This is a genomic window from Sphingomonas cellulosilytica (genome assembly GCF_052321755.1).
Classification (GTDB): Bacteria; Pseudomonadota; Alphaproteobacteria; order Sphingomonadales; family Sphingomonadaceae; genus Sphingomonas.
This window is the reverse complement of sequence record NZ_JBQRTT010000002.1, coordinates 162,339-216,675: the sequence shown is the minus strand read 5'-3', so window position 1 is coordinate 216,675 and position 54,337 is coordinate 162,339. Positions and strand designations below refer to the sequence as shown.

60 protein-coding genes and 1 tRNA gene (2 of these 61 only partly in view) are annotated in these 54,337 nt (G+C 67.1%); 42 read left to right on the top strand and 19 right to left on the bottom strand.

Annotated elements, in window-relative coordinates; translation table 11 throughout:
• The 13 genes from rpsN to ACTZQ5_RS04225 all read left to right on the top strand — a co-directional run.
• Positions 1 to 263, top strand: partial view of a 30S ribosomal protein S14 gene (rpsN, locus tag ACTZQ5_RS04285; protein WP_443583926.1) — the 3' portion only. 43 nt of this gene lie to the left of the window's left edge; the window shows 263 of its 306 coding nt (coding positions 44-306); its start codon lies beyond the left edge, outside the window; it ends in the stop codon at positions 261 to 263.
• A gap of 11 nt (positions 264 to 274) precedes the next feature.
• The gene (rpsH, locus tag ACTZQ5_RS04280; RefSeq protein WP_037534152.1) at positions 275 to 670 is read left to right on the top strand and encodes a 30S ribosomal protein S8; all 396 of its coding nucleotides are present in this window, start codon (positions 275 to 277) and stop codon (positions 668 to 670) included.
• On the top strand, positions 670 to 1,203 hold the full coding sequence (gene rplF / locus ACTZQ5_RS04275; protein WP_443583925.1) for a 50S ribosomal protein L6: 534 nt from the start codon (positions 670 to 672) through the stop codon (positions 1,201 to 1,203). Before rpsH ends, rplF begins: the two co-directional genes overlap by 1 nt.
• On the top strand, positions 1,203 to 1,559 hold the full coding sequence (rplR, locus tag ACTZQ5_RS04270; RefSeq protein ID WP_443583924.1) for a 50S ribosomal protein L18: 357 nt from the start codon (positions 1,203 to 1,205) through the stop codon (positions 1,557 to 1,559). The genes rplF and rplR overlap by 1 nt, the downstream gene beginning before the upstream one ends.
• 2 nt (positions 1,560 to 1,561) lie before the next feature.
• Positions 1,562 to 2,323 carry a 30S ribosomal protein S5 gene (gene rpsE / locus ACTZQ5_RS04265; protein WP_443583923.1) on the top strand — a complete coding sequence of 254 codons (762 nt, stop codon included), beginning with the start codon at positions 1,562 to 1,564 and terminating at the stop codon, positions 2,321 to 2,323.
• 6 nt (positions 2,324 to 2,329) lie between these two features.
• Positions 2,330 to 2,506 (top strand): 50S ribosomal protein L30, encoded by a 177-nt coding sequence (gene rpmD, locus ACTZQ5_RS04260; RefSeq protein WP_443583922.1) that lies wholly within the window; start codon positions 2,330 to 2,332, stop codon positions 2,504 to 2,506.
• 405 nt (positions 2,507 to 2,911) lie between these two features.
• Positions 2,912 to 3,988 (top strand): acyltransferase family protein, encoded by a 1,077-nt coding sequence (locus tag ACTZQ5_RS04255; protein WP_443583921.1) that lies wholly within the window; start codon positions 2,912 to 2,914, stop codon positions 3,986 to 3,988.
• A 95-nt stretch (positions 3,989 to 4,083) separates the two neighbouring features.
• Complete coding sequence (rplO, locus tag ACTZQ5_RS04250; protein WP_443583920.1) at positions 4,084 to 4,626, top strand: 50S ribosomal protein L15; 543 nt, start codon at positions 4,084 to 4,086, stop codon at positions 4,624 to 4,626.
• Positions 4,627 to 4,886: 260 nt separating this feature from the next.
• Entirely contained in the window at positions 4,887 to 6,251 is a 1,365-nt protein-coding gene (gene secY / locus ACTZQ5_RS04245) for a preprotein translocase subunit SecY (protein ID WP_443583919.1), read from the top strand.
• Between the two features lie 32 nt (positions 6,252 to 6,283).
• A complete protein-coding gene (locus tag ACTZQ5_RS04240; protein WP_443583918.1) occupies positions 6,284 to 6,928 on the top strand; it encodes an adenylate kinase in 645 nt (214 codons plus the stop codon).
• Positions 6,929 to 7,511: 583 nt separating this feature from the next.
• Positions 7,512 to 8,207, top strand: a complete 696-nt coding sequence (locus ACTZQ5_RS04235; RefSeq protein ID WP_443583917.1) for a winged helix-turn-helix domain-containing protein — start codon at positions 7,512 to 7,514, stop codon at positions 8,205 to 8,207.
• Positions 8,208 to 8,256: 49 nt separating this feature from the next.
• A complete protein-coding gene (locus ACTZQ5_RS04230) occupies positions 8,257 to 9,594 on the top strand; it encodes a sensor histidine kinase (protein ID WP_443583916.1) in 1,338 nt (445 codons plus the stop codon).
• A gap of 175 nt (positions 9,595 to 9,769) precedes the next feature.
• On the top strand, positions 9,770 to 9,934 hold the full coding sequence (locus tag ACTZQ5_RS04225) for a hypothetical protein (RefSeq protein WP_443583915.1): 165 nt from the start codon (positions 9,770 to 9,772) through the stop codon (positions 9,932 to 9,934).
• A 42-nt stretch (positions 9,935 to 9,976) separates the two neighbouring features.
• On the opposite strand, the gene ACTZQ5_RS04220 is transcribed toward ACTZQ5_RS04225, so the two are convergent.
• Entirely contained in the window at positions 9,977 to 10,123 is a 147-nt protein-coding gene (locus ACTZQ5_RS04220) for a hypothetical protein (RefSeq protein WP_443583914.1), read from the bottom strand.
• 147 nt (positions 10,124 to 10,270) lie between these two features.
• Here ACTZQ5_RS04220 and ACTZQ5_RS04215 point away from each other — a divergent pair, with 147 nt between their 5' ends.
• From ACTZQ5_RS04215 to guaA, 7 genes are all read left to right on the top strand, one after another.
• Positions 10,271 to 10,546: a hypothetical protein gene (locus ACTZQ5_RS04215; RefSeq protein ID WP_443583913.1), complete on the top strand. Its 276-nt coding sequence runs from the start codon at positions 10,271 to 10,273 to the stop codon at positions 10,544 to 10,546.
• 48 nt (positions 10,547 to 10,594) lie between these two features.
• Positions 10,595 to 11,401 (top strand): hypothetical protein, encoded by an 807-nt coding sequence (locus ACTZQ5_RS04210; protein ID WP_443583912.1) that lies wholly within the window; start codon positions 10,595 to 10,597, stop codon positions 11,399 to 11,401.
• 254 nt (positions 11,402 to 11,655) lie between these two features.
• Complete coding sequence (rpsM, locus tag ACTZQ5_RS04205; RefSeq protein ID WP_443583911.1) at positions 11,656 to 12,024, top strand: 30S ribosomal protein S13; 369 nt, start codon at positions 11,656 to 11,658, stop codon at positions 12,022 to 12,024.
• A 107-nt stretch (positions 12,025 to 12,131) separates the two neighbouring features.
• Positions 12,132 to 12,521 (top strand): 30S ribosomal protein S11, encoded by a 390-nt coding sequence (gene rpsK, locus ACTZQ5_RS04200; protein WP_017979464.1) that lies wholly within the window; start codon positions 12,132 to 12,134, stop codon positions 12,519 to 12,521.
• Positions 12,522 to 12,604: 83 nt separating this feature from the next.
• Positions 12,605 to 13,672: a DNA-directed RNA polymerase subunit alpha gene (locus ACTZQ5_RS04195; RefSeq protein ID WP_443583910.1), complete on the top strand. Its 1,068-nt coding sequence runs from the start codon at positions 12,605 to 12,607 to the stop codon at positions 13,670 to 13,672.
• 258 nt (positions 13,673 to 13,930) lie between these two features.
• Positions 13,931 to 14,353, top strand: coding sequence for a 50S ribosomal protein L17 (gene rplQ / locus ACTZQ5_RS04190; protein WP_443583909.1), 423 nt, complete (start codon positions 13,931 to 13,933; stop codon positions 14,351 to 14,353).
• Between the two features lie 390 nt (positions 14,354 to 14,743).
• The gene (guaA, locus tag ACTZQ5_RS04185; RefSeq protein WP_443583908.1) at positions 14,744 to 16,300 is read left to right on the top strand and encodes a glutamine-hydrolyzing GMP synthase; all 1,557 of its coding nucleotides are present in this window, start codon (positions 14,744 to 14,746) and stop codon (positions 16,298 to 16,300) included.
• Between the two features lie 7 nt (positions 16,301 to 16,307).
• Here guaA and ACTZQ5_RS04180 read toward each other — a convergent pair whose 3' ends face one another.
• Positions 16,308 to 16,616: a hypothetical protein gene (locus ACTZQ5_RS04180; protein WP_443583907.1), complete on the bottom strand. Its 309-nt coding sequence runs from the start codon at positions 16,614 to 16,616 to the stop codon at positions 16,308 to 16,310.
• A 33-nt stretch (positions 16,617 to 16,649) separates the two neighbouring features.
• Here ACTZQ5_RS04180 and ACTZQ5_RS04175 point away from each other — a divergent pair, with 33 nt between their 5' ends.
• Positions 16,650 to 17,618, top strand: coding sequence for an SMP-30/gluconolactonase/LRE family protein (locus ACTZQ5_RS04175; RefSeq protein ID WP_443583906.1), 969 nt, complete (start codon positions 16,650 to 16,652; stop codon positions 17,616 to 17,618).
• On the opposite strand, the gene ACTZQ5_RS04170 is transcribed toward ACTZQ5_RS04175, so the two are convergent.
• The 5 genes from ACTZQ5_RS04170 to ACTZQ5_RS04150 all read right to left on the bottom strand — a co-directional run bounded on the left by ACTZQ5_RS04170 (position 17,608) and on the right by ACTZQ5_RS04150 (position 22,023).
• Positions 17,608 to 18,408: a VOC family protein gene (locus ACTZQ5_RS04170; RefSeq protein ID WP_443583905.1), complete on the bottom strand. Its 801-nt coding sequence runs from the start codon at positions 18,406 to 18,408 to the stop codon at positions 17,608 to 17,610. The two genes, ACTZQ5_RS04175 and ACTZQ5_RS04170, sit on opposite strands and share 11 nt — an antisense overlap.
• On the bottom strand, positions 18,405 to 18,848 hold the full coding sequence (locus ACTZQ5_RS04165; protein WP_443583904.1) for a cupin domain-containing protein: 444 nt from the start codon (positions 18,846 to 18,848) through the stop codon (positions 18,405 to 18,407). Before ACTZQ5_RS04165 ends, ACTZQ5_RS04170 begins: the two co-directional genes overlap by 4 nt.
• A complete protein-coding gene (locus tag ACTZQ5_RS04160) occupies positions 18,845 to 19,306 on the bottom strand; it encodes a DoxX family protein (protein WP_443583903.1) in 462 nt (153 codons plus the stop codon). Before ACTZQ5_RS04160 ends, ACTZQ5_RS04165 begins: the two co-directional genes overlap by 4 nt.
• Complete coding sequence (locus tag ACTZQ5_RS04155) at positions 19,303 to 20,880, bottom strand: GMC oxidoreductase (RefSeq protein WP_443583902.1); 1,578 nt, start codon at positions 20,878 to 20,880, stop codon at positions 19,303 to 19,305. The genes ACTZQ5_RS04160 and ACTZQ5_RS04155 overlap by 4 nt, the downstream gene beginning before the upstream one ends.
• Positions 20,881 to 20,949: 69 nt before the next feature.
• The gene (locus ACTZQ5_RS04150; protein WP_443583901.1) at positions 20,950 to 22,023 is read right to left on the bottom strand and encodes an NAD-dependent epimerase/dehydratase family protein; all 1,074 of its coding nucleotides are present in this window, start codon (positions 22,021 to 22,023) and stop codon (positions 20,950 to 20,952) included.
• A gap of 91 nt (positions 22,024 to 22,114) precedes the next feature.
• On the opposite strand from ACTZQ5_RS04150, the gene ACTZQ5_RS04145 reads away from it, so the two are divergent.
• From ACTZQ5_RS04145 to ACTZQ5_RS04110, 8 genes are all read left to right on the top strand, one after another.
• A complete protein-coding gene (locus ACTZQ5_RS04145) occupies positions 22,115 to 22,897 on the top strand; it encodes an SDR family NAD(P)-dependent oxidoreductase (protein WP_443583900.1) in 783 nt (260 codons plus the stop codon).
• Positions 22,898 to 22,996: 99 nt separating this feature from the next.
• Complete coding sequence (locus ACTZQ5_RS04140; protein ID WP_443583899.1) at positions 22,997 to 23,848, top strand: sugar phosphate isomerase/epimerase family protein; 852 nt, start codon at positions 22,997 to 22,999, stop codon at positions 23,846 to 23,848.
• Positions 23,845 to 24,762 (top strand): glycoside hydrolase family 130 protein, encoded by a 918-nt coding sequence (locus tag ACTZQ5_RS04135; protein WP_443583898.1) that lies wholly within the window; start codon positions 23,845 to 23,847, stop codon positions 24,760 to 24,762. The genes ACTZQ5_RS04140 and ACTZQ5_RS04135 overlap by 4 nt, the downstream gene beginning before the upstream one ends.
• Entirely contained in the window at positions 24,759 to 25,613 is an 855-nt protein-coding gene (locus ACTZQ5_RS04130) for a ubiquinol oxidase subunit II (protein ID WP_443583897.1), read from the top strand. Before ACTZQ5_RS04135 ends, ACTZQ5_RS04130 begins: the two co-directional genes overlap by 4 nt.
• Positions 25,610 to 27,709 carry a cbb3-type cytochrome c oxidase subunit I gene (locus tag ACTZQ5_RS04125; RefSeq protein ID WP_443583896.1) on the top strand — a complete coding sequence of 700 codons (2,100 nt, stop codon included), beginning with the start codon at positions 25,610 to 25,612 and terminating at the stop codon, positions 27,707 to 27,709. The genes ACTZQ5_RS04130 and ACTZQ5_RS04125 overlap by 4 nt, the downstream gene beginning before the upstream one ends.
• Positions 27,706 to 28,332: a cytochrome c oxidase subunit 3 gene (locus tag ACTZQ5_RS04120; RefSeq protein ID WP_443583895.1), complete on the top strand. Its 627-nt coding sequence runs from the start codon at positions 27,706 to 27,708 to the stop codon at positions 28,330 to 28,332. Before ACTZQ5_RS04125 ends, ACTZQ5_RS04120 begins: the two co-directional genes overlap by 4 nt.
• Positions 28,329 to 28,631 (top strand): cytochrome o ubiquinol oxidase subunit IV, encoded by a 303-nt coding sequence (locus tag ACTZQ5_RS04115; RefSeq protein WP_443583894.1) that lies wholly within the window; start codon positions 28,329 to 28,331, stop codon positions 28,629 to 28,631. Before ACTZQ5_RS04120 ends, ACTZQ5_RS04115 begins: the two co-directional genes overlap by 4 nt.
• A gap of 72 nt (positions 28,632 to 28,703) precedes the next feature.
• A complete protein-coding gene (locus tag ACTZQ5_RS04110; RefSeq protein WP_443583893.1) occupies positions 28,704 to 29,105 on the top strand; it encodes a MarR family winged helix-turn-helix transcriptional regulator in 402 nt (133 codons plus the stop codon).
• 132 nt (positions 29,106 to 29,237) lie between these two features.
• Here the strand turns inward: ACTZQ5_RS04110 and ACTZQ5_RS04105 are convergent, their stop codons facing one another.
• The 7 genes from ACTZQ5_RS04105 to ACTZQ5_RS04075 all read right to left on the bottom strand — a co-directional run bounded on the left by ACTZQ5_RS04105 (position 29,238) and on the right by ACTZQ5_RS04075 (position 39,159).
• On the bottom strand, positions 29,238 to 30,410 hold the full coding sequence (locus ACTZQ5_RS04105) for a VWA domain-containing protein (protein ID WP_443583892.1): 1,173 nt from the start codon (positions 30,408 to 30,410) through the stop codon (positions 29,238 to 29,240).
• Positions 30,407 to 32,632, bottom strand: a complete 2,226-nt coding sequence (locus ACTZQ5_RS04100) for a DUF5682 family protein (protein WP_443583891.1) — start codon at positions 32,630 to 32,632, stop codon at positions 30,407 to 30,409. The genes ACTZQ5_RS04105 and ACTZQ5_RS04100 overlap by 4 nt, the downstream gene beginning before the upstream one ends.
• Before the next feature lie 4 nt (positions 32,633 to 32,636).
• Entirely contained in the window at positions 32,637 to 33,716 is a 1,080-nt protein-coding gene (locus tag ACTZQ5_RS04095) for an ATP-binding protein (RefSeq protein WP_443583890.1), read from the bottom strand.
• Positions 33,713 to 35,107, bottom strand: a complete 1,395-nt coding sequence (locus ACTZQ5_RS04090; protein WP_443583889.1) for a DUF5691 domain-containing protein — start codon at positions 35,105 to 35,107, stop codon at positions 33,713 to 33,715. The genes ACTZQ5_RS04095 and ACTZQ5_RS04090 overlap by 4 nt, the downstream gene beginning before the upstream one ends.
• Positions 35,100 to 36,479, bottom strand: coding sequence for an SWIM zinc finger family protein (locus ACTZQ5_RS04085; protein WP_443583888.1), 1,380 nt, complete (start codon positions 36,477 to 36,479; stop codon positions 35,100 to 35,102). Before ACTZQ5_RS04085 ends, ACTZQ5_RS04090 begins: the two co-directional genes overlap by 8 nt.
• Positions 36,480 to 36,586: 107 nt before the next feature.
• Positions 36,587 to 38,443: a bifunctional sugar phosphate isomerase/epimerase/4-hydroxyphenylpyruvate dioxygenase family protein gene (locus tag ACTZQ5_RS04080; protein WP_443583887.1), complete on the bottom strand. Its 1,857-nt coding sequence runs from the start codon at positions 38,441 to 38,443 to the stop codon at positions 36,587 to 36,589.
• A 32-nt stretch (positions 38,444 to 38,475) separates the two neighbouring features.
• Positions 38,476 to 39,159 (bottom strand): TetR/AcrR family transcriptional regulator, encoded by a 684-nt coding sequence (locus ACTZQ5_RS04075; protein ID WP_443583886.1) that lies wholly within the window; start codon positions 39,157 to 39,159, stop codon positions 38,476 to 38,478.
• Positions 39,160 to 39,244: 85 nt separating this feature from the next.
• On the opposite strand from ACTZQ5_RS04075, the gene ACTZQ5_RS04070 reads away from it, so the two are divergent.
• The 12 genes from ACTZQ5_RS04070 to ACTZQ5_RS04015 are packed head-to-tail and all read left to right on the top strand — an operon-like array spanning position 39,245 to position 51,463.
• Positions 39,245 to 40,144 carry a shikimate dehydrogenase gene (locus ACTZQ5_RS04070; protein ID WP_443583885.1) on the top strand — a complete coding sequence of 300 codons (900 nt, stop codon included), beginning with the start codon at positions 39,245 to 39,247 and terminating at the stop codon, positions 40,142 to 40,144.
• Positions 40,141 to 41,424, top strand: a complete 1,284-nt coding sequence (locus ACTZQ5_RS04065; RefSeq protein ID WP_443583884.1) for an MFS transporter — start codon at positions 40,141 to 40,143, stop codon at positions 41,422 to 41,424. The genes ACTZQ5_RS04070 and ACTZQ5_RS04065 overlap by 4 nt, the downstream gene beginning before the upstream one ends.
• A gap of 47 nt (positions 41,425 to 41,471) precedes the next feature.
• Positions 41,472 to 44,504 (top strand): TonB-dependent receptor domain-containing protein, encoded by a 3,033-nt coding sequence (locus ACTZQ5_RS04060; RefSeq protein ID WP_443583883.1) that lies wholly within the window; start codon positions 41,472 to 41,474, stop codon positions 44,502 to 44,504.
• 50 nt (positions 44,505 to 44,554) lie between these two features.
• Positions 44,555 to 45,265, top strand: coding sequence for a CoA transferase subunit A (locus ACTZQ5_RS04055; protein WP_443583882.1), 711 nt, complete (start codon positions 44,555 to 44,557; stop codon positions 45,263 to 45,265).
• Complete coding sequence (locus ACTZQ5_RS04050) at positions 45,265 to 45,894, top strand: 3-oxoacid CoA-transferase subunit B (protein WP_443584135.1); 630 nt, start codon at positions 45,265 to 45,267, stop codon at positions 45,892 to 45,894. The genes ACTZQ5_RS04055 and ACTZQ5_RS04050 overlap by 1 nt, the downstream gene beginning before the upstream one ends.
• Positions 45,891 to 46,592: a protocatechuate 3,4-dioxygenase subunit beta gene (gene pcaH / locus ACTZQ5_RS04045; protein WP_443583881.1), complete on the top strand. Its 702-nt coding sequence runs from the start codon at positions 45,891 to 45,893 to the stop codon at positions 46,590 to 46,592. The genes ACTZQ5_RS04050 and pcaH overlap by 4 nt, the downstream gene beginning before the upstream one ends.
• A complete protein-coding gene (gene pcaG, locus ACTZQ5_RS04040; protein WP_443583880.1) occupies positions 46,582 to 47,247 on the top strand; it encodes a protocatechuate 3,4-dioxygenase subunit alpha in 666 nt (221 codons plus the stop codon). The genes pcaH and pcaG overlap by 11 nt, the downstream gene beginning before the upstream one ends.
• Positions 47,244 to 48,386, top strand: coding sequence for a lyase family protein (locus ACTZQ5_RS04035; protein WP_443583879.1), 1,143 nt, complete (start codon positions 47,244 to 47,246; stop codon positions 48,384 to 48,386). The genes pcaG and ACTZQ5_RS04035 overlap by 4 nt, the downstream gene beginning before the upstream one ends.
• Before the next feature lie 10 nt (positions 48,387 to 48,396).
• Positions 48,397 to 49,569, top strand: a complete 1,173-nt coding sequence (gene pcaDC, locus ACTZQ5_RS04030; RefSeq protein ID WP_443583878.1) for a bifunctional 3-oxoadipate enol-lactonase/4-carboxymuconolactone decarboxylase PcaDC — start codon at positions 48,397 to 48,399, stop codon at positions 49,567 to 49,569.
• The gene (pcaF, locus tag ACTZQ5_RS04025; protein WP_443583877.1) at positions 49,569 to 50,771 is read left to right on the top strand and encodes a 3-oxoadipyl-CoA thiolase; all 1,203 of its coding nucleotides are present in this window, start codon (positions 49,569 to 49,571) and stop codon (positions 50,769 to 50,771) included. The genes pcaDC and pcaF overlap by 1 nt, the downstream gene beginning before the upstream one ends.
• Before the next feature lie 27 nt (positions 50,772 to 50,798).
• Positions 50,799 to 51,242, top strand: a complete 444-nt coding sequence (gene aroQ, locus ACTZQ5_RS04020; protein WP_443583876.1) for a type II 3-dehydroquinate dehydratase — start codon at positions 50,799 to 50,801, stop codon at positions 51,240 to 51,242.
• Positions 51,239 to 51,463: a hypothetical protein gene (locus ACTZQ5_RS04015; protein WP_443583875.1), complete on the top strand. Its 225-nt coding sequence runs from the start codon at positions 51,239 to 51,241 to the stop codon at positions 51,461 to 51,463. Before aroQ ends, ACTZQ5_RS04015 begins: the two co-directional genes overlap by 4 nt.
• 72 nt (positions 51,464 to 51,535) lie before the next feature.
• Here ACTZQ5_RS04015 and ACTZQ5_RS04010 read toward each other — a convergent pair whose 3' ends face one another.
• Both ACTZQ5_RS04010 and ACTZQ5_RS04005 read right to left on the bottom strand, forming a co-directional pair.
• Positions 51,536 to 52,279 carry a hypothetical protein gene (locus ACTZQ5_RS04010; RefSeq protein ID WP_443583874.1) on the bottom strand — a complete coding sequence of 248 codons (744 nt, stop codon included), beginning with the start codon at positions 52,277 to 52,279 and terminating at the stop codon, positions 51,536 to 51,538.
• Positions 52,244 to 52,320, bottom strand: a tRNA-Arg gene (locus ACTZQ5_RS04005). Before ACTZQ5_RS04005 ends, ACTZQ5_RS04010 begins: the two co-directional genes overlap by 36 nt.
• Before the next feature lie 60 nt (positions 52,321 to 52,380).
• On the opposite strand from ACTZQ5_RS04005, the gene ACTZQ5_RS04000 reads away from it, so the two are divergent.
• Positions 52,381 to 53,121, top strand: a complete 741-nt coding sequence (locus tag ACTZQ5_RS04000) for a queuosine precursor transporter (RefSeq protein WP_443583873.1) — start codon at positions 52,381 to 52,383, stop codon at positions 53,119 to 53,121.
• Positions 53,122 to 53,143: 22 nt separating this feature from the next.
• On the opposite strand, the gene purQ is transcribed toward ACTZQ5_RS04000, so the two are convergent.
• The 3 genes in view from purQ to purC are tightly spaced (at most 3 nt apart) and all read right to left on the bottom strand, a layout consistent with a single transcriptional unit that may run on beyond the window.
• The gene (gene purQ / locus ACTZQ5_RS03995; RefSeq protein ID WP_443583872.1) at positions 53,144 to 53,812 is read right to left on the bottom strand and encodes a phosphoribosylformylglycinamidine synthase subunit PurQ; all 669 of its coding nucleotides are present in this window, start codon (positions 53,810 to 53,812) and stop codon (positions 53,144 to 53,146) included.
• Position 53,813: 1 nt separating this feature from the next.
• Positions 53,814 to 54,044 carry a phosphoribosylformylglycinamidine synthase subunit PurS gene (gene purS / locus ACTZQ5_RS03990; protein WP_443583871.1) on the bottom strand — a complete coding sequence of 77 codons (231 nt, stop codon included), beginning with the start codon at positions 54,042 to 54,044 and terminating at the stop codon, positions 53,814 to 53,816.
• 3 nt (positions 54,045 to 54,047) lie between these two features.
• Positions 54,048 to 54,337, bottom strand: partial view of a phosphoribosylaminoimidazolesuccinocarboxamide synthase gene (gene purC / locus ACTZQ5_RS03985; protein ID WP_443583870.1) — the end only. The gene runs 490 nt beyond the window's last position; the window shows 290 of its 780 coding nt (coding positions 491-780); its start codon lies beyond the right edge, outside the window — the gene reads right to left on this strand; its stop codon occupies positions 54,048 to 54,050.

Here is a 54,337-nt window from a genome sequence, read left to right as displayed (position 1 = left end):
AGCTCGTGAAGCAATATGCTCCCAAGCTTGCGAAGCTGAAGGCACAGGCGAACGACCAGAGCCTCGACGAGAACGAGCGCCTGATCGCCCGTCTCAAGATGGCCGAGCTGCCGCGCAACGCGAACCCGACCCGGATCCGCAACCGCTGCGAGATCACCGGCCGTCCGCGCGCTTACTATCGCAAGTTCCGTCTCGCACGCGTGATGCTCCGCGATCTGGCCAACAAGGGCCTGATCCCCGGTCTCACCAAGTCGAGCTGGTAAGGATCACGAAAATGGCAGTGACCGATCCCCTGGGTGACCTGCTCACCCGCATCCGCAACGGCCAGCGCGCGAAGAAGGACAGCGTCCTCTCGCCCGCGTCGAAGCTGCGCATCCGCGTCCTCGACGTGCTGCAGCGCGAAGGCTATATCCGTGGCTACAGCGACGAACAGATGGGCCCGGCCGCCGGCGTCCGCATCGAGCTGAAGTATTTCGAGGGCCAGCCGGCGATCAAGCACGTCGCGCGCGTCTCGAAGCCCGGCCGCCGCGTCTATTCCGGTTCGCAGGAATTGCCGCGCGTCCGCAACGGCCTCGGCATCACCATCGTCTCGACGCCGCGTGGCGTTCTCTCCGACGCGGAAGCGCGTGAGCAGAACGTCGGTGGCGAAGTGCTCGCGGAGGTCTTCTGATGAGCCGCATCGGTAAGAAGCCGGTCACCGTACCGGCGGGCGTGACCCCGACGATCAGCAACGGCGTCATCAGCGTGAAGGGCCCGAAGGGCACCCTGACCATGCCGATGCGCGACGAGATCAGCTACACCGTCGAGGACGGCGGCATTTCGGTGCAGCCGGCCAACGACACCAAGCGCGCGCGCGCCTTCTGGGGCATGCAGCGCACGATGGTGCAGAACCTGGTCACCGGCGTGACCGAGGGCTTCACCAAGAAGCTGCTCATCACCGGCGTCGGCTATCGTGCCGCCGCGCAGGGCAAGACCCTGAAGCTGCAGCTCGGCTACAGCCACGACGTCAACATCGACGTGCCGGAAGGCATCGAGGTGAAGACGCCTGACGCGACCACGGTCGAGATCAGCGGCTCCGACAAGCAGAAGGTCGGTCAGCTGGCCGCCGAGATCCGTCAGTGGCGCAAGCCCGAGCCGTACAAGGGCAAGGGCATCAAGTACGACGGCGAGTTCATCTTCCGCAAGGAAGGGAAGAAGAAGTAATGACCAAGGGTCTTTCTCTGTTCCAGAAGCGCCGTCGGCGCAATCGCACCGCGCTGAAGGCGCGTTCGGGCACCCGCCCGCGCCTGTCGGTGCATCGTTCGGGCAAGCACATCTATGCCCAGGTCATCGACGACGTCGCCGGCAGGACCGTCGCGTCGGCATCGACCCTGGAAAAGGACGTGCGCGGCACGTCGGGGGCCAACATCGCGGCAGCGACCGCGGTCGGCACCCGCGTGGCGGAAGCGGCCAAGGCGGCGGGCGTGACGCAGGTCGTGTTCGATCGCGGCGGCTTCCTGTTCCACGGCCGTGTCAAGGCGCTGGCGGAAGCCGCGCGTGAAGCCGGATTGGAGTTCTAAGAATGGCTGACGAGAACAACGTGCAGCCGGCAGCGGCTGAGGGCGCACCGCAGGACGCTTCGGCGCCGCAGGGCGGCCAGCAGGGCGGCTTCGGCGGTGGACGTGGTGGTCCGCGCGGCGGCCGTGGTGGCGGCGGTGGCCGTGGTCCCGGCGGTCCGGGTGGCAATCGCGGTGGCCGTGACGGCGGCCGTGGCGGCCGTCGCGACGATCGCCGTGGCGGTCAGGACGATGGCGGCGAAGAGCTGATCGAGAAGCTGGTCCACATCAACCGCGTCTCGAAGACGGTGAAGGGCGGCAAGCGCTTCGGCTTCGCGGCGCTGGTCGTCGTGGGCGACGGCAAGGGCCGCGTCGGCTTCGGTCATGGCAAGGCGCGCGAAGTGCCGGAAGCCATTTCGAAGGCGACCGCTTCGGCCAAGAAGGCGATGGTTCGCGTTCCGCTGAAGGACGGCCGCACGCTGCATCACGACGGCAACGGCCACTTCGGTGCCGGTCGCGTGACCGTGCGTTCGGCGCCGCAGGGCACCGGCATCATCGCCGGCGGTCCGATGCGCGCGATCTTCGAATCGCTCGGCGTCGCCGACGTGGTGACCAAGTCGATCGGCACGTCCAACCCCTACAACATGATCCGCGCCACGTTCGAAGCGCTGGGCGACCAGACCTCTCCGAAGGCGGTGGCGCAGCGTCGTGGCAAGAAGATCGCCGACCTGCTCGGCCGCGGTGGTTCGCAGACCGCCGAGGCGGATGCTGCGGCCGTCACGGAGTAACGCGACATGGCGACGATCAAGATCAAGCAGACCGGTTCGCCGATCCGCCGCACGAAGGACCAGCGCGCGACGCTGGTCGGCCTTGGCCTCAACAAGATGCACAAGGTGTCGGAGCTGGAAGACAGCCCCGAAGTGCGCGGCATGATCCGCAAGGTCCAGCACATGGTCGAAGTGCAGGGCTGATCGCCCGGCATTTCGCTGAAACAGGAAAGGGGGTCGGTTCGCCGGCCCCCTTTTTCGTGCGGGCTATCGGGCTTGGGCGCGCAGGTCGGGCCACCGACGGGAGCCGCGCTTCACCACGCTAAACAGGCCGGTGCGTTGGTGATGGACGATGAAAGGCGGACGTTCGCCTTGCGTCTCCACGCGTAGCATGATCGGTTTACCGGTGCGCTGCTAGGACCAAATCAAGCTTCAATCCTCCCCCGCCAGGGGGAGGTGGCAGGCGCAGCCTGACGGAGGGGGAGGTAAGCGACGACCACCGTCGGGAGTCCTCCCCCCTCCGTCGCCTTCGGCGCCACCTCCCCTTGGCGGGGGAGGATGAAGAGAATCCTTCATCCTGAGTGTCGATCGGCCTTAGAAGCCCGCGCGATGAGTACCGGTGCCCAAACCGCAGCCGCAGACACAACCTCGCCGCACGCAGGCCTGAGCCCGGCGGTGCGCACGCTGCTCGATGCCGCCCGCGCCTGCGCCGCGCTGTATGTCGTCGCGCATCATGTCGCCAAGGCGCATGCGCTCGCCGGCCTGCCGGGTTACGCCCTGCGCTTCGGGCAGGAGGCCGTGCTGGTCTTTTTCCTGCTCAGCGGCTTCGTGATCTTCGCCAACGAGCGGCGGAGGGCGCTCCATCCGCGTGGCTATGGCTGGCGGCGGGCGCGGCGCATCTATCCGCCGCTGATCGCCGCGCTCGGCGTCTCGACCCTCATCGCCTGGAGCAACGGCGACCTGTCGCAGCGCTTCGATGCCGGCCAGCTGGCGGGGACGCTGCTCGCGGTACAGGATATCGCGGCGCTGAAGCCCGGCGTCTGGGCCGATCCCTATCTCGGCAACGATCCGCTCTGGTCCTTGTCGTATGAGATCGCCTTCTACCTGATCTTTCCGTTCGCGCTGCGCTGGTGGACCGCGGCGCCGCGCAGCGCGAACCATGCGATCGGCCTCGCCTGCTGTCTCGCCTATGGCGTTTACGCCGTGCTGCCGAACCATATCGCGCTCGTCGTCGCCTATTTTCTCGTCTGGTGGAGCGGGGCGATGGCCGCTGCGGCCTATCTGGACGGCGCCCGCCGGCTGCGCGGCATCGCCGTGCCGCTGCTCTGGCTGCTGCTGTTGGGCCTGGCGGCGGCTGCGGTGGTGGCGTGGCGCGGCTATGACGGCTTCGGGCGCTATCCGATGCTGCCGCTGCGCCATTTCGCCAGCGCCGCGATCATGGTGGTGTGCCTGTTCGGGCCGTTGGGGCGCATGCTGTCGCGACTGGCCGCCGCAACCCCGCGGCTGTGGGCGGGCATCGCCGGCGTGTCCTATGGCCTCTACGTCCTGCACATGCCGTTGCTGGTCGATTGGCGGCTGGCGCAAAGCCCTGCCGGCCTGTGCGGTGCGGCGGTGCTGCTGGTGGCGCTCGCCTGGGCGGTCGAACGGTGGCTGCCGCGGCTGCTGCCACGCGCGCCGGCGTCCTGACGGCGCGGAAAAGCGCGTGACATCGGCGGGTGATGCCGCTATGCGCCCGCGCTTCCTATCCATCAGCGCGACAAAAGCGAAAGCGAGTGCAATCCATGAAACTGAACGAACTCCGCGACAACCAGGGCGCCCGCAAGTCCAAGATCCGCGTCGGACGCGGCATCGGCTCGGGCAAGGGCAAGACCGGCGGCCGCGGCGTCAAGGGCCAGAAGAGCCGCGAGGGCGTCAGCATCGCCGGCTTCGAAGGCGGCCAGATGCCGCTCCACATGCGTCTGCCGAAGCGCGGCTTCAATAACATCTTCGCCAAGGATTATGCCGAGGTGAACACCGGCGCGATCCAGAAGGCGATCGATTCGGGCAAGCTGTCGGCAGAGGGCACGATCGACCAGGCGGCGCTGAAGGCGGCCGGCCTGGTGCGCGGCGGCAAGGACGGCGTGCGCGTGCTCGGCAAGGGCGAGCTGACCGCGAAGCTGAGCTTCCACGTCGCCGGCGTCTCGGCCGGTGCGCGCGAGATGATCGAAAAGGCCGGTGGCTCGCTCGACATCCCGACGATCGTTCCCGCCGCCGAAAAGGCCGCCGCCAAGAAAGGCGTCGCCTACAAGGCGCGTCAGGAAAAGAAGGCGTCGTTCAAGGCGTAAGCCGCTCTCCCATCATCTTCCGTCATGCCGGATTCGTTCCGGCATCCACCCATCCCCGGGCGCTGGCGCCAGAGGACGCGTGGGCCCCGGAACACGTCCGGGGCGACGTCGGGATGAGACACGAGGTGCGTCGCGATTAGACAAGGCGTGCTGAGCGCCTATATGAGCGGCGGGGCGGTAAAAACGCATCCCGCCGTTTTTGTTTCGCACCCATGGAAGTATGACTTTCGTGGGAACCCGTTTCCAGGACACCGACACGCATGGCATCCGCAGCCGACCAGATGGCGCAAAGCATCAGCCTCGCGAAATTCGCGCAGGCGACCGACCTCAAGAAGCGGCTGTGGTTCACGATCGGCGCGCTGATCGTCTTCCGCCTGCTCAGCTACGTGCCGCTGCCGGGCATCGACCCGACCGCGCTCAACCTGCTGTCGCAGCGCACCACGGGCGGCGTGCTGGATTTCTTCAACACCTTCTCGGGCGGTTCCTTGAGCCGCATGTCGCTGATCGCGCTCGGCGTGATGCCGTACATCACGGCATCGATCGTCGTGCAGCTCGCGACCTCGCTCAGCCCGCAACTCGCCGCCATCAAGAAGGAAGGCGAATCGGGCCGCAAGAAGCTCAACCAGTACACCCGCTACGGCACCGTCGCGCTGACCGCGATCCAGGGCTATTTCATCGCCGTCGGGCTGGAGGCGCTGGCCGCCACCAACGGCGTGGCTGCGGTGATCGAACCGGGCATGACCTTCCGCATCGCCGCGGTCATCAGCCTGATCGGCGGCACCATGTTCCTGATGTGGCTGGGTGAGCAGATCACCAGCCGCGGCATCGGCAACGGCGTGTCGCTCATCATCATGGCGGGCATCGTCGCGCACCTGCCGACCACGCTGGTCAACCTGCTGGAGGGCGGGCGCTCGGGATCGATCGACGCGGTGCGCCTGATCGGCATCGTCATCGCCGTCGTCGCGCTGATCCTGTTCATCTGCTTCATGGAGCGTGCGCAGCGCCGCATCCTGATCCAATACCCCAAGCGCCAGACGCAGCGCGGCATGCAGGCGGATCGCAGCCACCTGCCGCTCAAGATCAACACCGCGGGCGTGATCCCGCCGATCTTCGCCTCGTCGCTGCTGCTGATGCCGCTCACCATCTCGCAGTTCGCCGGACAGCGCGTCGCGGGCGAATCGAAGTGGGGCGACTTCATCATCACCCTCAACCAGTATCTGGCGCACGGGCAGCCGGTGTACATGGCGCTCTACGCCGCCGGCATCATCTTCTTCTCGTTCTTCTACACCGCCGTCGTCTTCAATCCGGAAGAAACCGCGGACAACCTGAAGCGCTATGGCGGGTTCATCCCCGGCATCCGTCCGGGCAAGAATACCGAGACCTATTTCGATTACGTGCTGACCCGCATCACCGTGATCGGCGCGGCCTATCTGACCGTGATCTGCCTGTTGCCCGAATATCTGGTGTCGGCGCTGTCGATCCCCTTCTACCTGGGCGGCACCAGCCTGCTGATCGTCGTCAACGTGACCATGGACACGGTGACGCAGATCCAGAGCCACCTGCTGGCGCATCAATATGGCGACCTCATCAAGAAGGCGAAGCTGAAGGGCGGGCGCCTGCGTTAAGCTGATCCACGCGCGGTAAAGGGAGTGCGCCGGTGAACATCATCCTTCTCGGGCCGCCGGGGGCGGGCAAGGGTACCCAGGCGCAGCGGCTGATGGCCACGCGCGGCATGGTGCAGCTGTCGACCGGCGACATGCTGCGCGCGGCGGTGAAGGCGGGCTCGCCCGTCGGCCTGCAGGCGAAGGCGGTGATGGACGCCGGCGAGCTGGTGTCGGACGCCATCGTCTCGGCGCTGATCGGTGAGCGGCTCGACCAGGGCATCGGTGGCGGCGCGATCTTCGACGGCTATCCGCGCACCGCGGCGCAGGCCGCCTCGCTCGACGAGCTGCTGGAGGCACGTGGCCTCACCCTCGACCATGTCATCGAGCTGGAGGTGGACGAGGCGGCGCTGATCGAGCGCGTCGAGGGCCGCTACACCTGCGCCAAGTGCGGCGAGGGCTATCACGACCGCTTCAAGGAGCCCGCCGTTCCCGGCGTATGCGACGTGTGCGGTTCGACCGAGTTCAAGCGCCGGCCCGACGACAATGCCGAAACCGTGCGCACCCGCATGAACGAATATCGCGCCAAGACCGCGCCGATCCTGCCGATCTACCAGGTCCGCGGGCTGGTGCAGAAGGTCAACGGCATGGCCGACATCGACCACGTCAGCCAGGCGATCGGCCAGATCCTCGACGGCTGATGAAATCCTCCCCGGAACGGGGAGGGGGACCGCCGGCGAAGCCGGTGGTGGAGGGGGCTCTCCACGAGCGGCATCGCTTGCCGAACGCCCCCTTCGTCAGCGCCGCGCACTGTCACCTCCCCGTGCCAGGGAGAGCTATCGCATATGGCTGGGACAGCTGCCGGGCTCGGGTGAAGGGGCATCCCATCCCGATATTTCCCGTCACCCCGGACTCGTTCCGGGGTCCACCTTGCCGCAAAACCAATAGCGTATGGGTGTGCGGCACGGTGGATGCCGGACCAAGTCCGGCATTACGGAGGGTTGAAGAACATCACCCAGGTTCGGTCAGCCCAGATGCGATAGCCCTGCCGTACCGGGGGGGAATTATCCTTTTGGCATAACCTGTTACAACCATGACGCGTTTGTCATGTCCGGGTCATCGCGCCGCTATCCCCCCTCACGTAGAACCGCTGCACGACCTCGATGGGGTCGGCAGGTTCGACGAGATCGGTACCCGACACTCCCGGGGGTGCCGTAGGGGCCGGCGGAAGGGATGCTTTCCGCCGGCCTTTCCTGTAATGACGGGATCCGTGAGGAAGGAATCGTGAGCCGCAAGATCCTGATCGTCGAGGACGACAGTTCCACCGCCGCCTATCTCGCCAAGGGTCTGTCGGAAGCGGGCTATGCCGTGGAATCGGCGCGCGACGGCCGCGACGGCCTGTTCCTGGCGAGCGAGGGCATCTTCGACCTCGTGATCGCCGATCGCATGCTCCCCGGCCTCGACGGCCTGTCGATGGTCAGCGCGATCCGCGCCGCGGGCATCGCCACGCCGGTGCTCGTGCTCTCGGCGCTGGCCGCCGTCGACGACCGGGTCGACGGGCTGAAGGCGGGGGCGGACGATTACCTCTGCAAGCCCTTCTCCTTCGCCGAACTCTCCGCCCGGATCGAGGCACTGGTCCGCCGCTCCGATCGCGCCGCGACGGAGCCCGCCAAGACCAAGCTGTCGGTCGGCGATCTGGAGATCGATCTGCTCGCCCGCGCCGTCACCCGTGCGGGTCGCGCCATTCCGCTCGGCGCGCGCGAATTCAACCTGCTGGAATTCCTCGCCCGCCATGCCGGCCAGGTCGTCACCCGCACGATGATGCTGGAAAAGATCTGGAACTACCATTTCGATCCCGGCAGCAACGTCGTCGACGTCCACATCGGCCGTCTCCGCCGCAAGCTGGAGGATGGCTTCCCGTCGCCGATCCTCCACACCGTCCGCGGCGCGGGATATCGGCTTGCGGCCGAGCCGGTCTGATCTGCCGCAATTCCGTTCGCATGGCCGGGGGAACGGGATAGGATGGGCCATGCGCCTGTCCGTCACCGCCCGTATCGCCCTGCTGTCGATCGCCCTGGCGCTGGTGTCGAACCTGGTGCTGGTCGGCTTCGTCTGGAAGCGGACCGACGCCGCGGTGATCGGCACCGTCCGCCGCGAGACGATCGAACAGGCCGACGCGATGGTCGAGATCTACGAGGCCGGCGGCCTGCCGGACGTGGTGGAGGCGATCGGCCATGCCCGCGCCGCGGGGGATACCTCGCTGCTGCTCGCGGTGTTCGATGCGCGCGGACGCCGCATCGCCGGCTTCGCGCCCGCAGCGCTCGGCGTGCCGCTCGCTCCCAGCCCGTTCCGCATCGCCGATATCGACGGGTCGGAGGCGACCAGCGACATCGGCTTCACGCTGCGGCCGATCGGCAGCCACTGGCTGCTCACCGGGCGGCGGCTCGATCTGGTCGAGGCGGAACGGCATGCGATCGAAGGCGCGCTGGCCGTCGCCATCCTCCTGTCGCTGGTGCTCGGCATCGGCGCCGGCCTGGTGCTGGCGCGCTATGTCGGCGTGCGGCTCAACCGGATCGCGGCGGTGATCGCCGCGGCGGGGGAGGGCGATCTGTCGCGCCGCGTGCCGGTCGCCCCGACGCGCCGCGATGCCTTCGACCGGCTCGCCGACCAGCTCAACCTGATGCTGGCCAAGCTCGAACGCGTCATGGTCGAGCTGCGCCTCGTCACCGACAGCCTCGCCCACGACCTGCGCTCGCCCCTGACGCGGCTGCGCACCAAGACCGAGCAGGCGGTGCTGATCGCCGACCCGCACGCGCGCGAGGCCGCACTGGGCGGTCTGCTCGCCGAGACAGACCTGGTGATGCGGATGCTGACCATGGTGATCGAGATCAGCCGCTCCGAATCGGTATCGCGCGACCGCTTCATCCTGGTCGAGCCTGCCGACCTGGTCGAGGAGATCGCCGAACTCTACGAGCCCGTCGCCGAGGAGGCGGGGCTCGACTTCACGCTGGCGATCGATCCCTCCGCCCCGCCGATGTCGCTGCACCGCGAACTGCTCAGCCAGGCGATCACCAACCTCATCGACAATGCGCTGAAACACGCGGCGAGCGGAGGCGTGCTGACGCTGCGCCTCGTCGTCCACACGCATGAGATCGCGATTCAGGTCGAGGATCGCGGCGCCGGCATCGCCGAGGCGGATCGCGCGCAGGCGCTGAAGCGCTTCGGCCGCCTCGATGCGGCACGGACGACACCGGGCGCGGGGCTGGGCATGGCGCTGATCGAGGCGGTGGCGCGCCTGCACAATGGCCGCTTCGAACTGGCGGACAATGTGCCGGGGCTGGTCGCGCGGATCGTATTACCGATCTGATTCGGACCGATCGTCGTATTTTCCGAACGATCGACGGTTAACCACTTGTCAGGTGGCGCGCGATAGCGTGTCGGACGAACGCGGCCGGGGGGCCGCTAATTCGTGGGGCTTTGCGCCGGTAGCGGCAAGAAGGAGCGTTATGCTTGGGGCGATCGTGTTGACCTATGGGATGCTGATGAGTTTCGTGCTGCAGGGCGCGTCGCGCAATGCACGGCTGAAGCGGCCCAATCCGCCGATGCTGCAATATGTCGGCTATGTGCTGTGCGGCCTGTCCGCCGGTCTGTCGGCGATGCTGCTGCTGATGGCCTTCACGGCCAAGGGGCCGCTACCTTTGGTCTGATGGGGAGCGGCCGGGCTGTCGCGGTCGCGGGAGCCCGGCGGGTCAGGCGGCGCGGCGCGCGATCAGCGCCGCATCGATCCGCGCGACGAGTTCGCTCATCGCCGGGGGCGACCAGGGGGCGAGCGCGACGGGTGCCGGTGCCTGTACCTTTTTCGCAATCCGGTCATAGGCATGCTGGGCAAGAGCCATCGCGGTGTCCTTTCGCCCGACGATATGGCCGATTCGCTCCTGCCAAATGGTTAACACGGGCGATAAACGTCTGCTAACCTACTGGCATCGCCGGAAAGGCAGGATATGCCGGTCCGCGATCGCCACGCCCCGATCATCAGGATTTCCATGGACCCGCTCAGCCTCTTCGGCCTGTTCGCCATCCTCTTCATGCTGCTCTGCTATCTGATGGAGGATCGTTCGCCGTGGTGGACGCTGGGCTTTGCGGCGGGGTGCGTGCTCAGTTCGATCTACGGCTTCCTCCAGGGCGCCTGGCCGTTCGGCGCGGTGGAACTGCTGTGGACCGCCGTCGCGCTGCGCCGCTGGTGGCTGGCGCTGGCGCGGACACGCACGGCGACTGGGGCCGGATCGGCATCGATTGACGCTGTGGCGGATCGGTCCTAGCCTCGGCATCACCGAGTAGCGCGTTCCCTCTTGTCCGAAGGAACTCCGATGTCCCGTATCCTCATTGGCGCCTGTATCGGCGCGCTGTGCCTGTCCGCCGCTGCCGTTCCTGCCGCCGCGCAGAACGCCGCATCCTTCTCCGGAACATGGAAGGGCGATATCGCCTCCGCCAAGCTGCCGGCCAAGCCCGATGTCTTCATGCTGAAGGATGGGCGCTACAGCTGCTCCAGCTGCGTGCCGGCGGTCGCGGTGAAGGCGGACGGCACCGCACAGGCGTCACCCGGCCATGATTATTGGGATCACATCGCGGTCAAGCCGGTGGATGCCCGCACCATCGCCTACCGCTACACGCGCGGCGGCAAGGTGGTGACGACCAGCACCGACACCGTGTCGCCGGACGGCAGGACGCTGACCAGCCGCTGGCGGTCGACGGACAATGCGAAGGGCGTCGAGCAAAGCGGCACCAAGGTCGAAACCCGCATCGGCCCGGCGCCCGCCGGGGCGCATGCCGCGTCGGGCAGCTGGCGGCGCGAAGCGATCAAGGCGATCAGCGATTCGAGCCTGTACCTGACCCTGAAGGACGACGGCCGCGCGCTCACCTTCTCGCAGCCGAGCGGCGAAACCTTCACCGCCCGCTTCGGTGGACCTGCGGTGCCGATCGTCGGCGATCCCGCGCGCACCATGGCACAGGTCCGTCGGGCCGGCCCGCGCACGATCGTGGAAACCGACACGCGCGACGGCAAGGTGGTGTACGTCTACACCATGACGCTGGCGCCCGACGGCCGCAGCATCACGATGGTCAACGAAGACCGGCGGCAGGGGACGAAGACGCAGTTCGTCGCGCACCGGCAATAGGGCTTGGCCATCACCGGGCGATCCGTCGGCCCGGTGATGGCGGTCCCGGCAAGGCGGTGCGGAACCGGTCGCTTGACAGGGCGTTTGCGCGCGCCTACCTGCACTCCTCTCCGAAATACCGGCTTGCGGCGGCGCTCGTTTGCGTGCGCCGTGCTTTGCGTAGGGCAAGGGCGGCCGGTATGGCTCGGAGGATGCGATGAGATGGGGATCGTGGCTAGCCATGCCGTTCCCCGTGGAGCTAGGAGAAACGTTTCATGGCACGTATCGCGGGTGTCAACATCCCGACCAACAAGCGCGTGGTGATCGCGCTCACGTACATCCACGGCATTGGCCCGGCCAAGTCGAAGGAAATCACGGACAAGCTGAACATCGCGCCCGAGCGCCGCGTTCAGGACCTGACCGACCAGGAAGTGTTGCAGATCCGCGAGACGATCGACGCCGATCACACCGTGGAAGGCGATCTGCGTCGCGAAACCGCGATGAACATCAAGCGCCTGATGGATCTGGCCTGCTATCGCGGCCTGCGTCATCGCAAGGGCCTGCCGGTCCGCGGCCAGCGCACGCACACCAATGCGCGCACCCGCAAGGGCAAGGCGAAGCCGATCGCAGGGAAGAAGAAGTAAGAAACAGTCCGGGGGACTGTTTTTGACTTCTTCTCCGCCGGAGGCAGGCTCGAGGCAGACCGCCCGTCGATCTCCGCATCAAGAGATTCAGGTCAGGATTTGATTCAATGGCACGTGAACCGCAGCGTCTTCGCCGTCGCGAACGCAAGAACATCACCGCCGGCGTCGCGCACGTGAACGCCAGCTTCAACAACACCATGATCACCATCACCGACGCGCAGGGCAACGCCATCTCGTGGTCGTCCGCCGGCATGATGGGCTTCAAGGGCAGCCGCAAGTCGACCCCGTATGCCGCCCAGGTGGCTGCGGAAGACGCCGGCAAGAAGGCCGCCGAGCACGGCGTCCGCACCCTGGAAGTCGAAGTGAAGGGTCCGGGTTCGGGCCGCGAATCGGCGCTGCGCGCGCTGCAGGCGGTCGGTTTCCAGATCACCTCGATCCGTGACGTCACCTCGATCCCGCACAATGGCGTGCGTCCGTCGAAGCGCCGCCGCGTCTGATCTCCCACGCGCCGGCTGACGAGTCGGCGCGTCTTTCTCCCGGCTGGAACCGCCCCCGTTCCGGCCCAAATTAGGGGACACCTGTGTCTGTCAACGCAAAGAACTGGCAGGAACTGAAGAAGCCCAACGGCCTTGAGAAGAAGGGCGGCGATGGCAAGCGCAAGGCGACCTTCGTGGCCGAGCCGCTGGAGCGTGGCTTCGGCCTGACGCTCGGCAACGCGCTGCGCCGCGTGCTGCTCTCCTCGCTGCAGGGCGCGGCGGTGACCTCGATCAAGATCGAGAACGTGCTGCACGAATTCAGCAGCCTGGCCGGCGTCCGCGAGGACGTCACCGACATCGTCCTCAACGTCAAGCAGATCGCGATCCGCATGCAGGGCGAGGGGCCCAAGCGCCTCCAGCTCTCCGCGACCGGTCCTGCCGAGGTGAAGGCCGGCGACATCGCCGTGTCGGGCGATATCGAGGTGATGAACCCCGAGCTCGTCCTGTGCCACCTCGACGAAGGCGCGACGCTCAACATGGAGCTGACCGCCGACATCGGTAAGGGCTATGTCCCCGCGACCGCCAACCGTCCGGCCGATGCGCCGATCGGCCTGATCCCGGTCGACGCGCTCTATTCGCCGGTGCGCCAGGTGTCGTACAAGGTCGACCCGACCCGCGTCGGGCAGGACCTCGATTACGACAAGCTGACGCTGACGATCGAGACCGACGGCACGGTGACCCCGGAAGACGCGGTGGCCTATGCCGGCCGCATCCTTCAGGACCAGCTGGCGCTGTTCGTCCACTTCGACGATTCGGCGATCACGCGGTCTTCGGCTCCGATCGGCCAGGCGGCCGCTCCGGCTGCCGGCGGCGAAGCGGCGAGCGACACGCAGCAGATCAACCGTTACCTCCTCAAGAAGGTCGACGAGCTGGAACTGTCGGTGCGTTCGGCCAACTGCCTGAAGAACGACAACATCATCTACATCGGCGATCTGGTCGGCAAGACCGAGGCCGAAATGCTGCGTACCCCGAACTTCGGCCGCAAGTCCTTGAACGAAATCAAGGAAGTGCTGTCGTCCATGGGTCTGCGCCTGGGCATGGAAATCCCCGGCTGGCCGCCTGAGAACATCGAAGAGATGGCCAAGAAGCTGGAACAGGAGATCATGGGCTGATCGCAGCGGATTAGCGCGAGCTAATCCGCGCCTCGGCGATCAGCTCGGCCGACGGGCAGGGAAGCGACGAAGTCGCAACACTGCCCGTTCGACGTGACCGGTGCGGCTTCGCCGCACCGCCACCCGGCCACCCGAAAGGCATGCTCCTCGGCGTGACTTTTGTGACTTTCCGCAAGGGCGATGGGCGGTGGCCCTCTTACAACACCGCCAGCTCTGGGGTTCCGTGACACGGCCCCTTAACGAACGAAGGACTTACCCATGCGTCATCGCGTCGGCGGCCGTAAGCTGCAGCGTACCTCCGCCCATCGTACGGCTCTGTTCCGCAACATGTCGGCCGCGCTCATCAAGCATGAGCAGATCACCACCACCGTCGCCAAGGCGAAGGAACTGCGCCCCTATGTCGAAAAGCTGGTGACGCTGGCGAAGAAGGGTGGCCTGTCCAACCGTCGTCTCGCCCATGCCCGCCTGCTCGACGATGCGCAGCTGGTGAAGCTGTTCGACGTCCTCGCCTCGCGCTACGCCGACCGTAACGGCGGCTACACCCGCATCATCAAGGCCGGCATCCGCGCGTCGGACGCCTCGCCGATGGCGATCATCGAGTTCGTCGACCGCGACGTCTCGGCCAAGGGCCAGGATTCGGGTCCGGTCCAGTCGGACGAGGATTTCGACGAGGCGGCGTAAGCCGCAGCGCGGCTGCGACGAGGCCCGGGCCTCGTCCGGCCGGCGTCGCGCAAAGCGACGTCCGACGACTCGGCTTTGCCGAGCCGTGCTTCGGAAACGGGATGGGCCGCGCCAGCGATGGTGCGGCCTTTTTCGTGGGCGTCGCGCATCAGAGCATCGAGCTGTAGACCCGGCTCGCTCTAATCTCCGTTTGCTCTGAGCCTGTCGAAGGGCAGATCGCCACGGGCCGGGCGTGCGCGGCACGATGCCCTTCGACAGGCTCAGGACAAACGGATCAGGTTTGAAGCTCGAAGTTGTCGGCCCGCCGCGGCGAAGCCGCGTCGTCGGACGGGGCCTCGGCCCCGCCGGCCGGGCTTGGCCTTGGCGGGCGCGCCCGCTAAGGCCGGCGCCATGCAGCATACCGACACCATCCTGATCGTCGACTTCGGCAGCCAGGTGACCCAGTTGATCGCCCGTCGCGTCCGCGAGGCCGGCGTCTACAGCGAGGTCGCGCCCTTCCAGTCCGCCGAAGAGGCGTTCGACCGGATCCGCCCGGCCGGCATCATCCTGTCGGGCGGTCCCGCCTCGGTGACGCTCGCCACATCGCCGCGCGCGCCGCAGCGCTTCTTCGAGGCGGGCGTGCCGATCCTCGGCATCTGCTACGGCCAGCAGCTGATGAGCGCGCAGCTCGGCGGCAACGTCATCGTCTCGGGCGATGGCGGCGAGTTCGGCAAGGCCTATGTCGAGGTCAAGCACCCCTGCGCGCTGTTCGACGGCCTGTGGGCGGAGGGCGAGCGCCACCAGGTCTGGATGAGCCATGGCGACAAGGTCGATGCGCTGCCCCCCGGCTTCACCCCCGTCGCCACGTCGGAGGGCGCGCCTTATGCGATCGTCGCCGACGAGGCGCGGCGCTTCTACGGCGTGCAGTTCCACCCGGAGGTGGTCCACACCCCCGACGGCGGCAAGCTGATCGCCAATTTCGCACGCCACGTCTGCGGCCTCGCCGGCGACTGGACGATGGCCGAGTTCCGCGAGGCCAAGATCGCCGACATCCGCGCCCAGGTCGGCAGTGGCAAGGTGATCTGCGGCCTGTCGGGCGGCGTCGATTCCTCGGTCGCCGCGCTCTTGATCCACGAAGCGATCGGCGACCAGCTGACCTGCGTGTTCGTCGACGGCGGCATCCTCAGGGCAGGGGAGGCCGAGCAGGTCGTCGGCCTGTTCCGCGGCCATTACAACATTCCGCTCGTCCATGTGCAGGCGCAGACGCTGTTCATGAGCGGCCTCGCCGGCGTCACCGACCCCGAGGCCAAGCGCAAGTTCATCGGCAAGACCTTCATCGACGTGTTCGAGGCGGAGGCGAAGAAGATCGGCGGCGCCGAGTTCCTGGCGCAGGGCACGCTCTACCCCGACGTGATCGAGAGCGTCAGCTTCACCGGCGGCCCGTCGGTGACGATCAAGAGCCACCACAATGTCGGCGGCCTGCCAGAGCGCATGAACATGAAGCTCGTCGAGCCCTTGCGCGAATTGTTCAAGGACGAGGTGCGCGCGCTGGGTCGCGAACTGGGCCTGCCCGAGGTATTCGTCGGCCGCCACCCGTTCCCCGGCCCGGGCCTTGCCATCCGCATCCCCGGCGAAGTCACGCAGGAGCGCTGCGACATCCTGCGCAAGGCGGATGCGATCTACCTTGAGGAGATCCGCAACGCCGGCCTGTACGATGCGATCTGGCAGGCGTTCGCGGTGCTGCTGCCGGTGCGCACGGTCGGCGTGATGGGCGACGGGCGCACTTATGATTCCGTGCTGGCGCTGCGTGCGGTCACCTCGACCGACGGCATGACCGCCGAGGTCTTCGACTTCCCGAGCGACTTCCTGCCCCGGGTCGCGACCCGCATCGTCAACGAGGTGAAGGGCGTCAACCGCGTCGTCTACGATTACACATCCAAGCCGCCCGGCACGATCGAGTGGGAATGATCCCGGTCTAACCGATCGCGGCCGCATTCTGCTGCTTGGCATCGTCGAGCACCTGCTTGTGCGTCAGGTTTTCGCCGATGAAGATCGCGAGGATGGTCAGCGCGATGAAGGCGACCGCGATTCCGGCCGCCCATTTCAGGCGGCGGGCCTTGGGATCATCGTTCTGGCGCGGCATCATGTGGTGTCCTGCTGCGGTGACCGGAGGCTTCAGAACCCCGGAAGCGGTTGAAGGTTCAGGCGAAAACGGCAAAGCGTCCAAAACGGCCGGAGCGTTGCTGCGGATCGCCCCGTCGTGCGTTCCAGGATGTGCCCGCATGACCCCGCGTGGCCGCATCGGAAAGGACCCTGGATGACCACCCTGCTGCCCGGCCGCCTGCTGCGCCGTCCCGGTCCGCCGCGCTGCCTTTCGACCGGGGCGGTGCGGATCGACGATGCGCGACTGGGGGCGGTGCTGGCGACCGATGCGCCATTGCTCGAACTGCACGCGGGCGGCGTCCATATCGAAGGGCCGGCGTGGCAGGCGGCGGCGGGGCGGCTGCTGTTCTCCGATGTGCCGAACCGCCGGCTGTCGGCCTGGTATGCGGAAGACGGCCGGGTCGAGGTGGTGATCGATGCGACCTGGTTCATGAACGGCAATGCCGTCGCGGCCGATGGCAGCATCTGGCATTGCGAACACGGCCGCCGCTGCATCAGCCGCTCGGCGCCGGATACGGCCGGACAGCCCGAACCGGTGGTGACGCATTACGAGGGGAAGCGGCTCAATTCACCCAATGACGTGACGATTGCGGCGGACGGCGCGGTGTGGTTCACCGATCCGATCTTCGGCATCGTCATGCCGAGCCAGGGCGCGCTTGCCGAACCGGAACTCGATCACCGCAGCGTCTACCGCTACGATCCGGCCGACGGCACGCTCGCGCGGATGGCCGATTTCGAACAGCCCAACGGGATCGCCTTCTCCCCGGACGGAGCGACGCTCTACGTCACCGATACATCGGTGTCGCTCGCCGAGGTGCCCGGCTTCACCGCCGGGGACCGGCAGGACCTGTTCGCCTTCCACGTCGATGCGGCGGGCGGCCTGTCGGACCGGCGGCGGCTCTACCGTGCCGATCGGGGCTATCCGGACGGGCTGGCGGTCGACGATCGCGGCTGGCTGTGGGTCAGCGGCGCGAAAGGGGTGACGGTGCTCGACGCGGACGGCGGACGGCTCGGCTGCGTCGCGATCGACGGCGTCGTTTCGAACCTGTGCTTCTCGCCCGATGGCCACCGGCTGTTCATCGCCGCCAGCGAGCGCCTGCTGGCGCTGGACCTCAACGCCTGACCGTCTCGTGCCAATGCCCGTCAGGGTCCTGCCATACCCCGTCGGTATCGGCGGCCCACAGGACGCGCGTTGCGGCGATGTCGCCGATCGCCGGCATGGGGCCGCCGACGGGCGGACGGTGATAGCCGAGCAGCTCGAGGTGCGGACGTGCCACCGGCGGCTGCATCGGCACGACCTGCGCATCGGGATCGTCGAGCCCGTCGAGCGCCCCTTGCGCCGGCCCGTGATTGTGGGTGGCGTGACCCTCCGACAGGCCACGCGCGCGATAGAAGGCGCGAGACCGCCCGGCGTCGGCGACGGCGATCGCGCTATGATCGACGCCGATCACGCCGCGGCCCGGCCAGCCCGCGGCGGCCATGTCGGGGAATTGCAGGAACTCCAGCGGGTGCCCCTCAGGATCGCGGAACTTGACCGCGGTGACGCCGCCAGAGCTCGCCGGCAGCGCGACCGGCCCATCGCGAGAGATCGGTACCGCCCCCGCCGCCTGCGCGCGCGCCCATGCGGCGGCGGCGTCGTCGGTGACGAGGGCGAGATGCTGGAAACAGGCCGATGCCGCATCGGCGTCGGCAGGATAGGGGCGGCCCGGCCGATCGAACCGGTCGAGCGTCACCGGCGTATCGCCGAGCCGCAGGCTTGTCCGCATGCCACCCGCCACCCCGATCCGCGCCGCCTCCTCAGCCGCGATCGGCTCGGTCTTGCCGACCGTGAAGCCGAGCGCGGCGTAGAAGCGCGACAGCCGGTCCGGGTCGGCGGTGACCAGCCGGAAACCGCGGATCGCGTGCAGCGTCATACCGAACAGGGTTCGCGGCGGGGGTCGCGATGCAATTGCACGGTCATCAGGCGGCAGGGCTCGTCGCCGACCGTGCCCGACCGATGGCCCTTGCGCCCGTCGCGTCCGGTGCAGCCCTGATCCTCGCCGAACGAGAATTCGCCGGGACCCTGTTCGATGCGGGTGCCGTCCATCGCCTCCACCCACCAGCGGCCGGACAGCACGACGATCCATTGCGGTGCCGGGTTCTCGTGCCAGTCGCCCACCCAGCCGACCGGCTGCACGGTGAACACCACCGTCGCCTCGCCACGCTCCAGCGCCTTGTTCCACTGCGGGTCGGCGGGGCCGACGCTTTTCTGTTGATAGCCATCGAGCGCGCAATCGGCGAAGCGGCTGACCCCGTCGGCATCGACGTAGAGGTGCTGGAAGGGGGTGGTCGGCGGTGGACCGGCATCGCTCATGGCTGGCTCCTGTAGGGATGGGTGGATGCGAAGGGGGCGTCGAGGAAGGGCGCGAGGCCGCGGCCGTCGCTGCCGACGACGATCAGCAGGAAGCCCGCGCCGAGCGACAGGTTCTTGAGGAAATCCCAGAACAGCGTGCGGCCCTTGCCGTCCGCGTCCGCCCAGAAATCGCCCTGCGCCCAGAAGCGCTTGAAGAGCACCGCCGTGCCCGCGCAATAGCCGGCGATCACCAGCGCGGCGGCGCGATCGGCGATGCCGGTGACGACGCCCAGCGAGCAGACGATCTCGATGACGAGGCCGATCAGGATCGCGATCACCGCCAACGGCTTCGGGAACACCCCCTCCGCCTGCCCGACCGCGTGGCGAAAGCCGAGCAGCTTGTCGGCCGCGCTGAACGGCAGGAACAGCAGCACCAGCCCGCACCGCACCACCAGCGCCGCGATGGCCGCGGCGGTCACAGCCGCGCCTTCAGCACGTTGGCGACGCGCAGCGCGTTGGCGATGATGGTCAGCGTCGGATTGACCGCGCCGATCGAGGGGAAGAAGCTGGCGTCGGTGACGTAGAGGTTGTCGACCTCATGCGCGCGGCAATCGAGATCGAGGACGGACTGGGCGGGATCGATGCCGAAGCGGCAGGTGCCCGCCTGGTGCGCGGTGCCGGCGAGCGGAATGTCCTTGCCGAGGTACAGCGACCGGTCGACCAGCATCGCCGGCCAGCCGATTTCCGACAGGATGTGCTTCAGCTTCGCCTTCAGCCGGTCCAGCGCTTCCGGGCTGGTCGGGGTGAGATCGAGGTGCACCTGATCCCCCTGGTAATAGACGCGATTGTCGAGACGAGGCAGGTCCTCGGCCTGCAACCAGAAGTCCATCGAATGGCGCGCCAGTTCCTCGAACGGCATGTCGGGCAGGTGCTGCATCAGCGCACCGAGCGGCGCCTCGCCCTTGATCTGTTCGGCATGGCTGGTGGCGCACATCTGGATGAGGCCGAGCGGCCACGGCCCGTCCGCGTCACCCCATTCGTCGGTGCCGAAGTAATAATCGCTCAGCGCCAGCGTCTTTTGGAAGACGGTGTCGTTCGCCTCCTTCATCACCGCCATCACGATGCTCATCTCGTGGCGCATATAGTTGCGGCCGACGAGGCCGGAGCCGTTGGCGAGCCCGTTGGGATGTGCATCGTTCGCCGATCGCAGCAGCAGCAGTGCGGACGACAGCGCGCCGCACGCGACCACCACCGTGCCGGCGGTATAATGTTCCTGGCGTCCATCGCGCGTCACCTGCACGCCGGTGATGCGGCGGCCGCTGTCGTCCGTGTCCAGCCGCTCGGCATAGGCGCCGGTCAGCAGCGTGACGTTGTCGTGCGCCGCCAGCATCGGGTCGACGCACATCACCTGCGCATCCGCCTTGCCGTTGAGCAGGCAGGGAAAGCCGTCGAAGAACGAACAGCGCATGCAGGTGCTGGTCGGCGTCGCGAACCCGTCCTCCTTCTGGTCGAGCCGGATACCGAGCGGCAGGTGAAAGGGGTGGAGGCCGATGCCGCTCAGGCGATCGGACAGTTCCTGCACCTTGGGCTCGTGGCGGACGGGGACGAAGGGGTAGGGGGTGGCGCCGGGATCGAGCGGGTCCTCGCCGCGGCGGCCATGGACATGGAACAGCGCCTCCGCCGCGTCATACCAGGGCGCGAAGTCGGCATAGGACAAAGGCCAGGCGGGGGAGACGCCGTCCTTGTGCCGCACCGCCTCGAAGTCCCGCTCGCGCAGCCGGAACAGCGCGGCGCCATAGACCTTCGAATTGCCGCCAACGTAATAATGCAGCTGCGGGTGGAATTCACGACCGTCGCGAGCGATCCAGGTTTCGTCCGCCTGGTAGCGGCCGTCGACGAACACCGCCTTGGCGCTCCAGTTCGCCTCCTCGCGCGGCAGGTAGCCGCCGCGTTCGAGGATCAGGATACGCCTGCCGGTCGGCGCCAGCGCCTGCGCCAGCGACGCGCCGCCCGGGCCGCTGCCGATCACGATCAGGTCGTAGTGCGTATCCATAGACTGCCCCTTTGCTCGTCCCCGCCCAACGCCGTCGCGCGGCGAAATATCCTCCTGCGACATAAACGATCACGGATCGCGGTGGATGCCGTTGCGCGCGTACCAGCCCTCGGGGTCGTCCTTCAGGCCAGCGATGATCGCGGGCAGCACGCCGAGCAGGCGATGCCGCGGCTCCCAGCCGAGCAGGGTGCGGGCGCGATCGATGTCGAGCGCATAGGTGTCGCCTGCCGCCGCCATCATGAACGGGCGCAGGAACGGATCGTCCGTTCCGCCCAGCCGCTTGGGCAGGTGCTTGAGCACCGTGTCCTGCACCCAGGCGCCCGCCGCCGCCACCGCGGCGGGTACGCGCAGCGTCGTCCACGCCTCGCCGTGCAGCGCTTCGCCGATCGCGTCCTGCAACCGGCGATAGCCCGGCGGGTCGGGTTCGCCGAGCAGCATCACCGTGTCCGCCGGTAGCCCCGCGCGCCGGTCCACCACCGCGCGCACCGCGCTGGCGACATCGGCATGATGGATCATCGACTGGGCGGTATCGAGGTCGCCGGCGTAGACATGGCTCTCCAGCGCGCGCTCGCGGATGCGGGCGATCTGGTGCGCGAGCGTCGGCACCACCGTGCGCTCGTCATACAGGCCGGCGAGCCGCAGGATCACCCAAGGGATGGCGCCGTGGCGGCCGCGCACCACCGCCTCCGCCTCCGCCTTGGATTGCGGATAGGCCCAGCGCGGCTGGAGCGGGCGATCCTCGTCCACCGTGCCGTCGGGGCCGGTCGCCTGTTCGACCAGCATCGTGCTCATGAACACGAACTGTTCGACGCGAAAGCGTTGCAGCCCGTCCAGCAGCCGCCGCGTGCCGTCGACGGTGAGTTCCTGGTACAGCGGATTGGGCTCGCCCGAAAAATCGTCGTAGCCGGCCAGGTGGATGACGCTCGCGATCCGCGCGCCATGGTCGTCGCGCAGCCGCTCCAGCGCGTGATCGACCGAGGCATCGGCGGTGAGATCGACCGGGATCAGCGGCATGTCGGCCGTCTTGCCCGGCTCGTCCAGCCCGACGACGGTATAGCCGCCCGCCAGCGCATGGCCGAGGACGGTGCCGATCGTTCCCGCCGCCCCGGTCACCACCACCAGGGGTGCACGCTCCTCAGCCATCCGCCGTCCCTTTCTAATTGCGCTGGCGGTGGAGCGTTCCAGCGGCTCGACGGTTCCGGCTTTATCTCGTCATGCGAAGGAAGCCCGTTTTATGTCGTCGTCCACGCTCCAGCATCGTATCGCCATCGTCACCGGGGGTGAATCCGGGATCGGGGCTGCCTGCGTTGCCGCACTTGCCGCGGCGGGGGCGGACGTCGGCATCTTCTATTTCAAGGACAAGGATGCCGCCGACAGCGGCGTGCGCGCGGTCCAGGCGCTGGGTGGCCGCGGCTTTGCGGTGCAGGTCGATGTCGCCGACGAAGCCTCGGTCGAACAGGGCTATGACGCGGTCGCCGATGCGCTCGGCGTGCCGGACATCCTGGTCAATTCGGCCGGGCTGAACATGAGCGGCGTAAAGGTCGCCGACATGCAACTGGAGCAATGGAACCGGCTGCTCGCCACCGACCTGACCGGCAGTTTCCTCACCTGCCGCCGCTTCGTGCGCGATCTGCAACCGACCGGACGGCCGGGGGCGATCGTCAACATCACCTCGATCCACGCCTTCGCGATGCGCACCGGCGGTGCCGATTACGACGCGGCGAAGGGCGGGCAGGCGAACCTGACCCGGACGCTGGCGATCGAGGTCGCCAAGCGCGGCATCACGGTCAATGCGATCGCGCCGGGGATGATCCTGACGCCGATGAACGACAAGGCGCTCCACGATGCCGACTATCGCGAATCGCTGGAGCGCAACATCCCCGCGGGCCGTGCCGGGCGCCCGGACGAAGTGGCGGGGCTGGCGGTGTTCCTCGCCTCTCCGGCGGGCGCGTACATCACCGGTGCGCAGATCGTGATGGATGGGGGGCTGTCGCTGTTGCAGGGCACGGGGGCATAGGCGCGGGCGACGGTTCGACCGGGCCTCATCGGAATCAGTAATCCTGCTTAATGGATATTTCGTGCAGCGAAATGGTTTAGTGCCGCTAGGGAGGCGCGCATGGCAGACGGGGCATTCGTTTTCGGGATCAGTGAATTCACCACGCAACCATGGTCGTTCGACGAGGATGTCGCGCATTATGCGGCAGGCGGCGTCGACGCGATCGAGGTGGTGGAGGCCAAGCTGGACGATGCTCGCCTGGCCGATCAGATGGCATCCATCGCCGCCGCCGGCCTGACGATCAGCGGCGTCCAGCCGCGCGTGCGCACCTTCTTCTCCAGCCGGATGATGCCCGACCCGCCGGCATTGCAGGACCGCGTCGCCGCCCTGCGCGGCACGATCGAGCGGCTCGCGAAATACGCGCCGGGCGTGCCCTTCATCACCAACACCGGCGCCCATCCCAAGGGCGACATGGCGGACGCGATGCGCGTCGTCGCGCAGGAACTCGGCGAGCTGGGGCGGGTCGCCGCCGACCATGGCGTGCTGTTGGCGCTGGAGCCGCTCAACCCCACCTCGGTGAACGTCGAAAGTGCCATCTGGACGATCGGCCAGGCGCTCGACGTGATCGCCGACAGCGGCAGCGACGCGGTCGGCCTGTGCCTCGACTATTGGAACATCTGGCAGAACGACGATGTCGAGGGCGCGATCGCGCGGGCGGGGGATCGCATCTTCACGGTGCAGGCGAGCGACTGGCGGCGCCCGCGCTCGTTCGCCGATCGCATCGTGCCGGGCGACGGCAGCATTCCGCTCGCCGCGTTGCTCGCGGCGACGCGCCGCACCGGATACGACCGCCCTTATGTGGTCGAGATCTTCTCGATCGACGTCGACGATTCCCTCTACGCGACGGACCTCGACGCGGTGATCGCGCGCAGCCGTGCCGGACTGGCGCAGGCGTGGGCGGCGGCGGCATGAGCGGGAAGGGGAGCGTAGCCCGACCCGACATCGGCTTCGCGGTCGAGCGGATCGACGACATCGCGATCTTCGGCCCGGACGTGCTGCTCAAGCGCGACCTGATGAGCCCGTACGTCTGGCAGGAACCGGGCGATTCCGGTTTCCACATGCTGCTGCGCGCCGTGCCCGCCGAAGGCGCGGCGGACACGGATTCAGGCCGCATCTGGTATGGCCGCAGCGGCAGCGACGGCGCGCTGTTCCGCATGGCCGATGCGCCGGCGATCGTCGGCGGCACCGGTGACGATGCCGCCGGCTGCGAAGACCCCACGGTGGTGCGCACCGACGACGGCTATACCGTGCTCTACACCGGCGTCGACGGTGGCGGCACCGGCCACATGCTGTACGCCACCGGACCGGACATGGCGTCGCTGACCAAGCGCGGCGTCGCGCTGCGCAACAGCAAGAGCGAACGCAACAGCAAGGAAGCGGCGGTGATGCGCGATGGCGATTGCTGGCGGCTGCTCTACGAATATGCGCATGACGGCCATTCGCTGATCGGCCTCGCCGATGGCACCGGGCCGGACGCGGATTGGCACCACCGCGGCGATCCCTTCACGCTCCGCCCGTCGATGTGGGACGATTATCACCTGTCGACCGGGCCGCTGCTGACCGGCGATCCCGACTGCCCGATCATGTTCTACAACGGTGCCGACGCGCAGGCGAACTGGGGCATCGGCTGGGTCGCCTTCACCCCGGACCTCGCTCGCACCGTCGCGCGTGGCGAAGCGCCGCTGATCGCGCCGCCCGACGACGTCGACGGGCCACGCGACATCGCCTTCGCCGCCTCCGCCGTGGTGCGCGAAGGACGGATTTGGCTCTATTACTCGCGCAACGACCGCGAATTGCGCCGCGCCACGATCCGGCGGCTGCCTTGAGGCGCGCGCTTCGTGCCGGCGTGGTGCTGCTGGTGCTGCCGCTCGCCCTCGGCGGCTGCGCGGCCCTGTCGCATGGCTTCCTCGCCGCCGCCGGTCCGGTGGCGGACAACCAGCGCCATCTGTTCGCGGTGGTCGCCATCGTGCTCGCCTTCGTCGCGGCGCCGGTGCTGCTGCTGGTGCCGCTCGTCGCCTGGCATTACCGGCGGGCGAACCGGCATCATGCCTATCGCCCCAAATGGGCGTTCTCCTGGGGGCTGGAGGGGTTTATCTGGCTCCCGCCGGTGGCGATCGTCGTGCTGCTGTCGGTGTTCTTGTGGCGTGCGACGCATCGCGACGATCCCTATCGCCCGCTGCCCGCCGCGTCGGGGGAGGCGGCGGCGCCCTTGGTGGTGCAGGCGGTGGCGCTCGATTGGAAATGGCTGTTCGTCTACCCGGACGCGCGCGTCGCCGCGGTGGACCAGCTGGCGATCCCCGTGGGGCGCCCGGTGCGGCTCGATCTCACCAGCGCCACCGTGATGCAATCGATGATGATCCCGCGATTGGGCGGGCAAATCTACGCGATGCCGGCGATGCGGACGCAGTTGAACCTGCGCGCTGATCGGCCCGGGATCTATCGGGGGGCGAACGTGCAATATAATGGAAACGGCTTTCCGAAGCAAAAATTCACCGTCCTGGCGCTGCCGCCGCGTGACTATGCCGCCTGGCTGGCGCGGGTTCGCGCCGGTGCCCGACCGTTCGACGCGGCGGCCTGGTCGCAGCTGTCGCGCCGGGCGGTCGCACCGCAGCCGTCGTTCTACGCCAGCGTCCCGCCCGGCCTGTTCCATCACGTGATGAGGGAAACCGCGCGATGAGCGCCACACCCGTTTTGCCGGCGCTGCTCGGCCGCTTCGCGTGGACAGACCTGCCGATCGTGCGCGCCTGGCAGCACCCCAGCCTGTCCGAGGGCATCGCCGCCGGTGCCGCCATGCTGGTGATCGTCGCCGCCGCGGCGCTGGTGCTGCTGCTGACCCGCTATCGCCTGTGGGGCACGCTGTGGCGCGACTGGCTGACCAGTCTCGATCACAAGAAGATCGGCATCATGTATATCGTCGTCGCGTTCGTGATGATGGCGCGCGCGATCATCGAGGCGGTGCTGATGCGCGTGCAGCAGGCGACCGCGATCGAGCATGCGGGCGTGCTGTCCTCCGACCATTTCGCGCAGCTGTTTTCCACCCACGGTTCGATCATGATCTTCTTCATGGCGATGCCGTTCATCACCGGCCTCATCAACTATATCATGCCGCTGCAGATCGGCGCGCGGGACATGGCGTTTCCCTGGGCCAATTCGGTCGCGCTGTGGCTGACCGGCGCTGGCGCGGTGCTGATGATGGTGTCGCTGGTGGTCGGCCGGTTCTCGACCGGCGGCTGGACGGGCTATCCGCCCTATACCGGCCTTGCCTTCAGCCCGGACGTCGGGCCGGATTACTGGATCTGGGCGGTGACGCTGGGATCGATCGGCTCGACGCTGGGCGGGATCAACATCGCCTGCACCATCTACAAGCTGCGCTGCCCGGGCATGACGCTGATGCGGATGCAGCTGTTCTGCTGGACGTCGCTGTGCACCGCGATCCTGATGATCTTCGCCATGCCGCCGCTGACCGTCGCCACCGCGCTGCTCGCGCTCGACCGCTATCTCGGCTTCCACATGTTCACCAACGCGCTTGGTGGCAACATGATGAACTATGCCAATCTGTTCTGGCTGTTCGGCCATCCGGAGGTCTACATCCTCATCCTCCCCGCCTTCGGCATCTATTCCGAAGTCGTCTCGACGTTTTCCGGCAAGCGCCTGTACGGCTATACGTCGCTCGTCATCGCGACGATGACGATCGCGGTGCTCAGCTTCACGGTGTGGGTCCACCATTTCTTCACCATGGGGCAGTCGGCGAACCTCAATGCCGTGTTCGGCATCGCGACGATGACGATCGGCATCCCGACAGGCGTCAAGATCTATGACTGGATCTGGACGATGTTCCGCGGGCGGGTGCGCTTCACCGTGCCGATGCTGTACGCGCTCGCCTTCATGGTGACGTTTACGCTGGGCGGCCTCAGCGGCATCGTGCTGGCGATCCCGCCGCTCGATTACGTGTTCCACAACACCCTGTTCCTGGTCGCGCATTTCCACAACATGCTGATCCCGGGCCTGCTCTACGGCCTGCTCGCCGGCTATCATTACTGGTTCCCCAAGGCGTTCGGCTTCCGCCTCGACGAACGCTGGGGCCGGATCGCCTTCGGCTGCTGGGTGATCGGCTTCTATCTCGCCTTCATGCCGCTGTACGTGCTGGGGGCGAGCGGCATGGCGCGGCGCACCGCCGAGATCCTGGAGCCCGATTTCCGCCCCTGGCTCTACGTCGCGCTGGCAGGAGCCTTCGTGGTGCTTGCGGCACTCGCATCGCTGGTGGTGCAACTGTGGGTCAGCATCCGCAATCGCCACGCGACGGAGGTGTGGGCGGGCGATCCGTGGGACGGCCGCGGCCTGGAATGGGCGACCTCCTCGCCGCCGCCCGAGTATAATTTCGCGGTGCCGCCGCAGGTGGACGGACCCTATCCCTTCTACGACGGCAAGCATGACGGCCCCGCCATCGCGCCGCCCGACCGTTACGAGCCCATCGCCACGCCGCGGCCGAGTGCGCTGGGGCCGGTGATCGGCATCGCCGCCCTGCTCACGGCACTGGGTCTGGTATGGCACGCCTGGTGGCTGGCGATCGTCGGCATGGTCGCGGTCGTCGCGACCGTCATCGCCCGCAGCGCCGTGCGCAACGTCGACCGGACCATCCCGGCCGCTGAGGTCGAGGCGACCGACCGCCACTGGCGCGATACCGTGAAGCGGACGCCGGCGATCACCCGCGCGCTCGAGATCAGCACCGCCAATCGCGGCGTCGCCGACCCCGCGGCAGAGGCGGCGGCATGACCGCCGTCCGCGCGCCCCATCCCGGCCCGGTGCTGGACGATCACGCCGACGTGCCCGATCGCGAGGCCGAACAGGGCCTGTTCGGCTTCTGGCTGTTCCTGATGAGCGATGCGATCATCTTCGCGCTGCTCTTCGCCACCTATGGTGTGATGCTGGCGGGGACGGCCGGCGGCCCGACGCCGCGGGACGTGCTCGAACTGCGCCCGGCCTTCATCGAAACCTGCCTGTTGCTCGCCAGCAGCTTTACCTGGGGCATGGCGTCGCTGTCGCTCAAATACCGGGATTCGCGGGCTCGACTGCTGGGCTGGATGGCGATCACGCTGCTGCTCGGCATCGGCTTCCTCGTCATGGAGTTGCGCGATTTCGCGACCATGTTCGCGCACGATGCCTGGCCGCAGCGCAGTGGCTTCCTGTCGGGGTTCTTCGCGCTGGTGCCGCTGCACGGGCTGCATGTCACGACAGGATGCCTGTGGATCATCGTCATGGCGGTACAGGTGGTGACGCTCGGTCTCGATGAGCGCGTGAAGATCAACCTGCTGCGCCTGGGGCTGTTCTGGCACTTCCTCGATATCGTCTGGATCGCGATCTTCTCGGTCGTCTATCTGCAGGGGCTGGCGGCATGAGCGAACGGGCACGCGAGACGCGATCCTACGTCGTCGGCCTGGTGCTGGCACTGCTCCTGACCGGGGCCGCATTCGCCGGGGTCCATTGGCACGTCGCCGATCGAGGCACGACGCTCGCCGTGGTCTTTGCCTTGGCGCTGGTGCAGGCCGTCGTCCACTTCCGCTGTTTTCTCCATATCGGCCTCGGCCGCTCGTCCCGGCACGACCTGATGCTCCTGCTCTTCTCCAGTCTGATCGTGGTGTTGATGGTCGCAGGAACCCTGGTGGTGCTGGGCAATCTGGCGACCCGGATGCACTGACCGCCCCAGCCGCTAACCGATGTTTCGTATTACGACGTGGAACTCAAGCCAAGATCGTGCAATTAGAATGACATGGGTAGAGCGATCACCGAAGAGGAATATCGTGCGCTGGCCGGTTTCCGCCGGGAGCTGCGCGAATTCCTCTCCTTTAGCGAGACGGCAGCGCAGGGTGCCGGCCTGACTCCGCAGCAGCATCAGGCGATGCTCGCCATCCGTGCGGCGCCCGATGCGGCGATGCTGATCGGCGAGCTCGCCCAGCAACTGGCGCTGCGGCCGAACAGCGTGACCGGCCTCATCGACCGGCTGGCCAAACAGGAACTGGTCGAACGGCGCGAGACGGACGGCGACCGGCGGCGCGTGCCCGTGTCGCTCACCGAAAAGGGCGAGGAATTGATCGAACACCTCGCCGAGGCGCACCGCGGTGAACTGCGCCGCATCCGCCCCCTGCTCGCCAACATCCTGCTGCGGATCTGAGAGCCGCGCGAACGGCGGTCACGCGCACGATTGCGTCGGCGCGCCCGAGGGGACAGGGGACGGCACTCAGATTGTCAGATGATCCTACCTCCAAAGCCGCGTGACGTCATCTTCACGGCGAGCCGTGCGGCCTTACTCATCCGAACGAACCAGCTTGATGTCACGATCGGCGGCCCAGCCATGTACATCGTCGCGGCGAAGCGCTGTCGCCATCAGTTCGGGAAACTGGTCAGGCGTGCAGGCGAACACGGGGATACCCAGCGATGCCACCCGCCCCGCAAGATGCGGGTCATAGGACGGTCGCCCTGTATCGGTGAGCGCGAGCAGAACGATCACGTTGACGCCCGATACCGCCAGCCGAGCAAGCCGATCGACCAGCGCCTCGGCGTCGCCGCCTTCGTAAAGGTCGGTGACGAGCACGAGATGCGCCTTGCCGGGTCGCTCGATCCGGTCCTCGCAATAGGCGACCGCGCGGTTGATGTCGGTGCCACCGCCAAGCTGGACGCCGAACAGCACCTCGACCGGATCGGCCAGTTCCCTGGTGAGGTCGATGATCGCGGTGTCGAAGCAGACGAGTTTGGTCGCGACGACCGGCAGCGATGCCATCACCGCCGCGAAGATGGAGGCATAGACCACCGAACTGGCCATCGATCCCGACTGGTCGACGCACAGGATCACCTCGTCCAGATCGACGATGCGCCGCTGCTGGCGCATGAAGCCGATCAGGCGTTCGGGGACCACCGTGCGATGCTCGGGCTGATAATGGCCGAGATTGGCGCGGATGGTGCGCGGCCAGTCTATATCGGCGAAACGCGGACGATTGGTCCGTCGCGACCGATCGAGCGCGCCACGGATCGCCTCGGCTGTGCGTGCCTCGAGCCGTGCCAGCAGCGCCGCGACCACCTTCGCGATCACGATGCGCGCCGTCTCCTTCGTCTTTTCCGGCATCACCCCGCGCAAGGCGATCAGATCGGCGACGAGGTTCACGTCCGCCTCGACCGTCGCCAGGAACTCCGGCTCCAGCAGCATCTGGCGCAGGCCCTTGCGATGGAAGGCGTCCTGCTGGATCACCTGGACGACCGGTGCGGGGAAGAAGTCGCGGATATCACCCAGCCATTTGGCGACGCGCGGTGCCGATCCGCCAAGGCCGCCGCGCCCCTTCTTCCCTTCCTCGCCATCACCGTAGAGCGCGGACAGCGCCATCGACATACGGCGATCGCTGTCGGACAGGGGCACACCCTCCGCGTCGTCGCCTTCGGCACCCAGGGCGAGCGTCCAGCGGCGGCCGCGTTGGTCCTCGTTCATGGCCGCGCTCCGGTCATCAGCGCGATCACGCGGGCTTCGTGCGCGGGCCAGATCGCGGCGGCCCCCGGCAACAGCCGATAGCCACGCGCACCGTTGCCGGATCGTCCGAGCGCGGCGTCCATCAACCGCCGACGCTCGTTGCGGTCGAGGGCGGAGAAGACCCGCCGGAACAGCGGCAGGTTGGCAACGAACGCGTCCTCCTCCAGCGTGGAAAGCCAGGCGTCGACCGCCTCGCGCAAGGCCGTGTCATGGATCAGCCGTTGCCCCGCGCCCTCCAGAAAGCCTTCGAAATAGCCGGCTGCCTCGGCAACCGACGTTCCCGGCGACAGCATCCGGGCGAGCAGCGTGGCCGCTTCGTCGGCGGACAGTTCCTCCGCCTCGTAGAGCAGGCGCGCGGCGGACCCGGCGATCAGGCGGGTCGTCCGGTCGTCGTCGAACAGCTTGCGCAACGCCGCGTGCCAGGTCGCGACCACGTCCGGCGCCAGCTCCGCCAGTCGGATCGCCCCCTCCGCCGCCAGGATCGCACCACGCAGCGCTCCGCCGGCCTCGGCATCCAGGTTGCGCGCGGCATAGGGGAAGGCGAGCGCCGCCTGCACCACGATGCGGGGCATCAGTCCGGCGAGGTGCCCGACCGTCCCGCTTCGTGCCTCGCCATAGCGCAGGATGTCGGCCATGGGCGGCAGGGCGGCGAGCAGCGCCTGGCAGTCGCTGGTGAGGGCGGCCCGGTCTTCGAGCAGGACGATGCCCGCCTGGGTCGCGCGCGGCAGATCGGCGATCATCGCACGGCGCACCAATTCCGCCAGCGTGCCGAGGTCGGCTTCCATCCCCATCGCTTCGCCTAGCCGCCCGTCGGCGGCTTCGGCGATGGTCGAGCCATGGACGAGGTTCTCGACCAGCCGCACGGCATATTCGGGCTGCCACGCCAATATCCAGTTCTCGCGGAACGTGCCGCGACTGCGCCCGGCATCGGCCAGATGCCCCCATGGCACCTCGAGCGCGTTCAGCCGGTGCAGCAGCGTCGAGCGCGCCAGCCCGCTGTCGCTGCGCAGGTCCAGCGTCAGCGCGCGTTCCAGCGCCTCCGGTTTTAGCCGCACCGCCTTTTGCTGGCGTTGCAGATCCTCGAGCAAGGGAGCCAGCGGCGTGTCGGCCGGGATCACCCCGACCGCCGACCCGATCAGCAATTCGGCTGCGATGTCATCCCACATCGCGCGTTCGCCCTGGCACAGGCAGGCGATCGCCGCCTCGCGCAGTTCCTCGAAGCCGGGATGCGGCCGCCCGCGCAGCGCGGCCAGCGCATGTCCCAGCCGCTGTGCTTCGATCACCGACGCGGTGGAGACGAAATGGCCGCGCTCGCGCATCACCCGCGCGATCCGGGCGAGCCAGATCGCGTCGCGGTCGCTGGCGTGGCGCGTGTCCCAGAGATGCGCGAACCATCCCGGCGCGACGACCCCGGCGCCATAGCCGCTCGCGCGGGCGAGGCGCGGCGCGGTCCAGGGTGCCCAGGTCGCCTTCGTCTTCGCCCTCGGTCGCCCCTTGAGCAAAGCGCGGTCGGCGGACAGACTGCTCCTGGCGGCCAACGCGGGGACATGCCAGGCGCCGCACACCACGGCGACCGGGCCGACGCTTTCCTTGGCAGCGCGTGCGATCTCGATGCGCATATGCGCCTCCCGCGCCGCCTCGCGCATGGATGGGGGAGCGGCTTCGCTGCGCAGCGCGGTCATGGCATCGGCCACCGCGGCGAACACCGTCGTCGAGGCGGGATTTTCCTCGATGACGTCAACCCACCACGACTCGCCATCGTCATAGCCGGCCGCCATGGCGAGCGTACCGATGGGATCGCGGGCGATCGGATCGTCGTCGGCGTTGATCTCCGGCGCCTCGCCGATGGCGGAGCCTTGGCCGCCCAGCCGGTCCGATGCGGGAAGATCGATGAAGCGGACCTCCGCGCCATGCGCCACCGCCCAGCGCGCCGCCTGATATTCGGGCGAATAGTCCGCAAAGGGGAAGAAACTGGCGTTCGCGGGATCGTCCTCGGCATAGGTCAGCAGCGCCACCGGCGTCGCCATCGCCGGATCGGCCAGCATCGGCAGCAGGTGCGAGGCGTCGGCCGGTCCCTCGATCAGCACCGTCGCGGGCGCCAGCGCGTCGAGCGCCTCCACCAGCCGGCGCGCGGAACCGGGGCCGTGGTGGCGAACGCCGAACAGCGAGACCTCCGCCGCCATCGCGTCAGATCAGTTCGGTCAGCGAGGCGTAATAGCCCTCGAACCCGCGCCGCTTCTTGAGCACGGTTTCCAGATACTCGCCCAGCACCGCCTTGTCCTGCACCGGGTCTTTCACCACCGCGCCGATCACATTGGCGGCGAGCATGTCGGGGGTGAGACGCCCGTCGTTGAAGAAGGTCGCCTGGCTGATCCCGCCGACCATCACGCCGATCGCCTCGGCGGTGGACAGCCCGCCCGAGGGGGATTTCAGCGCGACCTTGCCGTCCTCGGTCGACCCGGCGCGCAGTTCGCGGAACATCGCGACGACCCGCGCCACTTCCTCGGCGACATTCTTTGGTGTTGGCAGGTCGAGGCTGTGCGCCATCTCGCCGACGCGCCTGACGATGATCGCCACTTCCTCGTCGGCGCTGTCGGGCAGCGGCAGGACGACGACGTTGAACCGCCGCTTCAGCGCCGAGCTCAACTCGTTGACGCCCTTGTCGCGGGTGTTGGCGGTGGCGATGATGTTGAATCCGCGCCGGGCATAGACCGCGTCGTTCAACTCGGGGATCGGCATCATCTTTTCGGACAGGACGGTGATCAGCGTGTCCTGCACGTCCGATCCCATCCGGGTCAGCTCCTCCATGCGGCACAGCTTGCCCGACTCCATCGCGCGCATCAGCGGCGTCGGAACCAGCGCCTGCCGGCTCGGCCCGTGCGCGAGCAGTTGCGCATAGTTCCAGCCATAGCGGACCTGGTTTTCGTCGGTCCCGGCGGTGCATTGGATCACCATCGTCGAATCGCCGGTGATCGCGGCCGACAGATGCTCGGACACCCAGGATTTGGCCGTGCCCGGCACCCCGAGCAGCAGCAGCGCGCGGTCGGTGGCGAGTGTCGCTACCGCCGTCTCGATCAACCGCCGGTCACCGACGTACTTGGGCGTGATCGCGGTGCCGCCGGGCGCGGTGCCGCCCATCAGATAGATGACGACGCGCTTCGGTGACAATGCCCAGCCGGGTGGGCGCCGGTCGACATCATCCACCGCGAGCGCGGCAAGCTCGCCAGCATAGACCTCCTCGGCGGGCAGGCGTAGCGTCTCGCTCATTCGGTCGGTCTCCTGTTGTCCAGCGCAGCATTGAGCCGCAGCATGTCGAGGCGCGGATCGGAGGCGATCAGCCCCGCCGCAGCCAGTTGGTCGAGCGCCTGTCGCGCGGCGCTCCGCGAGGCGATCAGGCCGAGAGCCAGCAACTCGTCGGCGTGATCCCCGGCCCCTTGATTGTCCGCTTTAAGGGCGTCGACGAGCGCCGTTCCGGCGGGCGTCCGGATGGCATCATCAATGCCGCCAGCGCCACCGGCTATCGCCAGCACCATCGCGAATCTGGCATCCTGCGCGCCCAGCAGTCGCGTGGCGGCTTGATGGCGCCGGCGCGGAGACAGGCGGGGCAGAAGCGCGATCAGCGTATGCGCATGGCCTGTGCTGGGCGCGTCCGCCAGCGTCTCGACGATCGCGTCGCTGGCGGAGCGGGCCGCCATGGCCGCCAGCTGCTGATCGCCGGCCATATCCTCACCCCAGCGCCAGGCGGCGACCAGTTCCGTCGGGGCGAGGCCCAGCGCCTGGGCGAACCCGTCGAAGGACGGCGTCTGGAACAAGGTGTCGCGACGGTGTCGCTGGGCAGCGGTCTTTACCGCCTGCGCCACGATCACGCGGGTACGCCGCAACAGCCCCCTGGTTTGGATGGTGAAGAAGGCGGCGAGTTCCGCGCCATGCTCATCGTCATGCGTGCCATGGCCCAGGCGCGCGAGCAGCGCGGTGGCGAGCTGCCTGACGCGTGGTGCGCGATCACCGGCCAGCCGCTCCAGCAGCGGCCGGTCGGCGTCCGACAGTCCTGCTGCCAATAGCTCAAGCAGGCGCACGCGGCGATCGGCGGGTTCACCGGCGATCCTTTCCGCCATCAACTGGCTTGCCTGCACAGGATCCCGCCGTCGCAAAGCGGCAAAAGCGACATGCCGCGCGGCGGGGGCGAAGTCGTCCCAATTTGTGGCGCTCAGCGCTTCCGGGGCCACCGATGGCGATCCCGAGGCGGCCCAGTCCTGCCATGGTGCATAGATGTCGGGCACGTCCTCATCGGGACGGGGCATCCAGTCGCCGGGATGCAGGGTCCAGCCGCGCGCGTCGACAAGATCGAGCAGATGGCGGCGCATCTGTGCATCGCGCATCTGCGGGAGCAGACGCCGCGCGCGCGGGCGAAGCGCGTCGGCAAGCGGTGGCCGGGCCAGCGCCGGAATGTCGCCACGTGGACGCGCGTCACCCGTGGGTTGCGTGGTCGCGAGCGTGCCAAGAAAATGGCCGGACAGCGCCAGCAGCCGCAGTTCCGCTTCCCGCGCATCGGTGCCCAGCACGGCGCACCAGGCGGCAGGGGCGTGAGCGGCCGCGCTACCGCCCATGGTCCAGCGCGTCAGCACCGGGCCGAGCGCGTCGAGGATCGCGTCAGCCATGGCCGATGCGCCCCCAGGGCGTCTGCATCGCCAGCATCTCCAGCCGGCTGCCCGACCATAAGGCGGCCGAGCGGATCAACTCGGTCCCGGTGGCCAGCCCCTCGACCTCACCCGCCAGCGGCAAGGGCGCGGCCCCCTCGCGCGGTTGCCACCATGGTGCGCCCGCCCGATCGAAACCGATACGTCCCGGCGGAAGCAGGACCGGCCGTTCGGCGGCCCAGGGCTCGGCGAGCAGCGGCGCGGTCAGCGCCGCCTCCGGCGACTCGCCGGGCAGGGGCCAGTCGATGGGCGGTCCATCGACGAGCGCCGCCTCCCGCTGGATCAGCAACGCTCGCAGCGGCAGTCGCGCGGGGTAGAAAAGCAGTTCGCCGACGAATTGCTCGCCTGGCGTAAATGCCGAAGCGCGTCGCCCGGCGCTGGCGGGGAAAACATCGAGCAGCATCGCAAAGCGTGGCCCGGCGGTCAGGTTGAGCAGCCAGGTCGTCTGCGACACCAGTCCATCGCGGCGTGTGCGCATCCGCTCGGCGAGCACCTCCCAGGCGGCGGTCACACGCATCGCGGCCGGATCGGCGAGCAGCGTCTCGCGATGTTCGGCAGAGGCAACGGCCCGACGCAGTTCGGGATCCCGCGGGTCGGACCGGAACCCACGCGCGAGCAGGACCAGTCGCGCCAGTTCCACCAGCGCGCCGCGCATCCTGTCGCCACCTGGCAGAACCAGCAGTCGCGCGGGCATCTCGTCGACATGCCCCGCCAGAGCCGCGGCCTTGCCATCGACCAGCCGTGCCGCGATCCGGCGACAGCGTGCGGTCACATCATCGACGAAGCCGCCAAGCCCCAGACGAAGCTGATCGCCGACCCATTGCTCCAGCGCGTCCAGCGCCTCCAGGATCAGGCGCTCGGTATCTTCGGTTCGTCTGGCGCTGGCCGCGCCGCGTCGCGCCGCAGTCTTCGCATCGTAAACAGGCTCGGGACCGGCGGATCGGGCCGCGTCCAGATCCTTGTCCACTACCGCTTTCGTCCCCTTGGGCACGCCACCGGTCGCGCGCCGACGCGCCAGCCATTCGCCCACCCATTCCGGTGGTTCGGCCACCGCGAAGGGAACGATCGCCTCCGCCCTCAGCCACAACAGGGCAAGGGCATGTTTGCACGGGAATTTGCGCGATGGGCAGGTACACTTGCTTCCCCTGTCGCGAAGATCGGCCATCACCCGATAGGGATTGGCTCCCGATCCGGCACATTGGCCCCAGATCAGCGCCTCGTCTTCGCTGATGCCGATGCCCGACCATTTCCCCGGCTTCGCAAGTCCGGCAGCGGCCTTGAGCGACGCCTGATCGGTGGCAAGATGTTCCACCGCCACCAAATCGATCGCCACACCGCCCCCGCACCATTTCCCTTGCCTCGAATGATACGGGGCAATCGCAAAAGCTCAACTCGCTTCAGGTCCTCCGGAACAGTTGCACGTCGAGCTTTTCGGCAAGGTTATGACTCTGCAAGGACCGGCTTGAAGCGCTCCTGCGCCGCCAATCGAACACCCGCGTTGGAAGCCCCAAACCCTCCATATCCGCGCCTAAGGACAAACTCGAAGAAAAACAGTTTGTCAAAGGCCCGGCTATAGAGTTGCTGATAATCGCCATCGGCGTCGGCATCGTACAATATCCCCATGCGACGAAGCTCGTCCACCAGATCGGCGTCGCCGATCCGGGCCGCGAGATCGTCGTAATAATTAGCGGGGATTTGGAGAAGCTCCGCACCGCTCGCCTGAAGATCACGAGCAACCGAAAGCACGTTCGTCGTGGCGATCGCGACGTGCTGATACCCGCCGCCGAATCCCTTGCTGACGAAGCGGGCCGAGAGCGTGCCGCTCGCGTCGCTGGCGTTCATGGTGATCCGGGTTGCGCCGTCGGGTGACTGGAGCGGGAGACTAAGTACCAAGCCGGCAGGATCGATCACATCGGCCTGCGTGCTTTCGCGAAAACCGAACAGCGAGCGCCAGAACAATTGCCAGGAGAGGAACTCATCGATCTGAACAACCGTGGCCAGGTGATCGAAGCTCATGTCGTTATCGGGTGCCGGTTTGCCGGTGGCAACGAACTCGGACTGCCAGACCTGTTCGGCACTTCCTTCATCGATCAGGTAGATCAAGCTTCCCCCGACACCCCTGATGGCAGGCACGTTCAGATTGCCAGGCGGCTCGATCTCGATACCCTTGCGGACACCGAAGAAGTCGGCGCGCGCGACGACGGCCTTGCGATCGGGCACGGTCAGGCCAACCGCGCAGATGGACGGCCCATGGGTCAGATTATAGCTGCGGGCGAACCCGCTCTGTTCTGCGTTGACGACGAGGTTGACGGCGCCAGCCTGCCACCGATTGACCCGCTTGGTGCGATGTGCACCGGTGTGCGCGAAGCCCAGCGATCCCAGCATAGCCTCCAGCCTGGGCCGCTGCTCCTCGTCGACGGCGAACTCGACGAACTCCGTGGCGACCCGTTCCGGACAGGCGGGCAGGGCCACTGCGTGGCCGAGGCGGCGTTGCGCCGCGTCGTGGACATAGCGCAGCGAGCGAAGGCCGTCGCGCGCGATCGGCTCGGCAGACCAGGCGCGGAACCGGTCGTTGAAAATCTCGAGCGACAGCGGCCCGGCGTAGCCGGTACGCAGGATTTCCGCGACATAGCCGGCGACGTCGAGCCCGCCCTGTCCTGGGAAGTTGCGAAAATGGCGGCTCCAGTAGAGCAGGTCCATCTCCAGCCGCGGCGCATCGGCGAGCTGGACGAAGGCGATGCGGTCGCCCGGGATGTCGCGAATACTCTCGCTGGGAATGCCGCGCGACAGCGAGTGGAAACTGTCGAGAATGATGCCAAGCGACGGATGGTCGACCGCCTCTACGATCGCCCAGGCGTCGCGATGGTCGAAGACGTGCCGCCCCCACGCCAGCGCCTCATAGCCGACGACGATGCCGTGGCGGCTTGCCATGGTGGCCAGTTCCGACAGGTCGTCGACGATTCGGGTGCGCTCGCCCAGTGAGTGGGGCGAGCAGTTCGAGCAGGCGAGAATACGGTTGGTGCCCAATTCGCCCATCAGGTCGAACTTGGCCGCGGCGCGGTCCAGCGCGCGTTGTCGGAGCGCACCGGGCATTCCCTCGAAGTCACGAAACGGCTGATACAATTGGCACGTCAGGCCGAGGTCGCCCATCATCTGCCGCACCTCGCGAGGGCGCAGCGGCGATGCGATCAGGTCGTTCTCGAAAATCTCGACGCCATCGAAACCCGCAGCGGCCGCGGCCTGAAGTTTGTGTTCGAGTGTACCGCTCAACGATACTGTCGCAATTCCGAACTTCATGTGACGTGCCGCTCCTGTATACGCGCGCCGATTCAGCGTCGGCAGCTTGCTATGACCGTGTGGATGACGCTTTGCCGACGCCGTGCGATCGTCTCGGGACAGTCCATGTCGATCCCGAAGATCTTGCCCAACGTGTAGCGGTTGGAGATGTTGTAGAAGGCCATCGAGCTCATCGTCATGTGCAGGTCCAGCGGGTCGATCCCGTCGCGGAACACACCCTCTGCGACGCCGCGCTCGATCAGCTTTCCAAGCATGGCGATGACCGAAACATTCCGCGACCGCGTGCTGTCGAGCGTGGCGATGACCGTGCCACGCTGGATATTCTCGTTCATGACCATTCGAACGAATTCCGGATGTTCGAGATGGTAGTTGAAGGTGATCTCAGCGAGCTTGGCGAGCGCGTCCAGCGCTGGCAGATCGCCGATCTCGGCCACCGCCTCCGTCGTGCGGATACCGGAATAGGCGGCTTCGAGGACGGAACGGTACAGCCCCTCCTTGCTGCCGAAATAATAGTAGATCATCCGCTTGCTGGTGTCGGTCCGCTCGGCGATCTCGTCGATGCGCGCGCCGCTGAACCCCTTGTCGGCGAACTCACTCGTAGCGACGGCCAGGATGTCCGCGCGCGTGCGGTCCGAGCGGCTGGCGTCAGCCGCATCCAATGCTTTGGTTTTCATGCCGTCATCATAGCGGCTCGGCGAGGCGTACGTCAGCTTCATAACGTCAGTTGACACTAACGTACTAGTTCGTACACTGTTGCGCAATAACCGGGCGAACTCGGAAAAAAAGTTACAGGAGTGGAAGGTGATCGATGCGAATCATGTGCCGACGCGGGTCGATATCTTCGATCACGGAGGCATTGTAGCCGGGTTGATCGGCCAAGACATCCAACAGTCCCTGACCCCGTCGATGCACATGGCCGAGGCCAAGGCACAGGGCCTCGCCTATGTCTATCGACTGATCGATCTGGCTGGCGAAGCCGTCGGCTCCGAACGGCTCGCCGCTCTGGTTCAAGGCGCGATCGACCTGAGATACGACGGCCTCAACGTCACGCATCCGTTCAAGCAAGCGGTCATGCCACATCTCGACGCCATCGATCCGGTCGCCGAGGCGATCGGAGCGGTCAATACGATCCATATCGTGGCGGGGCGAACCCAAGGGTTTAACACTGACGCATTCGGCTTCACTGCCGGGATCAAGCGCGACATCGGTGACATATCCGGCCAGTCCGTCGTCCAGCTTGGCGCAGGCGGGGCCGGCGCCGCCACGGCCGCAGCCGCGCTCGCGCTAGGCGTGGGGCATGTCACAATCTTCGATACCGATCCGTCGCGGGCCGAGGCGCTCGCGCAACGTCTGGCGGCGCGGTTCGAGGGACGGGCCAGCGCAGGCCGCGATCTGATCCGCGCCATCGCCGATGCGCGCGGTCTGATCCACGCCACGCCGACCGGCATGGCCGGACATCCCGGGCTGCCGATCGATCCCGACCTGCTCACCGACGCGCTGTGGGTCGCGGAGATCGTGTATTTCCCGTTGGAAACCGAACTGCTGCGGGTCGCGCGCCAGCGCGGCTGCAGGACCGCGCATGGCGGCACCATGGCCGTTTTCCAGGCGGTCGGTGCCTTCGAGATCTTCGCGGGGGTAAAGGCCGATGCCGACCGGATGGTGCGACACTTCGCCAGCTTGACCGGCGGCGATGCGGCATGACCGGCATGCTTCAGGCCTCCCGCCCCGCGACCCGGATTCGCTACGGCATACTGGCCCTGATCGCTACCGGCACGCTCATCAATTATCTCGACCGGACGATCCTGGGTATCGCCGCGCCCGCGCTGACCAAAGAGCTGGCGATCAGTCCGGCGCTGATGGGTGTGATTTTCTCTGCCTTCTCCTGGACCTATGCCGCATCGCAGGTGCCGGGCGGGGCGTTTCTCGACCGGTTCGGCACGCGGCTGACCTACATGTTGTCGGTCGGCTTCTGGTCTTTCTTCACGCTGCTGCATGCCGCAATCGGCAGCGTCGCCGGGCTGTTCGGACTACGCCTGCTGCTGGGTGTCGCGGAATCGCCCTGCTTCCCCGCCAACAGCCGGGTGGTCGCCACCTGGTTCCCCCGCAACGAGCGAGCGATAGCGACCGGTGTCTACACGGTCGGTGAATATATCGGCCTCGCCTTTCTCAGCCCGCTCTTGTTCCTGATGCTGGCCCATTGGGGCTGGCGGTCGCTGTTCCTGGTGGCAGGTGCGCTCGGCCTGATGTTTGCGGCGGTGTGGTGGCTGCGATATCGCGAGCCGCGCGACAGCCGGGCGAATGCGGCCGAGATCGCGCTCATTGTCGATGGCGGGGGTCTGGTGGAACAGCCGGCCAAGCAGCGCGTCGACTGGTCGGCGGCAGGGCGTCTTCTGCGCACCCGCCAGATGTGGGGCATCTGCCTGGGCCAATTCGCAGGCAATTCGACACTGGTATTCTTCCTGACGTGGTTTCCGACCTATCTGGCGGTCGAACGGCACATGGACTGGCTGAAGATCGGCTTCTTCGCCGTCCTGCCGTTCATCGCAGCCTCCGTCGGGGTGCTGTTCGGCGGGTGGTGGTCGGACCGGATGTTGCGGCAGGGACACTCGCCCAACGTCGCGCGCAAATTGCCGATCATCCTTGGGCTGCTGCTCGCTTCGACGATCGTGTCGGCCAATTTCATCGACGATAACCGCGTTGTGATCGCCGTGCTGTCGCTCGCCTTCTTCGCGCAAGGCATGGCGGCGCTCGGATGGACGCTGGTGTCCGACATCGCGCCGCAGGGGATGCTCGGGGTCACCGGCGGCATCTTCAACCTCGCCGCCAATCTGGCTGGAATCATCACCCCGATCATCATCGGGGCGATCGTCGCGGCGACTGGCAGCTTCGTCTACGCGATCGGCTTCATTGGCGTCGTCGCCCTGCTGGGCGCGCTGTCCTACATCGTCATCCTCGGGGATGTGCGCAGGATCGAACTCTGATTACGTCTGAAAATGTACGAAACAGATAGTTAAAAGGGAGAGGGAAGATGTTGTTCAGACTTGCCAGCGGGATTTCCACCGCCGCACTGGGATGGTCGCTGATCGTCGCGGCGCCTGCCCATGCCCAGACGCAATCCGCCAGCGGCAATGCGCAGGCCGCTCCTGCGGCAGACGCCGCGGCGATGCCGCCGGCTGCCGACCAGACGTCGCCCGGTGATCTGTCGGCGCAGGGCGCCGCGACGCCGGCAGCGGTGCAGGGCGCGGAAGCTCCCACCGGCGGTGCGGATATCGTGGTCACGGGATCCCGCATCACGCGGTCCGACTATACCTCGGCCAGCCCGATCGTCACCACGGGTGAGGCGGTGCTGAAGGCGACCGGCGCGGTCAACATCGAACAATCGCTCAATCAATTGCCGCAGTTCGTACCCGGATCTGGATCGCAGGGCGGCGGTGCCAGCGCCGCCGCAAGCGCAGGACGTGCGACGCTGAACCTTCGCGGGCTTGGCGACAAACGCACGCTGGTGCTGCTCGACGGGCGCCGCCTGCCGCCCTCGACGGTGTTCAACGTCACCGACGTCAACATCATCCCGCTGTCGATCGTGGAGAGCGTCGAGACGATCACGGGCGGCGCATCGGCGGTCTATGGGTCGGACGCGATCGCGGGTGTCGTCAATTTCCGTACCCGTCGCCACATCAACGGCGTCGAGATCGACGGACAGATGGGCGACACGTTCCGCGGCGATCGCATGGCCGCAGATCTGTCCGCCGTCGCGGGATGGACGTCGAAGGACGATCGGTTCAACGTGATCGCGGAAGCGGGCTATACCAAGCGTGACGAACTGAAGGGATCGGAACGATCCTTCTTCGATCTCGGCATCCTGTCGTCCTTCATCGGGCAGGGCACGTTCGTCCCCTCCGCCACCAATCTGCCCTCGCAGGCCGCAGTCGACGCGAACTTCGCCAATCTCGCGCCGGGCACGGTATCGCGCACCAACTCGCTGGGTTTCAACAACAACGGGTCACTCTTCAGCCAGGTCGGTGCCTATAACTATGCCGGGCCGACCAGCGGCAACTACGTCACCTACGGCAATGTCGTGCGCCAGCCGGTGGCCCGTCAGCAGTCGATCGAGCGGCCGCTGGAGCGATACAACTTCTTCGGCAAGGCCGAGTACGAGGTGTCGCCTGCCCTGACCCTCTATGCCCAGGCCCTGTACAACCGCACGGATGCGCAGACCAACGTCGGCAGTTCCTTGACCCAGTTCATCACGGTCAACGTGTCCGCGAACAATCCCTTCATTCCGGCCAGCCTGCGAAGCATCCTGGCGTCGCGGCCCAATCCGGCCGCCAACTTCTCGATCAACCGCCGCTTCGTCGAATTGCCGCCGCGCGTGCTCGATGCCCAGTTCGACACGAGCCAGTTCATCGTCGGCGCTCGCGGCAAGATCGGTGTCGGGGACTGGACCTACGACATCTACGGTTCGCGCGATCGCACCGTCATCAACAATTACATCTCTCCCGGTGTGCTGGGTTCACGGGTCAACCAGCTCCTCCAGGCCGCCGACGGCGGTCAGTCGCTTTGCGCCGGCGGGTATAATCCGTTCGGTCTCGCCAATGCGAACGGCATCTCGGCCCAGTGCGCCGCCTATATAACGCGCCGCATCTCGCAATATGAGGACATTCGCCAGAACACGATCGAAGGATCGGTCCAGGGCACGCTGTTCACCCTGCCTGCGGGCGACGTGAAGGCGTCCGTTGTCGGAACCTATCGCGAAAACAAGTATAATTTTGTACCCGATGCCGCGCTGATCGCCGGTGACGTCTTCGCGACCAACGCGACGAACCCCACACGCGGCGCGACCAACGTCAAGGAAGTCGCAGCGGAACTGTTCGTGCCGATCCTGAAGGACAAGCCATTCTTCCATACGTTGAACGTCAGTCTCGGGGGACGCTATTCGCATTACAATATCACCGGCGACATCTGGACGTACAAGGCGGAAGGCGAATGGTCGCCGGTCCGAATGCTCATGGTCCGCGGCGGCTATCAGCGGGCGGTGCGGGCGCCAAATATCGGCGAACTCTTCAGCTCGCCGACCGGCGCGCAGGTCCAGATCGGCAACCCGCCGACCTCGGGCGATCCGTGCGACGTCCGCAGCGTGTCGCGCACCGGGAGCAATGCCGGCCAGCTCCGCACGCTGTGCATCGCGACCGGCGTGCCGGCCAGCCTCGTCGACACCTATAATTTCACCACCGTCGCCATTCCGGTGACCAATACCGGCAATCTCGCGCTGACCCCGGAAAAGGCATCGACAAAGACGTTGGGCGTGGTGCTGAAGCCCGACTTCGCCTCGCCGGTCCTGCGCAGCCTGTCCATCTCCGTCGATTACTACAACATCTCGATCCGCGACGTCATCTCGACGGTAGCAGGCAACACCGCGCTGGCCAAATGCTACAACCAGGATGGCAGCAACCCGACCTACAGCGTCACCAACACCTTCTGCCAGCTGATTACCCGCGACAACACCGGCGGCATCGTCAACGTGTCCCTGCCTTATCTCAACCTGGGCGGACTGAAGACGAGCGGCGTCGATTTCCAGCTCGACTGGTCCGTCCCGCTGGGTACGCTCGGCAACCTGGGCGATACCCGTCTCACGCTGAACTCGGTGGTCAGCTATCTCGGCAGCTATCAGATCAAGAATTTCGCGACCGACCCGTTCCAGGAGTTCCGCGGCACGATCGACGCGACCAATGCCCTGCCGCTGCCCCGCTGGCGCTACACGACGACCGGCAATCTGACGCTGGGAGACTTTGATTTCGGCCTGCGCTGGCGCCACCTCAACGCCATGCGCGACGTCACCTCGGTGATCCGCCCGGCCAGCCCGGCTCCGGGCGTGCCCGCCTATGACGTGTTCGACCTGACGGCACGCATCCGCGTCAACGACCAATATCAGTTCCGGATGGGCGTCACCAATCTGTTCGACACGTCCCCGCTGGTGATCGCCGGGACGCCCGGCAACACGCTGCCGGGTACCTATGACGTCTTGGGTCGCTCCTTCTACGTGGGGTTCAAGGCCCGCTTCTGACGCAAGTAACGGTCCGCCGGGGACCCGGCGGGCCACTGATGGGAAAGACGATGCCCAACAAGATTTATGACAGCCCTGCCGCCGCGCTCGACGGTCTGTTGTTCGATGGGATGACGATCATGTCCGGTGGCTTCGGCCTGTCCGGCAACCCGGAGAGTCTCATTCCCGAAATTCGCGCAAGCGGCATCAGGGGCCTGACCGTCATCTCGAACAACGCCGGTGCCGATGGCTTTGGCCTGTGGATGCTGCTGGAAAGCCGACAGGTCGCGAAGATGATCTCCTCCTATGTCGGCGAGAACAAGCTGTTCGAGCAGCAGTATCTCTCGGGCGACCTCGAACTGGAACTCAACCCGCAAGGCACGCTCGCAGAGCGCATCCGGGCCGGCGGGGCGGGCATCCCGGCCTTCTACACCAAGACCGGCGTCGGCACCGTCGTCGCGGAGGGCAAGCCGGTCGAGACGTTCGAGGGCGAGGCTTATGTTCGCGAAACGTGGCTGCGCGCCGACCTGGCGATCGTGAAGGCATGGAAGGCCGATCCGGCGGGCAACCTTGTGTTCCGCAAGACCGCACGCAACTTCAACCCCAACATGGCGACCGCCGGCAAGGTGACGGTGGCCGAGGTCGAGGAGATCGTGCCGGCGGGCAGCTTCGATCCCGACTGCATCCACACGCCTGGCATCTATGTCGACCGTGTCGTTCTGAGCACGATCAACGAGAAGCGGATCGAAAAACTGACGACCCGCGTACGGGAGAACGGATGATGGGCTGGACCCGCGACGAGATGGCGGCGCGTGCCGCGCGTGAGCTGCGGGATGGCTTCTACGTCAATCTCGGCATCGGTATTCCGACCTTGGTCGCCAATTCCGTGCCCGCCGGCATCGAAGTGACGCTTCAGTCGGAAAACGGGATGCTCGGCATCGGACCGTTTCCTTATGAGGGCGAGGCCGACCCCGATCTCATCAACGCCGGCAAGCAGACGATCACCGCCCTGCCGACCTCCAGCTTCTTTTCCAGCGCCGACAGCTTCGCGATGATCCGCGGTGGCCATATCGACATGGCGATCCTCGGCGCGATGGAGGTGTCGACCGAGGGCGACCTCGCCAATTGGACGATACCGGGCAAGATGGTGAAGGGCATGGGAGGGGCGATGGACCTCGTCGCCGGGGTCCGCCGCGTCGTCGTGGTGATGGACCATGTGTCGAAGCACGGCGACCCCAAGATTCTGCCCGAATGCACCCTGCCGCTGACGGGCAGGTCTTGCGTCGATCTGATCATCACCGACCTTGCGGTCATCGCCTGCGACAAGCCGGGATTGCGGCTGGTCGAATGCGCCCCCGGCGTCACCGCCGATGACGTACGCGCGAAGACGGGAACGGACCTGGTGGCATGAGCTACAATCGTGACGACGCGGGCGCACCGCCGTCGCTGTTCCCGGATTATGGATCGACCCGTATCCGGGCGCCGCTGCAGCCGCCGCTGCGGGTCCCGCAGACGCACACCGAGACCACCGGCCCGGCGGGTTGGGATCGGCTGATGGGGCCGACGCTTGCCGATCTGACCACCCAGCATGGCGGCGTGCCGCAAGGACAGCGGATCATCGTTGCGGGCCGCGTGCTCGACGAGGGTGGCCGCGCCGTGCCGAACACCGTCATGGAAATCTGGCAGGCCAATGCCGCCGGCCGTTATATCCACGCCAAGGACCAGTGGGACGCGCCGCACGATCCCAACTTCACCGGCGCGGGTCGCGTGGTGACCGATGTGGACGGCAACTATCGCTTCGTCTCCATCCGTCCGGGCGCCTATCCCTGGGGGAATCATCGCAATGCCTGGCGGCCGGCGCATATCCATCTGTCGCTGCTCGGGCCTGCCTTCGCCACGCGGCTCGTGACCCAGCTCTACTTCCCCGACGATCCGTTGATCGAGATCGATCCGATCGCGAATGCGGTGCCGATGCCGTACCGTCAGCGTCTCGTCGCACGACTGGACATGGACGTGACGGAGCCCGACTGGGCGATCGGCTATCGGTTCGACGTCGTCCTGAAGGGGCGCGAGCAGACTCCGTTCGAGGATGACGACCATGACCATTGATGTCGCCGACCGCCGGCCGGAGCCCAGGCATGACAACCAGGATCCGGCGCTGTTCGGTCAGACGCCCAGCCAGACGGTCGGTCCGTTCTTCCATTATGGCCTCCCCTGGAAGGGCGGTGCCGATCTCGTCGGCCAGTCCGACATGGGCGCGCGTCCGGAACTGATGCCCGAGGCGCATTACGTGCTGAACCTGTCGTCGCCGACCGGCACGCCGATGGGACAGGTGATCGAGCTTGCCGGGCGCGTCGTCGATGGCGCTGGCGCAGCCGTGCCGGATGCCATGCTGGAAATCTGGCAGGCCGATGCCGCTGGCCTCTACTTCGGCGAGCCGGGTGCCGACCCCCATTTCGTCGGCTTCGGCCGCGCTGCCACTGCCGAGGATGGGAGCTACCGATTCAGGACGATCATGCCCGGTTCGATCGGTCCGCACCATGCCCCCCATATCGCGGTGTCAGTCTTCGCGCGCGGGCTGATCAAGCGCTTGGCAACACGGATGTATTTCGATCGCTTCGCGGAAAACCACTGCGATCCCGTGCTGTCGCTGGTCCCCGACGACCGGCGGGCAACCCTGATCGCCAGAGCGGGCGACGGGCATTGCTGGACGCTCGACATCGCGTTGCAGGGAGAGCGCGAGACGGTGTTCTTCGACCTGTGAGCGACCTGCTGCGCCAGCGCCCCGTCGCCACTCCGGCGATGATCGCGGTCTTCGACGATGCCGCGACCATCGCCCACGCCTGCGCCTTCGAGGTCGCGCTGGCGCGAGCAGAGGCGGCATGCGGCATGTTGCCGGCCGAACTCGCCGAGGCGATCGCCGCAGGCGTCGATCCGGCGCGTATCGATGCGGCGGAGTTGGCCGAGGAGGCGGCGCTGGCCGGTACGCTCGCCATCCCGCTGGTCGCACGGTTGCGGGCGATGGTCGGCGGGGAAGCCGCCAAGGCGCTCCATGTCGCGGCGACGAGCCAGGATGTCGCCGACACCGTGCTCATGATGCAGGTCCGTGCCGCGCATGGGTTGCTCGCCGGGGATGTCCGGCGGGTTCGCGGCGCGCTGGCGACGCTGGCGCGCGCCTACGCCGAACGTCCGGCGATCGGGCGGACGCTGTTGCAGGATGCGATGCCGGTCGCGTTCGGGCTGCGGCTGGCACAGGCCGCCCGTGGTGTCGACGATGCGCTGAGGCTGCTTGATGCAGCGGTTACCGACCATGCCGTTCTTCAATGGGGTGGTGCCGCGGGAACACGCGTTGGTGCCGGGGGCGCAAGTGTTCGGATCGCTGCGCAATGTGCCGAAGCGCTCGGGCTGGGGCAGTCGGCGCCGTGGCATGCCCGGCGGACTGGCGTCGCCGCGATCGGTGCAGCGCTCGGCATCCTGATCGGCGCGCTCGGCAAGTTTGCCCGGGACGTCGCATTGCTGGCGCAGAACGGGGTCGGCGAAGCACGCGAGCCGTTGGTCGCCGGGAGGGGAGGATCATCGGCGATGGCGCACAAGCGCAACCCGACCGGTTGTCAGGTCGCGCTGTCGGCCGCAACCCGCGCGCCCGGATTGGTCGCGTCACTCCTCGCCGGGCTGCCGCAGGAGGCGGAGCGGGGCTTGGGTGGATGGCAAGCCGAGGGGCCGGTGCTCGCCGATCTGTTCCTGCTCGCTTCAGGCAGCGCAGCAGCGCTGGCGGTCATCGCCGAAGGGCTTGAGATCGATGCAGTCGCCATAGCGCGCAACCTCGCCGCGGCAGCGGTCGGGAACGATATCGGCGCGAGCGCGGCCATCATCGCCGATCTGCTCGACGGATTGGGAGATTGAAACGATGGCGATGACCCAGCGTGACGGCGTGCGGCTGCACTGGCGACTGGAGGGGGCTGCCGACCGGCCGGTGCTGGTGCTGCTCAATTCGATCGGCACCGACTTGTCGCTATGGGATCGCGCCATCCCGCTGCTGCTGCCCGCCTTTCGTCTGCTCAGGATCGATATGCGTGGGCACGGAGGATCGGATGCGCCCGATGGCGACTATGGCCTGGCGATGCTGGCGAGCGACATCGCCGCTGTCATGGACGATGCCGGAGTCGAGCAGGCGGCAGTGGCGGGGGTGTCGCTCGGCGGCATGGTCGCGATGCAGCTGGCCCTCGATCACCCGACGCGCGTCAAGGCTCTCGCACTGATCTGTACCTCTGCGACGATGGACCCGGCGGCATGGCAGACGCGGATCGACGCGGTGCGGGCCAACGGTACGGAGGCCATCGCCGACATGGCCGTCGGGCGCTTCCTGTCGCCGGGTTTCACCGCGCGGCACCCGGAAGTAGCCGACAGCCTTCGCGATGGCATCGCGCGCCAGGCCGCTGCCGGTTATGCCGGGGCGGGTGCCGCGATCCGCGACATGGCGCTGGCCGATCGCATCACCGCCATCACCGTCCCAACGCTGGTCGTAACCGCGACGCTCGACATCTCGACGCCCTATGCCGGGCATGGCGAGCATCTGCTGACCATCCCCGGTGCGCAGCACGTTGGCGTCGACGGCGCGCATCTGCCCCCGATCGAGGTGCCGACTGCGCTGGCGACGGCGCTGCGCCATTTCCTGTGCGCGGACAATACCACGACGCAGGCGGCCGATACGTTGTTCGACGCCGGGCTCGTCAACCGTCGCCGCGTGCTGGGCGACGCATGGGTCGATTCCAGCCTCGCCAAACGCACGGCATTCACCGCCGATTTCCAGGCGATGATTACCCGCATCGCTTGGGGCGAGATCTGGGGGCGGCCCGGCCTCGACGACCGCACCCGCCGCCTGCTCGTCCTCGCCATCACCTGCGCGCTCGGGCGCTGGGAGGAGTTCGCGCTGCACGTCCGCGCCGGGCTGACCCAGGGCGGGTTCACCCTCGACGAGCTCAAGGAAGTGCTGATGCAGACCGCGATCTACGCCGGCGTGCCCGCCGCCAACACCGGGTTTGCCGAAGCGCAGAAGATCATCGCCATCATCGAACAGGAAGCCTGATGCCTGACGCCTATCTTTGCGATGCGATCCGCACACCCATCGGCCGGCTCAACGGTGCGCTGTCGAACGTCCGTGCCGACGATCTGGCAGCGATTCCCTTGCGCGCCTTGGTCGCGCGGAATCCGGGCGTCGACTGGAATGCGGTCGACGACGTCCTGCTCGGTTGCGCCAACCAGGCGGGCGAGGACAATCGCAACGTGGCGCGCATGGCGGTGCTGCTCGCTGGCTTGCCGGATGCGGTGCCCGGCGGCACGATCAACCGGCTGTGCGGGTCGGGGCTGAACGCGGTCGGTAGCGCGGCACAGGCGATCCGCAGCGGCGATGCCGAACTGATGATCGCGGGCGGGGTCGAGAGCATGACCCGTGCGCCGTTCGTGATGGGCAAGGCGAACGGCGCATTCGATCGCGGTCAGAAGATCGAGGACACGACGTTGGGATGGCGGTTCGTCAACCCGGCGATGCAGGCCGCGTACGGCGTCGACACCATGTCGCAGACGGCGGAGAACGTCGCCGACGACTGGAACGTCAGCCGTGAGGACCAGGACGCCTTCGCGCTGGCCAGCCAGCAGAAGGCGGCCGCGGCTATCGCGAGCGGCCGGATGGCCGCCGAGATCGTTCCGGTCACCATCCCCCAGCGCAAGGGCGACCCGATCGTCTTTGCGCAGGACGAGCATCCTCGCGCAACCAGCCTGGAGGCGCTCGCGAAACTGAAACCTGTTGTCCGCGCCGACGGCACGGTCACGGCAGGCAATGCCTCAGGACTCAATGATGGAGCGGCAGCGATGCTGATCGCCTCCAGGGACGCAGCGATGCGCCACGGTCTCACGCCACGAGCGCGTATCCTGGGCCTCGCATCGGCAGGCGTCGCACCACGTATCATGGGCGTCGGCCCGATCGAAGCGGCGCGGAAGCTGTGTCGGAACACCGGCATCGGCATCGAGCTACTGGATGTGATCGAACTGAACGAGGCCTTTGCCGCCCAGGCCATCGCGACGCTGCGCGACCTGGAGATCGCCACCGACGATCCGCGCGTCAATCGCAATGGCGGCGCGATTGCGCTCGGCCACCCGCTCGGCATGTCGGGCGCGCGCATCGCCATGACCGCCGTCGAAGAACTTCATCGCACCGGTGGCCGCTATGCGATGGCGTTCATGTGCATCGGCGTCGGACAGGGCATCGCCTTGATGATCGAACGTGTTTGACTGCCCTTCATCGGAGTACGCACGGGCATGAAAACGATTTTCGTTTTGAACGGACCGAACCTGAACCTGCTCGGCACGCGTCAGCCCGACATCTACGGCACGACGACGCTGGCTGATGTCGAAGCGGCATGTATCGAACACGCCAAAGGATCTGGCGTAACGATCGATTTTCGGCAGAGCAACGCCGAGCACGTCTTGATCGATTGGGTACACGAAGCCCGAAATGCCGCTTGTGCTATCGTCATCAACCCGGCGGCATTCACGCACACATCGGTTGCCCTGCTTGATGCGCTGAACACTTTTGACGGGCCGGTTGCCGAGGTTCACCTCTCGAATATCCATAAGCGAGAGGCCTTCCGGCATAAGAGCTACGTCTCGATGCGGGCTGACACGGTCATCGCCGGCGCTGGTCACAGCGGCTACCTCTACGCTCTCACCCAGATGATCGCCACTCTGGGAGCTGCGCGATGACCGGGACATTGCGCCTTATCCCCGAAGAGATTGTTCTTGAAATGCGCCGCCTGTCGGTGCCCAAGACCGATGAGGGGCTTCAACAGGTATTCGGCATCAGCTACAACACTTGGCGCCGTATCGATCGCCATCAGCCAATCAGGTCATCCGTTGCCGAGCGGCTGATCGAACGAATGGACCGATCGTTTCCTGCACGATGCGAGGTAGATGACCGTTCATAAAACAAAGGCTTCTGTCAGCAAGTTCAGCGTATCGCCATCCAGTGCATGAGGCGTACGGTTTGGGCACCCCGTTCAAGCACCTTCCCGATCGGGGGGGGGCGGTCGACGACCTGATGGGGGCGTTTCCAATGTGGCGCCGGGCTGATGACCAGCAGCGGAAAATCCGGTCAGTATGGCTATCAGGCCCGTTCGGCGCGGTTCAAGCGCGGACCGGATGCGTGCTCGGGGCGTCGTGTCCCGGTGGCGCAGTTGGACGATTTGGTCGTTGGCGCGGTGACCTGCCATCTCGTCCAGCCGGAACGGCTGACCGCGCTTCTTCAGGCATAACTGGACCGGTTTGAATCCGCCGTCGCGGAGCGCGCGGCCGAACTGAAGCGGCTTCGCGCCCGGCTGACCCCGCTCGAAGGCGAAAGTGCCCGCGTGATCAAGCTGGTCGGGCTCGAGGTGCTCAGCCCGGACGATCCGCAGGTTGCGAGCGAACTGGGCAAAATCGGCGTGCAGAAGGCCGACACGCAGGCCGACATCGCCGTCCTCGAACGACAGCTTGATGCAGGCGATCGGCGAATGACGCCTGCGATCATTGCCCGGTTCGGCGATCCGATCCGTTGCAAGCTCGACGAGTCGGACGGCAGGACGCGCAAGGAATACGTCCACCTGCTCGTCGACCGGGTGGAGGTCGGTGACCGCGAGGTGCGGATCACGGGACGCAACGCGATGCTGGAACGGGCCATCATGGCGCCCCAGACGCCCGGTGCCGCAGTGCCCAAAGCTGAATGGAAATGGCGCGCCCGGCTGGATTCGAACCAGCGGCCCCAAGCTTAGAAGGCTCGTGCTCTATCCAACTGAGCTACGGGCGCGCGTGGGGGCAGGGTTAGCGCGATTTGCGTGCGACGGGAACAGCCATATAACCTGCCGCCATGAACACGGGAGCCGAGCCTGCGGTCGATGCCGGCGCGTTGCGCGGGCAGGCGTTTCGCTATTATGATTTCGTGATGGCGGCCTTCGTCGCCATCCTGCTGCTGTCGAACGTGATCGGCGCGGGCAAGGTCGCGCAGGTCGTCATCCCCGGCATCGGGCCTTGGCCGTTCGGCGCGGGCATCCTGTTCTTTCCGGTCAGCTACGTGATCGGCGACGTGCTGACCGAGGTCTATGGCTATGCCCGCGCTCGCCGGGTGATCTGGGCGGGGACGGCGGCGGTCGTGTTCATGGCGTTCATGGCCTATGTCGTCGTCGCGCTGCCGCCGGCACCGTCGTGGGGCAACCAGGCCGCCTATGCGACGATCTTCGGCCAGGTGCCGCGCATCGTGCTGGCGAGCGTGCTCGCCTTCTGGGCGGGCGAGTTCGTCAACTCCTACGTCATGGCGCGGATGAAGCTGTGGAGCGAGGGGCGGCACCTGTGGATGCGCACCATCGGCTCGACCGTGCTGGGGGAGGGGGTGGACAGCCTGATCTTCTACCCCGTCGCCTTCCTCGGCGCCGAAGGTTTCACGCCGCGGCTGGTGGTCACCGTGCTGTTCACGCAATGGGCGCTGAAGGTCGCGTGGGAGGTGATCCTGACCCCGCTAACCTATCTCGTCGTCGGTGCGCTGAAACGGGCCGAGGGCGTCGACGTGTTCGACCGCGGCACCGACTTCACGCCGTTTCGCGCGCGGGTGTGACGAAGGGTGGCGGGCGGGGCGCTCAGGCCCCGATCGTCTCCAGCACGCCCTCAAACAGGCGGCGCCCGTCGGTGCCGCCGTGTGCGCCCTCGATCTTGCGTTCGGGGTGCGGCATCATTCCGAGCACGTTGCCCGCCGCATTGAGCACGCCGGCGATGTCACGCGCCGACCCGTTCACCGCCTCGCCATAGCGGAAGGCGACGCGGCCTTCGCCCTCGAGTCGGTCGAGCGTGTCGGCATCGGCGAAGTAATTGCCGTCGTGGTGCGCCACCGGCACGCGGATCGTCTCGCCGGCGTCATAGCGGCTGGTGAACGCCGTCTGCGCATTGGCGACGGTGAGCGCGACGTCGCGACAGACGAAGTCGAGTCCCGCGTTGCGCATCAGCGCGCCCGGCAGCAGTCCGGCTTCGGTCAGCACCTGAAAGCCGTTGCAGACGCCGAGCACGGGCAGGCCGCGCCCGGCCTGTTCCACCACCGCCTGCATGATCGGCGATCGCGCGGCGATCGCGCCGGAGCGCAGGTAATCGCCATAGGAGAAGCCACCCGGCACCGCGACCAGGCCGACGCCGTCGGGCAGCGCGGTGTCGCCGTGCCACACCATGTCCGGCCGGGTGCCGGTCACCGCCTCCAGCGCGACGGCCAGGTCGCGGTCGCAGTTCGATCCCGGAAAGACGATGACGGCGGTCTTCATGTCAGGCGCGCTCCACCCGGAAGTTCTCGATCACCGTATTGGCGAGCAGCTGGCGGCACATGCCGTCGATCGCTTCGTCGGTGGTCGTGTCGGCGACCTCCAGCTCGAACATCTTGCCCGCGCGCACGTCCTCGACGCCGGCGAAGCCGAGGCTGCCGAGCGCGTGGTGGATGGCGCGGCCCTGCGGGTCGAGCACGCCGGGCTTCAGGGTGACGAAGATACGCAGTTTCATGGCTTACTTACCCCGCCGCTTGCGGTGCGAATCGAGATCGAGCACGGCGCTGTCCTCGCCCTCGGGCAGCAGGCCGAGCCGGCGTGCGACCTCCTGATAGGCCTCCGCCTCGCCGCCCAGGTCGCGGCGGAAGCGGTCCTTGTCGAGCTTCTCGTTCGAATTCATGTCCCACAGGCGGCAGCCGTCGGGGCTGATCTCGTCAGCCAGGATGATCCGGCCGTAATCGTTGTCCCAGATCCGGCCGAATTCCAGCTTGAAGTCGACCAGGCGGATGCCGATCCCGGCGAACAGGC

Coding starts and splice junctions, on each gene's coding strand:
- rpsH (WP_037534152.1), top strand. CDS start 275: ATGGCAGTGACCGATCCCCTGGGTGACCTGCTCACCCGCATCCGCAAC.
- rplF (WP_443583925.1), top strand. CDS start 670: ATGAGCCGCATCGGTAAGAAGCCGGTCACCGTACCGGCGGGCGTGACC.
- rplR (WP_443583924.1), top strand. CDS start 1,203: ATGACCAAGGGTCTTTCTCTGTTCCAGAAGCGCCGTCGGCGCAATCGC.
- rpsE (WP_443583923.1), top strand. CDS start 1,562: ATGGCTGACGAGAACAACGTGCAGCCGGCAGCGGCTGAGGGCGCACCG.
- rpmD (WP_443583922.1), top strand. CDS start 2,330: ATGGCGACGATCAAGATCAAGCAGACCGGTTCGCCGATCCGCCGCACG.
- ACTZQ5_RS04255 (WP_443583921.1), top strand. CDS start 2,912: ATGAGTACCGGTGCCCAAACCGCAGCCGCAGACACAACCTCGCCGCAC.
- rplO (WP_443583920.1), top strand. CDS start 4,084: ATGAAACTGAACGAACTCCGCGACAACCAGGGCGCCCGCAAGTCCAAG.
- secY (WP_443583919.1), top strand. CDS start 4,887: ATGGCATCCGCAGCCGACCAGATGGCGCAAAGCATCAGCCTCGCGAAA.
- ACTZQ5_RS04230 (WP_443583916.1), top strand. CDS start 8,257: ATGCGCCTGTCCGTCACCGCCCGTATCGCCCTGCTGTCGATCGCCCTG.
- ACTZQ5_RS04225 (WP_443583915.1), top strand. CDS start 9,770: ATGAGTTTCGTGCTGCAGGGCGCGTCGCGCAATGCACGGCTGAAGCGG.
- ACTZQ5_RS04220 (WP_443583914.1), bottom strand. CDS start 10,123: ATGGCTCTTGCCCAGCATGCCTATGACCGGATTGCGAAAAAGGTACAG.
- ACTZQ5_RS04215 (WP_443583913.1), top strand. CDS start 10,271: ATGGACCCGCTCAGCCTCTTCGGCCTGTTCGCCATCCTCTTCATGCTG.
- ACTZQ5_RS04210 (WP_443583912.1), top strand. CDS start 10,595: ATGTCCCGTATCCTCATTGGCGCCTGTATCGGCGCGCTGTGCCTGTCC.
- rpsM (WP_443583911.1), top strand. CDS start 11,656: ATGGCACGTATCGCGGGTGTCAACATCCCGACCAACAAGCGCGTGGTG.
- rpsK (WP_017979464.1), top strand. CDS start 12,132: ATGGCACGTGAACCGCAGCGTCTTCGCCGTCGCGAACGCAAGAACATC.
- rplQ (WP_443583909.1), top strand. CDS start 13,931: ATGCGTCATCGCGTCGGCGGCCGTAAGCTGCAGCGTACCTCCGCCCAT.
- guaA (WP_443583908.1), top strand. CDS start 14,744: ATGCAGCATACCGACACCATCCTGATCGTCGACTTCGGCAGCCAGGTG.
- ACTZQ5_RS04180 (WP_443583907.1), bottom strand. CDS start 16,616: ATGCGGGCACATCCTGGAACGCACGACGGGGCGATCCGCAGCAACGCT.
- ACTZQ5_RS04175 (WP_443583906.1), top strand. CDS start 16,650: ATGACCACCCTGCTGCCCGGCCGCCTGCTGCGCCGTCCCGGTCCGCCG.
- ACTZQ5_RS04170 (WP_443583905.1), bottom strand. CDS start 18,408: ATGACGCTGCACGCGATCCGCGGTTTCCGGCTGGTCACCGCCGACCCG.
- ACTZQ5_RS04165 (WP_443583904.1), bottom strand. CDS start 18,848: ATGAGCGATGCCGGTCCACCGCCGACCACCCCCTTCCAGCACCTCTAC.
- ACTZQ5_RS04155 (WP_443583902.1), bottom strand. CDS start 20,880: ATGGATACGCACTACGACCTGATCGTGATCGGCAGCGGCCCGGGCGGC.
- ACTZQ5_RS04150 (WP_443583901.1), bottom strand. CDS start 22,023: ATGGCTGAGGAGCGTGCACCCCTGGTGGTGGTGACCGGGGCGGCGGGA.
- ACTZQ5_RS04145 (WP_443583900.1), top strand. CDS start 22,115: ATGTCGTCGTCCACGCTCCAGCATCGTATCGCCATCGTCACCGGGGGT.
- ACTZQ5_RS04140 (WP_443583899.1), top strand. CDS start 22,997: ATGGCAGACGGGGCATTCGTTTTCGGGATCAGTGAATTCACCACGCAA.
- ACTZQ5_RS04135 (WP_443583898.1), top strand. CDS start 23,845: ATGAGCGGGAAGGGGAGCGTAGCCCGACCCGACATCGGCTTCGCGGTC.
- ACTZQ5_RS04125 (WP_443583896.1), top strand. CDS start 25,610: ATGAGCGCCACACCCGTTTTGCCGGCGCTGCTCGGCCGCTTCGCGTGG.
- ACTZQ5_RS04120 (WP_443583895.1), top strand. CDS start 27,706: ATGACCGCCGTCCGCGCGCCCCATCCCGGCCCGGTGCTGGACGATCAC.
- ACTZQ5_RS04115 (WP_443583894.1), top strand. CDS start 28,329: ATGAGCGAACGGGCACGCGAGACGCGATCCTACGTCGTCGGCCTGGTG.
- ACTZQ5_RS04110 (WP_443583893.1), top strand. CDS start 28,704: ATGGGTAGAGCGATCACCGAAGAGGAATATCGTGCGCTGGCCGGTTTC.
- ACTZQ5_RS04105 (WP_443583892.1), bottom strand. CDS start 30,410: ATGAACGAGGACCAACGCGGCCGCCGCTGGACGCTCGCCCTGGGTGCC.
- ACTZQ5_RS04100 (WP_443583891.1), bottom strand. CDS start 32,632: ATGGCGGCGGAGGTCTCGCTGTTCGGCGTTCGCCACCACGGCCCCGGT.
- ACTZQ5_RS04095 (WP_443583890.1), bottom strand. CDS start 33,716: ATGAGCGAGACGCTACGCCTGCCCGCCGAGGAGGTCTATGCTGGCGAG.
- ACTZQ5_RS04090 (WP_443583889.1), bottom strand. CDS start 35,107: ATGGCTGACGCGATCCTCGACGCGCTCGGCCCGGTGCTGACGCGCTGG.
- ACTZQ5_RS04080 (WP_443583887.1), bottom strand. CDS start 38,443: ATGAAGTTCGGAATTGCGACAGTATCGTTGAGCGGTACACTCGAACAC.
- ACTZQ5_RS04075 (WP_443583886.1), bottom strand. CDS start 39,159: ATGAAGCTGACGTACGCCTCGCCGAGCCGCTATGATGACGGCATGAAA.
- ACTZQ5_RS04065 (WP_443583884.1), top strand. CDS start 40,141: ATGACCGGCATGCTTCAGGCCTCCCGCCCCGCGACCCGGATTCGCTAC.
- ACTZQ5_RS04060 (WP_443583883.1), top strand. CDS start 41,472: ATGTTGTTCAGACTTGCCAGCGGGATTTCCACCGCCGCACTGGGATGG.
- ACTZQ5_RS04055 (WP_443583882.1), top strand. CDS start 44,555: ATGCCCAACAAGATTTATGACAGCCCTGCCGCCGCGCTCGACGGTCTG.
- ACTZQ5_RS04050 (WP_443584135.1), top strand. CDS start 45,265: ATGGGCTGGACCCGCGACGAGATGGCGGCGCGTGCCGCGCGTGAGCTG.
- pcaH (WP_443583881.1), top strand. CDS start 45,891: ATGAGCTACAATCGTGACGACGCGGGCGCACCGCCGTCGCTGTTCCCG.
- pcaG (WP_443583880.1), top strand. CDS start 46,582: ATGACCATTGATGTCGCCGACCGCCGGCCGGAGCCCAGGCATGACAAC.
- pcaDC (WP_443583878.1), top strand. CDS start 48,397: ATGACCCAGCGTGACGGCGTGCGGCTGCACTGGCGACTGGAGGGGGCT.
- pcaF (WP_443583877.1), top strand. CDS start 49,569: ATGCCTGACGCCTATCTTTGCGATGCGATCCGCACACCCATCGGCCGG.
- aroQ (WP_443583876.1), top strand. CDS start 50,799: ATGAAAACGATTTTCGTTTTGAACGGACCGAACCTGAACCTGCTCGGC.
- ACTZQ5_RS04015 (WP_443583875.1), top strand. CDS start 51,239: ATGACCGGGACATTGCGCCTTATCCCCGAAGAGATTGTTCTTGAAATG.
- ACTZQ5_RS04000 (WP_443583873.1), top strand. CDS start 52,381: ATGAACACGGGAGCCGAGCCTGCGGTCGATGCCGGCGCGTTGCGCGGG.
- purQ (WP_443583872.1), bottom strand. CDS start 53,812: ATGAAGACCGCCGTCATCGTCTTTCCGGGATCGAACTGCGACCGCGAC.
- purS (WP_443583871.1), bottom strand. CDS start 54,044: ATGAAACTGCGTATCTTCGTCACCCTGAAGCCCGGCGTGCTCGACCCG.